Raw genomic sequence first — 57671 nt, 5'->3', positions numbered from 1 at the left:
TTGATGCGCAGGGAATTAGCTTCCCTTATCCGCAAATGGATGTGAATTTCAAACGCGTGAAAGAGGCTGCGTAACAGTGATTTTCTGGGGCCAGTTCAGGCTGGCCCATTCTTCATTAGTTATACTTATAAACCATTAAAATTATCCATTTCCTCTAATAATTTTTCCCCATTACACTCCTCTTTAATTGCTGAACATTAAAGAGTGAATCATCGTGTTATCTTATTTTTTTCAAGGTCTTACATTGGGCGCTGCGTTAATCCTGCCGCTGGGACCACAAAATGCGTTTGTGATGAACCAGGGCATTCGCCGCCAGTATCATCTGATGATTGCCTCCCTCTGTGCAATTAGCGATGTACTGCTGATTTGCGGTGGGATATTTGGCGGTAGCGCGCTGCTGATGCAGTCGCCATGGCTGCTGGCTATCGTCACATGGGGCGGTGTGGCATTCCTCCTGTGGTATGGCTGGGGTGCATTGCGTACCGCAATGAGCAGCAGCGTTGAGCTGGCGTCAGCTGAGGTTATGAAGCAAGGGCGCTGGAAAATTATTGCCACCGTGCTGGCGGTGACCTGGCTTAATCCGCATGTTTATCTGGACACTTTTGTGGTGCTGGGGAGTCTCGGTGGGCAACTGGCTGATGAACCAAAACGCTGGTTTGCATTAGGTACCGTGAGTGCGTCCATCCTGTGGTTTTACGGCCTGGCACTGCTGGCGGCATGGCTGGCGCCGCGTCTGCGTACCGCGAAAGCTCAGCGCATTATTAATGGCGTGGTTGGCCTGGTGATGTGGGTTATTGCCTTACAACTGGCGGCAGATGGCGTACGCCATATCACTACCCTGATAGGCTAATTAGCCTTTATCTGATAGACAACTGACTATTCCAGGCTAAGCTTGCTGCCAGACGTCCGTGTATTTTGCGGGCGTAATGACAGTGGAATGTAGCATGGAGGAATTACAGTGAAGTTTAAAACCCTGGCATTAGCCGCTTTAGTGGGATTAGGTTCGGTTCCGGCGTTGGCCGATGAGTTGCCAAATGGCCCACATGTCGTGACATCCGGCACCGCAAGCGTGGATGCTGTTCCTGACATTGCTAAGCTCGCAATCGAAGTCAATGTGTCAGCCAAAGATGCTGCATCAGCTAAAAAACAGGCTGACGATCGTGTTGCACAATACCTGACATTCTTGCAGCAAAGTGGCATCGAGAAGAAAGACATCAATGCTGCCAATCTTCGTACTCAGCCAGAATATGAATACCTGAAGGATGGTAAAACGCATCTTAAAGGCTACATTGCCGTGCGTCAGGTGGATGTCACGCTGCGTAAACTCGACAAAATGAACGAGTTGCTTGATGGCGCATTAAAAGCAGGTCTTAACGAAATTCGTTCTGTTTCTCTGGGTGTTGCGAACCCGGAAGCATACAAAGACAAAGCGCGTAAAGCCGCTATCGACGATGCCGTTCGCCAGGCAAAACTGCTGGCCGAAGGCTTTAGCAGCAAGTTGGGCCCAGTCTATAGCGTGCGTTACCACGTCTCTAACTACCAGCCAGCACCGATGGTGCGGATGATGAAAGCTGACGCCGCTCCACCAGTATCGGCCCAGGATACCTACGATCAGCAAACTATTCAGTTTGATGATCAGGTTGATGTGGTATTTGAGCTGGAACGCGCTAAGAGCGAGCAGCCAGCACAATAAATGGTAGATGGCGCTTGCGCTTATCCACCCTACAAAACTGCAAAAATGTAGGTCGGATAAGCGTTAGCGTCACCCGACAAAACAAGAAGGCCGCTAAATATTAGCGGCCTTCTTCTATTCTGCGTCCTGTCGTAGAACTTTATGCCCGTACTCGAGAAGTGCATCGGTGACATTGCGCATCATGCGGCTTTCAGGCGCGAAGCGGTGCCAGTACAGCATTCGACGCTGCATCAGGCCCGGCGTCAGGTCAATCAGCTCGCCGCTGTTAATCTCTCTTTCAATTTGCAGATGCGGAATCATGCAGCATGTGGTGCCCTGGCGCGCCAGTTGTACGAAGGCTTCCGACGAGTTAACGATATGGCACGGTACGCTGCCAGGTGACAAATCAAAATTCTGCTGTAAGAACGCCTGGTGCATATCGTCGAGATGGTCAAACGCCACCGCTGGCGCTTTTAGCAGGGCAGAACGTGTGACGCCGTTCGGGAAATAGCGAGCGGCAAAATCTTTCGAACCGACAAACAGATAATCTAACGCACCCAGTCTGTCGACCAGGCAGCTTGGCAGCGGCTGTGGCTGAATAGACACCGCACCGACCACTTCACCACGACGCAGGCGTTCTTGCGTTCGGGTTTCATCTTCAACCTGAAGATTCAGGCGGATAGGGGAGTCTGCAAGAACAGGAGCGAGCGCTGGCAGCAGCCAGGTTGCCAGACTGTCGGCGTTGACCGCAAGTGACAGCAGGAGTGGTGTGGAACCGGTTTGTTCATCGCCCAACCACTCTTCTTCAAGCAATTCTACCTGGCGCAATAACGCCAATAGCTTTTGTCCTTGCTCGGTTGGACGAGGTGGGACGGTGCGCACTAACAATGGTTGGCCGAACATATTTTCCAGTTGCTTGATACGCTGTGAAACGGCGGATTGAGTAATGCAGAGCTTTTGTGCCGCGCGCTCAAATCCACGTTCACGAATGACTGCATCCAGCGCCTGTAGTGTTCTATAGTCCGGGCGTTTCATTGTTGTTAGCTAACTCCTGTTTTTGTTATCCCAGCACTATGACATAAATTTGCCGCTGATCCAGACCAAAACCGCAAAGTTCGCCTGAGTATTACGGCAATCGCAGGACATTTTTTTGAAGCTTGCTCTATAATGCGCGTCAGTTTTCACAGCACAGGCAAAAAACCATGACGCAGGATGAACTGAAAAAAGCAGTTGGCTGGGCAGCATTACAATACGTGCAACCAGGCACGATCGTTGGTGTGGGTACCGGCTCAACGGCCGCACACTTTATTGATGCTCTCGGGACTATCAAGCATCAAATTGATGGTGCTGTTTCTAGCTCCGACGCTTCTACCGCCAAATTGAAAAGCCTTGGTATCACGGTTTACGATCTTAACGAAGTTGACTCACTGGGCATCTACGTTGATGGCGCAGACGAGATCAATGGCCAGATGCAAATGATCAAAGGCGGTGGTGCCGCTCTTACCCGCGAAAAAATCATCGCGTCTGTGGCGGAAAAGTTTATCTGTATCGCTGATGCGTCTAAGCAGGTGGGTATCCTCGGTAACTTCCCGCTGCCGGTTGAGGTGATTCCAATGGCGCGTAGCTGTGTGGCTCGCCAACTGGTCAAACTTGGCGGTCGCCCTGAATACCGCCAGGGCGTGGTGACCGATAACGGCAACATCATTCTTGATGTTTATGGCCTGAGCATTGCCGAGCCAATTGCATTGGAAAATGCGATTAACGGCATACCTGGTGTCGTGACTGTCGGCCTGTTTGCTAACCGTGGCGCGGATGTTGCGTTGATTGGTACTGCCGATGGCGTGAAAACCATTGTGAAATGATCTGGTTGGGGCGTGGCAAGCGCCCCATACCCGAATAAAAAATGACAAAATAATCTAACGCCAAATTTGGTGACATATGTCACATTATTAACAACTGTCTACTTTTCATTCCTGGTTCTCTCTTCTACTTAGCATTTTCTGCTGCCTGTTATGGCTTATTCCTTTTTTGACCAGATGAGTGCGCAATCGTTTATATTGCCCCGCCCGTATTTTTTGATATTTTGGCAGAAGGGTGTCTTATCACACAGCACAACATCAGTTCTAAAAATAGGGTCGGGAAATGGCAAAAGTATCACTGGATAAAGACAAGATTAAATTCCTGCTGGTGGAAGGCGTACACCAGAAAGCCGTGGATAACCTTCGCGCAGCAGGCTATACCAACATTGAATACCACAAAGGCGCGCTGGACAGCGAAGCCCTTAAAGAGTCGATCCGTGATGCGCATTTCATTGGTCTGCGTTCCCGCACTAACTTAACTGAAGATGTTCTGGCTGCAGCTGAAAAGCTGGTGGCTGTGGGCTGTTTCTGCATCGGTACTAACCAGGTTGACCTTAATGCTGCGGCTAAACGCGGCGTGCCAGTGTTTAATGCCCCGTTCTCCAACACGCGTTCTGTTGCTGAACTGGTTATTGGCCAACTATTGCTGCTGATTCGTGGTGTGCCAGAAGCTAATGCTAAAGCACATCGTGGTGTGTGGAATAAAGTGGCTGTGGGCTCTTATGAAGCGCGCGGCAAGAAACTCGGCATCATTGGTTACGGCCATATCGGGACTCAGTTGGGTATTTTGGCTGAAGCGCTTGGCATGAACGTTTTCTTCTACGATATCGAAAACAAACTGCCGCTAGGCAATGCCACTCAGGTGCAGCACTTGTCCGATTTGCTCAATATGAGCGACGTAGTCAGCCTGCATGTGCCTGAAAATGCTTCCACTAAAAATATGATCGGCGCCAATGAACTGGCACTAATGAAGCCGGGCGCGCTGCTCATCAATGACGCACGTGGCACTGTAGTAGATATTCCTGCCCTGTGTGATGCTTTAGCACGTAAGCATCTGTCTGGCGCGGCAATCGATGTGTTCCCAACTGAGCCTGCGACTAACAGTGACCCGTTTACGTCACCACTGTGTGAGTTTGATAACGTGATCCTGACTCCGCACATCGGTGGTTCTACCCAGGAAGCGCAGGAAAACATCGGTCTGGAAGTCGCTGGCAAGCTGGCAAAATACTCTGATAACGGTTCAACTCTGTCTGCGGTTAACTTCCCAGAGGTTTCCCTGCCGCTACACGGTGGAAGCACCAGCCGTTTGCTGCACATTCATGAAAACCGTCCGGGCATTTTGACCGCGCTGAACCAGATTTTTGCCGAGCAAGGCATCAACATTGCCGCTCAGTACCTGCAAACCACTCCGCAAATGGGTTATGTAGTTATTGATGTGGATGCTGAAGAAGATGTTGCTGAAGCTGCACTGAAATCTATGAAGGCGATTCCAGGCACTATTCGCGCTCGTCTGCTTTACTAGTTTCAAGTTTACGGGAGTCCACCAGGGCTCCCGTTTTATTCTCAAAATCCCTTTCCTGAGTTGTTTTTTTCACCCTGCCCACTGATAGTTACGCTTTTAGCCAGGCGGCGAAACAACATGACCAGTACATTCTTAAAATCCGGTGCCTTTATCCTGCTGTTGATTCTCATCTATACGGGCCTTAGCACCGCAGACAGGCTTACCTGGCTGATGGAAGTCACGCCGGTCATTATTGTCGTCCCTCTGCTTTTAGCGACTCACGCTCGTTACCCGCTGACTCCGCTTCTGTATACGCTGATTTTCTTCCACGCCATTATTTTGATGGTCGGCGGTTTGTATACCTACGCGAAAGTACCCATTGGTTTTGATGTGCAGGAATGGTTAGGCCTGAGCCGCAACCCGTATGACAAAGTCGGCCATTTTTTCCAGGGTCTGGTTCCCGCACTGGCGGCGCGAGAAATTCTGGTTCGGGGTGGCTATGTTCGTGGACGCAAAATGATCGCGTTTCTGGTGTGCTGTGTCGCGCTCGCCATCAGTGCGGTTTATGAACTCATTGAATGGGCGGCGGCGCTGTCATTAGGGCAGGGAGCAGATGAGTTTTTGGGGACTCAGGGCGATGTATGGGACACGCAATCAGATATGTTTTGTGCGCTTCTCGGCGCGCTGTTTACGGTTTTGATACTGCAATACTGGCACACAAAGCAGTTACTGAAACTGCGTGTAGCCTGAGTTTACCACTGCCAGATACGCGATGGCGTGACCACTGCAGGCAGCGGGATATCCCACTCTTGCGCGGGTAACGCCGGAACGTGCTGGCAATCATGTGCCAGCCCAACCGGCCATAAGCCATGCTGCTGCCAGTTCTGCAACGTACGGTCGTAAAAACCACCACCCATTCCCAGCCTTTGCCCTTGATCGTCGAATGCCACCAGCGGCGTAATCAGCACATCCAGTTTATCCAGCGGCAGTACGTCACGCACATCAAGTTTAGGCTCAAGGATTTTCAGACGATTCATCACCAGATGGCTATCCTCGGCATAACGCAGGAACAGCAAATTGCCATTACTAAAGGGATGCAGGACGGGCAGGTAAACGGTTTTCCCCGCGAGCCATAAGGCGCGGATTAATGGCGTGGTATCCAGCTCACCGTCAAACGACAAAAACACAGCGACCGTCGCAGCTTTCGCAATGGGCTCGTATGCGAGCATGCGCGCAGCGGCAAGTTCAGCAAAATGGTGTTGTTCAGTTGGTGTGAGTGCACGGCGTCGTTGCCGAATGTGTTGCCGGATTTCTGAGCGAAGCGATGGGATTAGCTGAGTTTTCGTCATGGTGATGACTAATTTGGTAGAAAGAGGGAATCTCCGAGATGCCGCCGCAGGCTGTAACCCTTGAACCCTTGGTTCAAGGTGAATGCAGCGTCAGAATCATCAGGCTTCTCGGACGGACCGAGCATGCTCACAGAATCTGGAGCACCACATTCTTGTGGTATGAAATATCGGCTCAGGGGACTGGCCCGCATGCAAACATCTCAGAGAAATTTGGTCTTCAAAGTTACTCTACCATAGGTAACTGTGAAGTGTTATTCAAAATTTGGACCCTGTCTTTCTGTTATGCGACCTTGCTCAAGCAACGCTTGTTCGATGGTCTGCTGTAACATCCGAATACGTTCTTCCATATTGGAAGCGTAGTCGCGGGTTTTCGATTTTTCCTGAGCCAACTCGTAGCAAATGTTCAGTGCTGCGATGAAAACTAACTGCTCAGTATTTGTGACTCTAGTGCGAACTTTTAAATCTTGCAACCGTTGATTAAGCTCTTCCGCCGCAAGATTCAGTGCATCCTGTTGTTCAGGCGGACAATTCACGCGCAATGAACGACCGAAAATTTGGATATCGACTGGTTGTGCAGACATGCCACCTTCCTGCTGTTAACTCGCCTGCCTTCGTTTACCGTACCTGGTAACGAAAGGGGCGTCACTATAGCTATCCCGAAATGAAGATACAAGCCCTTTTCTGGTGCCTTGGGGTCCCTGGTGGTAGCATAACATGAACTATCCCTGCCAACGATGGCGAATGCGCATGTCTATACAGAACACTATGCCTGACTATGACTTAGTCGGCCAACTATTGAACCAACAAGGTGTGGGGCTGACGGCCTCCGAAATGCACGGCCTGATTAGCGGCATGCTGTGTGGTGGCAACAAAGATACCAGCTGGCAGCCACAGCTACACGACCTGACAAACGAAGGGCTGGCCTTTGGTCAAAACCTTGCCGATACATTGCGCCAGATGCACGGTGCAACGAGCGATTCGCTGGAAGATGACGGTTTCCTGTTCCAGCTTTACCTTCCCGATGGCGACGACGTTACCGTATTCCAGCGTGCCGATGAACTGGCGGGTTGGGTAAACCACTTCCTGCTGGGCCTTGGCGTAACGCAGCCTAAGCTCGATAAAGTCACCGGCGAAACCGGCGAAGCTATCGACGATTTGCGTAACATCGCGCAGCTGGGCTACGACGAAGACGAAGATCAAGAAGAGCTGGAAATGTCGCTCGAAGAGATCATCGAGTACGTGCGAGTTGCCGCGTTGCTGTGCCACGACACCTTTACTCGCCCGGTTCCGACCGCGCCGGAAGTGCAGAAACCAACGCTACACTAAAAACGACGAAAGGTATCGCTCCAGGAGGTGTAATGAATCAGCACGAATTTCTCCGTCGCCGTCAGGCGTTGTTGGCCAAAATGGCTCCGGCCAGTGCGGCGCTTATCTTTGCCGCACCCGAGGCCACTCGCAGCGCAGACAGCGAATATCCGTATCGCCAAAGCAGCGATTTCTGGTACTTCACCGGTTTTAACGAACCTGAAGCTGTACTGGTACTGATTAAAAGCGACGAAACCCATAATCACAGCGTGCTGTTCAATCGCCTGCGCGATAAAACCGCAGAAATTTGGTTTGGTCGCCGTCTTGGCCAGGAAGCGGCACCCGAGAAATTGGGCGTCGACCGTGCGCTGGCATTTTCCGAAATTGATGAGCAGTTACACCAGTTGCTGAACGGTCTGGATGTGGTCTACCACGCGCAGGGCGAATACGCTCATGCCGACACCATTGTTTTTGCCGCACTCGACAAACTGCGCCGCGGCTCGCGCCAGAATTTGACCGCGCCAGCGACGCTGACAGACTGGCGTCCGTGGGTTCACGAGCAGCGCCTGTTTAAGTCGGAAGAAGAGATAGTCGCTTTGCGTCGCGCCGGGGAAATCACGGCACTCGGGCACACCCGTGCGATGGAAAAATGCCGTCCGGGCATGTTTGAATACCAGCTTGAAGGCGAAATCCTTCACGAATTTAACCGCCACGGCGCACGCTTCCCGTCGTACAACACGATTGTCGGCAGCGGTGAAAACGCCTGTATTCTTCATTACACCGAAAATGAAAGCCAAATGCGTGATGGCGATTTGGTCTTAATCGACGCCGGTTGCGAATACAAAGGCTATGCCGGTGACATCACCCGTACCTTCCCGGTGAACGGCAAATTCAGCGCTCCGCAGCGTGCGATTTACGACATCGTTCTCGAATCCCTTGAAACTGCTCTACAACTCTACCGCCCAGGCACCTCGATGCAGGAAGTTACCACGCAAGTGGTGCGCATTATGATTAGCGGGCTGGTGAAGCTCGGCATTCTCAAAGGTGAGGTTGATCAACTGATTGCTGACAACGCCCATCGCCCGTTCTTTATGCACGGCCTGAGCCACTGGCTGGGGCTGGATGTACATGACGTAGGCGCATACGGGCAGGATCGTTCTCGCCTTCTTGAGCCGGGAATGGTTATTACCGTTGAACCCGGTTTATACATTGCACCAGATGCAGATGTGCCTGCCGAGTACCGTGGCATTGGTATTCGTATTGAAGACGATATTCTTATCACCGTCGACGGTAACGAAAACCTGACGGCCAGCGTGGTGAAATCGGCAGACGATATCGAAGCATTAATGGCGGCGGCTCGTCAGTCATGAGCGTGATTATTGTCGGTGGCGGTATGGCGGGCGCGACGCTCGCACTGGCTATCTCGCAGTTAACTCACGGAAAACTGCCGGTTCACTTGATTGAAGCGGCAGCGCCAGAATCAGCGGCGCATCCCGGTTTTGATGCCCGCGCAATCGCCATCGCGCAAGGCACCTGCCAGCAGCTGACGCGCATCGGCGTGTGGCCTGCTCTCAAAGAGTGCGCGACGGCGATTACTACAGTTCATGTCAGCGAGCGTGGGCATGCAGGTTTTGTCACTCTCGAAGCACAGGATTATCAAATATCTGCGTTAGGGCAGGTGGTAGAGCTGCATGATGTCGGTCTGCGTTTATTTGCTTTACTGCGTAAAGCGCCGGGCGTGACCTTGCATTGCCCGCAACGTGTATCGTCCTTTACTCGCGAAACCGATAAAGTCAGCGTTAAGCTCGATAATGGCGAATGTATTGAAGGCCAATTGTTGGTGGCTGCAGATGGTTCGCGCTCGGCGCTTGCCGCGCAGTGTGGCGTGACCTGGCAGCAGCAGGATTATCGGCAAGTGGCGGTGATCGCCAATATCACCACTTCGCAACCGCATAACGGGCGGGCGTTTGAGCGCTTCACCGAGCATGGGCCGCTGGCAATGTTGCCAATGTCTGATGGGCGCTGTTCGCTGGTGTGGTGCCATCCTCTGGCGGCTCAGGCTGACATTGCGCAGTGGGATGACGAGCGGTTCTGCAATGAACTGCAACGCGCATTTGGCTGGCGGCTTGGCCGAATCACTCATGCTGGCGCGCGGGCGCACTATCCTCTGGCACTGACTACTGCTTCGCTGGCGGTTTCTCACCGCCTTGCGCTGGTGGGAAATGCCGCGCAAACTTTGCATCCGATTGCCGGGCAGGGATTTAACCTTGGTTTGCGTGACGTTATGTCGCTTGCTGAAAATCTGGCTGTTGCACATGAAGCATCTCAGGATATTGGCGGCTACGGCGTGCTTACTCAATATCAGCAGCGCCGTAATGAAGATAAAATTGCCACCATTGGCGTGACCGATGGCCTAGTTCGGCTGTTCGCCAATCATTGGGCTCCGCTGGTTGTTGGACGAAATCTTGGGCTGATGGCGATGGAACATTTTACCCCTGCACGTGATGCGCTGGCGCAGCGTACGCTAGGCTGGGTTGCGCGTTAAAACCTGCCACCAGCCTTATTTATTTGCCATTTTGCCCCGGGAATGTGCTCGAAATCCTCACGTACTTTAGTACGCTCCGGTTTCTCCGCGCACTCCCGATCCAAACTGGCTGCAACATATACGCCTGGTGAGCAGGTTTAAGAATGTTAAAGGAGAGTCAATTTGCAAAGCGTTGATGTGGCGATTGTTGGTGGTGGCATGGTTGGGCTGGCGGTTGCCTGTGGCTTGCAAGGCAGTGGTTTGGGTGTTGCGGTGCTGGAGAACCATCTCCCAAAGCCGCTAGCACCTGAATCTGCACCCGCTTTGCGTGTTTCAGCCATCAATGCTGCCAGCGAAAAATTGCTCACTCATCTTGGTGCATGGCCAAAAATTGTTGCCCAACGTGCCAGTTGCTATCACGGCATGGAAGTGTGGGATCAAGACAGCTTCGGGCATATCGCTTTTGACGATAAATCCTTTGGTTTCAGCCATCTTGGCCACATTATCGAAAACTCGGTAATTCATCATGCATTGTGGCAACGAGCTGAGCAGTGCAGTGATGTCACCCTAATGGCTCCTGCCGAATTACAACAGGTTGCGTGGGGTGAAAACGAGGCGTTCATAACGCTGACAGACGGCGCAATGCTCACCGCGCGTTTGGTCGTCGGGGCTGATGGTGCCAACTCCTGGCTGCGCAACCAGGCCGATATCCCGCTCACTTTTTGGGATTATCGCCATCATGCTTTGGTTGCCACCATCCGTACCGCCGAACCCCATGAAGCAGTGGCTCGTCAGGTGTTTCATGGCGAAGGGATTTTGGCCTTCCTGCCATTAAGTGACCCGCATTTATGTTCAATTGTCTGGTCATTGCCGCCGCTGGAAGCTGAACGTTTGCAACAGGCAAGCGATGAAGAATTTAACCAGGCGCTGTCCGTAGCATTCAATATGCGCCTTGGTTTGTGCAGTGTTGAAAGCGAACGCCAGATGTTCCCGCTGACAGGCCGTTACGCGCGCAATTTTGCGGCTCACCGTCTGGCGCTGGTCGGCGATGCGGCACACACCATTCATCCGTTAGCCGGGCAGGGTGTGAATCTTGGGTTTATGGATGCCGCTGAACTGATTGATGAAGTGCGTCGTTTGCATCGCCAGGGCAAAGACATCGGGCAGTATTTGTATCTGCGTCGCTACGAGCGTAGCCGTAAACATAGTGCCGCGATGATGCTTGCCAGTATGCAGGGTTTCCGCGATCTGTTTGCTGGAAGCAATCCGGCGAAGAAACTGCTGCGCGATATCGGTCTGAAACTGGCGGATACGCTTCCGGGTGTAAAACCGCAACTTGTTAAGCAGGCGATGGGCCTACACGATTTACCGAATTGGTTAAGATAACTACGTCACATTTCCCTTTCCTTTTATTGGAAAGGGAAACACCCTCCTCATTTGAAAAATTCTAATCTCACCTATTATTTCGGATTACTTTTTCTCATCCCACGTTTTTAGCGATGTAGTGAATTTGTTTCTGAAATGGTCGTAAATGTTAGCTAACGCTAAATTATGACTAAAACACTTCTTATTTATGCGCGGTGTCTCGCATTTTTCCAGTCGAATACTCTGCATGCTGCGCTTTCTATTTTGGTCATAAGCTAATGCTATAACGGTTTTAGCCTTATGGTTTACTCCCTCATTCAATGGTAACTTCAGACAAAAGGTAACGTTTGCGTCGCCCTCGGGATCGATGGCGGTGCTGGGTTTCGTCTGAAGAAAAGAAAAGCGAAATGCGCTTTTCAACCAGATGGTTAAAGAGGAAAAAATGACTCAAAAGACCCCTTTGTTTGAACAGCATAATCTCTGCGGTGCGCGCATGGTGGACTTCCACGGCTGGATGATGCCATTGCACTATGGCTCGCAGATTGATGAGCACCATGCGGTGCGCAACGATGCAGGGATGTTTGATGTCTCCCACATGACCATCGTTGACCTGAAAGGCAGCCGTACCCGCGAATTCCTGCGTTATCTCGTCGCAAACGACGTAGCCAAACTGACCCAGCCTGGTAAAGCCCTCTACACCGCCATGCTCAACGCTTCCGGCGGTGTTATCGATGACCTGATTATCTATTTCCAGACCGAAGACTTCTTCCGCCTGGTGGTGAACTCTGCCACCCGTGAAAAAGATCTGGCCTGGATTAATCAACACGCCGAACCGTTCGCGGTTGAAGTCACCGTGCGTGATGACCTGTCGCTGATTGCCGTTCAGGGTCCAAATGCTCAGGCAAAAGCCGCGCAGCTATTTACTGAAGAACAACGCAAAGCGGTTGCAGGTATGAAGCCATTCTTCGGTGTTCAGGCGGGCGATCTGTTTATTGCGACCACCGGTTATACCGGTGAAGCGGGCTATGAAATTGCTATGCCAAACGAAAAAGCTGCCGAGTTTTGGGCACAGCTTGTCGAGATTGGCGTGAAACCTTGCGGCCTTGGTGCACGTGACACGCTGCGTCTGGAGTCCGGTATGAACCTGTATAGCCAGGAAATGGATGAGAGTGTTTCTCCATTGGCCGCGAATATGGGTTGGACTATCGCCTGGCAGCCTGAAGACCGTGATTTTATAGGCCGTGAAGCCCTGGAGAGCCAGCGTGAGAAAGGCACTGACCAGCTCGTTGGTTTGATCATGACGGAAAAAGGCGTATTACGTAATGAGCTGCCTGTTCGTTTTACTGATGAATCAGGCAACATTCGTGAAGGCGTTATCACCAGCGGGACCTTCTCGCCGACGTTAGGTTACAGCATTGCTCTGGCACGCGTTCCTGCGGGCATCGGCGAAACCGCCATTGTTCAAATCCGCAACCGAGAAATGCCGGTCAAAGTAACCAAACCAATTTTTGTTCGCGGCGGTAAAGCTGTCGCGCAGTGAATTTGAAATCAGGAGAAAAACAATGAGCAATGTGCCGAACGAATTGAAATACAGCAAAGAACACGAGTGGCTGCGTAAAGAAGCTGATGGTACTTACACCATTGGTATCACCGAGCACGCGCAAGAGCTGCTGGGCGATATGGTGTTTGTCGACCTGCCAGAAGTGGGCGCAACAGTCAGCACTGGTGATGATTGCGCCGTTGCCGAATCTGTAAAAGCGGCTTCCGATATTTACGCGCCAATCAGCGGCGAGATCATCGCAGTCAACACCGAGCTGAGCGACTCGCCTGAGCTAATCAACAGCGAGCCATACGCGGCGGGCTGGATCTTCAAGATCAAAGCTAGCGACGAGTCCGAACTGGATGGTTTGCTGGATGCAACCGCGTACGAAGCTCTGTTAGAAGACGAATAAATCTTTTATCCCCTCATCTTTTTGGGTGAGGGAAAACACTTCAGGAATCACCGCTCATGACCCAGTCTTTACGTCAGCTTGAAAATCACGAAGCGTTTATCGACCGCCACATTGGACCAGACGCACAGCAGCAACACGAAATGCTGGAGACGGTGGGCGCTCGTTCGTTAGACGAGCTGATCGCTTCGATCGTTCCGGCAGATATCCAGCTTGCCGAGCCACCACAGGTGGGTGAGGCTGCAACTGAATTCGCGGCCCTGGCTGAATTAAAGACCATCGCCAGCCGTAACAAGCGCTTTAAAACGTATATCGGCATGGGTTATACCGCGGTGCAAACTCCGCCGGTGATCCTGCGTAACATGCTGGAAAATCCAGGCTGGTATACCGCGTACACGCCGTATCAACCTGAAGTATCCCAAGGCCGTCTTGAAGCTCTGCTTAATTTCCAGCAAGTGACGCTGGATCTTACTGGCCTTGATATCGCCTCTGCTTCTTTGCTGGACGAAGCGACCGCCGCTGCTGAAGCCATGGCCATGGCCAAGCGCGTCAGCAAACTGAAAAACGCCAACCGCTTCTTTGTTGCCGCTGACGTACACCCGCAAACGCTGGATGTGGTGCGCACCCGTGCTGAAACCTTTGGCTTTGACGTGATTGTTGACGACGCCGCGAAAGTGCTGGATCACCAGGACGTGTTCGGTGTGCTGTTGCAACAAGTGGGCACCACCGGCGAAGTACATGATTACAGCGCGCTAATTAGCGAGTTGAAACAACGTAAAGTCATCGTGAGTGTTGCCGCTGACTTTATGACGCTGGTTCTGCTGACCGCACCAGGCAAGCAAGGTGCCGACATCGTGTTTGGTTCCGCACAGCGTTTCGGCGTGCCAATGGGCTACGGCGGCCCGCATGCCGCATTCTTTGCTGCACGCGATGAATTCAAGCGTTCCATGCCAGGCCGTATTATCGGCGTTTCTCGCGATGCCGCGGGCCGCACCGCGCTGCGCATGGCGATGCAAACACGCGAGCAACATATCCGTCGCGAGAAAGCGAACTCTAACATTTGTACGTCTCAGGTTTTGCTGGCAAACATCGCCAGCCTGTATGCGGTGTTCCACGGCCCGGCTGGCCTGAAACGCATTGCAGGGCGCATTCATCGCCTGACCGATATTCTGGCTTCTGGCCTGCAACAAAAAGGGCTGGTGCTGCGTCATAAACATTGGTTCGACACTTTGTGTGTCGAAGTCACCGATAAAGCCGGTGTGCTGGCTCGTGCCGAAGCCAATGAAATCAACCTGCGCAGCGATATTCTTAACGCGGTTGGCATTACGCTTGATGAAGCGACCACCCGTGAAGATGTGCAGGCGTTGTTCACCGTTTTACTGGGTGACAACCACGGCCTGGATATTGACAAACTCGACCAAAACGTTGCGGGTGATAGCCTTTCTGTTCCGAAAGGAATGCTACGTGAAGACGCGATCCTGACCCATCCAGTGTTTAATCGCTACCACAGCGAAACCGAAATGATGCGTTACATGCACTCGCTTGAACGCAAAGATTTGGCGCTCAACCAGGCGATGATCCCGCTCGGTTCTTGCACCATGAAGTTGAATGCTGCGGCTGAAATGATCCCAATTACCTGGCCTGAATTCTCAGAATTACATCCATTCTGCCCGGCAAACCAGGCGGAAGGTTATCACCAGATGATCTCCCAACTATCTGACTGGCTGGTGAAACTGACCGGTTACGACGCGCTTTGTATGCAGCCAAACTCTGGGGCTCAAGGTGAATATGCGGGTCTGCTGGCGATTCGTCGCTACCACGAAAGCCGCAACGAAGGCAGCCGTAATCTATGCCTGATCCCAAGCTCTGCGCACGGTACAAACCCGGCGTCGGCGCAAATGGCGGGTATGGAAGTGGTGGTGGTTGCCTGTGATAAACAAGGCAACATCGATCTGCACGATCTGCGTCTTAAAGCAGAGCAAGCGGGCGATGCGCTGTCTTGTATCATGGTGACTTACCCGTCTACCCATGGTGTGTATGAAGAAACGATCCGTGAAGTCTGCCAGATCGTGCATCAGTTCGGCGGCCAGGTTTACCTGGATGGCGCAAACATGAACGCACAGGTGGGGATTACTTCACCGGGCTATATCGGCGCGGATGTTTCGCACCTCAACCTGCACAAAACCTTCTGTATTCCACACGGCGGTGGCGGCCCAGGTATGGGTCCAATTGGGGTGAAAGCGCACCTGGCTCCGTTCGTACCAGGCCACAGCGTGGTGCAAATTGAAGAGATGTTAACCCAGCAGGGCGCGGTTTCCGCAGCACCGTTTGGTAGTGCATCAATTCTGCCAATCAGCTGGATGTACATCCGCATGATGGGCGCGCAGGGGCTGAAAAAGGCAAGCCAGACGGCAATCCTGAATGCTAACTATATTGCGACTCGCCTGAAATCCGCCTTCCCGATTCTTTATACCGGGCGCAGTGGCCATGTGGCGCATGAATGTATTCTCGATATTCGCCCACTGAAAGAAGAGACAGGCATCAGCGAACTGGATATTGCTAAGCGACTGATTGATTTCGGCTTCCATGCGCCAACTATGTCGTTCCCGGTTGCGGGTACGTTGATGGTTGAGCCAACTGAGTCAGAAAGCAAGCTGGAACTGGATCGCTTTATTGACGCGATGCTGACTATCCGCACTGAAATCGACCGCGTGGCGCGTGGTGAATGGCCGCTGGAAGATAACCCGCTGGTTAATGCGCCGCACACGCAGGACGAAATTGTTGCTGACTGGACGCATCCATATACCCGCGAACTGGCGGTGTTCCCGGTAGGCCATAGCAATAAATACTGGCCAACTGTGAAACGTCTGGATGATGTATACGGCGACCGCAATCTGTTCTGCTCTTGTGTGCCGATGAGCGAATATCAGTAATATTTATCCCGCTATATACTCTTAAGGGCACTTCGGTGCCCTTTGTTTTATCTGTAGCTCAGGAGGCAAAATGGGCGTGGTTCTGGTAACGGGCGCAAGCCGTGGCATTGGTAGGGCGACCGCTATCCTGTTGGCACAGGCTGGCTACAAAGTCGTGGTTAATTATCAGCAAAGCAAACAAGCCGCTGATGAAGTGGTGAGTGTTATTCGTGCGCACAGCGGCAAGGCATTTGCCATCAAAGCGGATATTGCCGATGAACTGCAAGTGATGGCGATGTTTGCCGAAATCGACAATGCTTTTGGGCCGGTGACCGCGCTGGTCAACAACGCCGGGATCTTGTTCCAGCAATCCACAATTGAAGAACTGACGGCTGAACGTATTAATCGCGTGCTGGCGACCAACGTCACTGGCTATTTCCTCTGTTGCCGGGAGGCCGTAAAACGCATGGCGTTTCGCCACGGTGGAAAGGGGGGCGCGATTGTTAATGTGTCGTCTGCCGCGGCACGTTTAGGTGCGCCGGGTGAATACGTTGATTATGCGGCGTCGAAAGGTGCGGTAGACACGTTAACCACCGGGCTTTCTTTGGAAGTTGCTGCGCAGGGTATTCGTGTAAATGGCGTGCGGCCAGGTTTTATCTATACCGAAATGCATGCTTCTGGTGGTGAACCCGGGAGAGTCGATCGCGTAAAAGATCTCTTGCCGATGAGACGTGGCGGCCAGCCAGAAGAGGTCGCACAGGCCATCGCCTGGTTGCTTAGCGATAACGCCTCTTACGTGACGGGAAGTTTCCTGGATTTGGCGGGTGGCAAATAAGATCAATGGCAGTCACCTGAATGTTTCGGTGAACTGCCATTATTCGGGTTATTACTTTTTACCCATCTCGTCTTTAGCCATATTGTCTTTAGACATTTTGTCTTTGGACATATGATCCTTAGACATGCCGTCTTTTGACATAGGATCTTTCGACATGCAGTCTTTTTTCATACTGTCTTTAGAGCAGTCATGGGACATTTTCCCCATATTATCTTTAGTCATATTATCGGCAGCATTTGCAGCCGTTACGCCAAAGAATAATGCTGAGCACATCAGAGCAGTGTAGAGTTTTTTCATTTTTTATATCCTCATCGTTTAATTAACTACAGTGAATTATGAAGGGTATTAACTTCCGCCGAACCAGTTATAACCCTGATCCTCCCAATAACCTCCGGGATAACGATTGGTGACTTCCATCACTAAAATATGCTTTGGGTTTTTATAACCTAACTTGGTTGGCATTCTTAATTTCATGGGGAAACCATATTTACGTGGCAATATTTCGCCGTCGTAAGTCAATGCAATAATGGTTTGCGGATGTAACGCCGTTGCCATATCAATACTGGTGTAGTAATCGTCAGCGCATTTGAAGCTGACATAACGGGCATTTAAATCGGCACCAATGCCTTTGAGAAATAGCGAGAACGGCACGCCGCCCCATTTGCCAATGGCACTCCAGCCTTCAACACAGATATGCCGTGTCACCTGACTGACCTGCGCCATCTTGTGCAGTTGGGCGAGTGTCCACGGGCGTTTATCAGCCACTAAACCGGCAATTTCCAGGCGGTATGCCTCGCCATTAACCACAGGTGATTCCTCTTCACTGTAAAAAGCATTGAAGGGAAATGGGCGTGTCATCATGTTTTCCGGATAAATCGGAGCCAGGTCATTGGCATTAAATAACCAGCCTTGCACCCGGTCATTAAAGCGTGAAATACGGCTTAATGTGTTTTCTACCGATTGATTATCACTAATATCGCAACCGGTTAGCATCATCAAACCACCCAGCGTTAAACCTTGTTTTAAAAAACGACGTCGGCCTTCCGATGATAACGGCTTATTAATTTCTTTCGTGGCATCGTGAATAATGACTGCTTTATCGGATTCAGAGAAAAGCTTATTTTTATTGTTCATCTTTTTCCCTTATCGCCCACGCAGCATAGCGAGTAAAGTTTTTGGCACCAGCGCCACCATAATCAGGTGAATGACGATAAACCCCACCATTCCAGACATGGCATAAAAATGAATAAAACGCGCGTTGTCATATCCGCCAAGTAATTCGCGTAATAGTGGAAACTGCACTGATTTCCACACCACCAGACCTGAACAAACAAGAATGATCCCGTCGAATATCACGAACAGATACGCTAGTTTTTGTACGGTGTTGTAGTGGCTAAGATCTTCATGAGCTAGTTTTCCGCGCAGTGCTGCAACAAAATCTTTGATTAACTCACGTGGCGACAAAGGCCAGAATTTGCGTTTCAGGCGGCCGCTGAAAATATTAATCAGCAAATAAACCACGCCATTAATGCCAAAGAGCCACATTCCTGCGAAATGCCACTGCAACGCACCGCCTAACCAACCACCGAGGGTTAACTCAGCTGGAAAAGTAAAATTAAACAGCGGCGAGGCGTTATAAATCCGCCATCCGCTTGCCACCATGACAAGCATCGCCAGTGCATTTAACCAGTGGCAAATCCTCAACCACATCGGATGAACGATAATGGGTTTAACCTGAAACGTTGGAGTATCCATCGTTTTATTTCCGGTTATTGCGTTGAAATGAGTGTGGCCTAAATCTGTTCGCCAAAGTCTCACCAAAAGTTAAATTAAATGTGATAACTCCACGTCGGTTTGTTGTATAGACTTCTGGTAACAGGCGGAAATAAGGCGGAGTCATGAAGCCCAAAAAGTTATTAATCGTTGAGGATGACGAAAACATTGCAGAACTTCTGCAACTGCATTTGCGCGAAGAAGGATATGAAATTGTCCATGCGGCCGATGGTTCGCAGGGCCTGGAATTGCTTAAGCAGGGTGGATGGGATGCCTTGATTTTAGATCTTATGCTGCCTGGCGTTGATGGCCTGGAAATATGTCGCCACGCCCGCACCATGACACGCTATACGCCGATCGTGATGATCAGCGCGCGCTCAAGCGAAACACATCGGGTTTTGGGGTTGGAATTGGGCGCGGATGATTACCTGGCTAAACCGTTTTCTATGCTGGAGTTGGTGGCTCGTGTGAAAGCACTATTCCGCCGCCAGGAAGCAATGAGCCAAAACCTGATGCAAGATGCAGGAACGCTCACTTTTGAACGGCTGACTATCGACCCGCTGGCGCGTGATGTGCATTTACGAAATCAGCCTGTGGAACTGACGCCACGCGAATTTGACTTGCTGTGGTTTTTTGCCAAACACCCTGGCAAAGTTTTCTCCCGGCTGAATTTGCTCAACCAGGTTTGGGGCTATCAACACGAAGGTTATGAACATACGGTAAACACGCACATCAATCGGCTACGCATCAAGATTGAAGATAACCCCGCAGAGCCTGAATTCATTTTGACGGTGTGGGGAAAAGGGTACAAATTCATCGCACCGCGACACGAGTAAACCATGCGAAAACTCACTCTTTCACAGCGCCTGACTCTGGTTTTTGCGTTGTTGCTCATTACCTCTTGCTCCCTGCTGGGATGGCTGCAGATTCGCACCAGCACGCAGTACAGCCAGGCGGTGATCCAACAACTTTCAGGTTCACTGGCTGAACACATCAACCAGAGCTACCCGCTGCTTGGGCAAGATGGGCTGAATAATGATTCTGTGCGCACGCTGTTTGATCATCTGATGACGGTTAACCCAAGCGTTGAAGTTTATCTGTTGGATGATAAAGGCAACATCATTGGCGATGCCGCTCCGCCGGATCATATTAAACGCCATCAAGTCGATCTGGAGCCGATCCAGTCGGCACTTAACGATCGGCAGTATCCGATCTATGGTGATGATCCACGTAGTATCGATGGCAAAAAAGTGTTTAGCGTGGCTCCGATGCGGCAAAACGGGCAGGTGAAAGGGTATCTGTATGTCATTTTGCTTGGTGAAAATTACAATGCGCTTGCTAGCGACGCGCAGTCGAATACGTTGTTTAAAGTGGTTCTGCTCTCTATCAGCCTGGTTGCGTTGCTTGGACTGATTGTTGGTGGACTGGCATTTCGCTGGATTACCCGGCCACTGCGCTCGCTTTCACGTCAGGTTAATGCGCTGGAAACCGGTGGCATGGCGGAAATGCAGGCGATGGCCGCGCTCCCCTGCGAAAAAGTACATAGCAATGATGAAATTAGCCTGTTACGCCAGGGGGTTATCATGATGGCGCGGCGGATTTCGGAACAGTGGCACCGCCTTTCGCAGCAAGACCAGTTGCGCCGTGAGTTTATCGCCAATATTTCTCATGACCTGCGCACGCCGTTAACCTCACTTCACGGTTATCTGGAAAGCTTATCTGTTATGTCAGCAACACTTTCCGAAGCTGAGAAAAAACGGTATCTGGAAATCGCTTTAGCGCAGAGCCAGAAAGTACGGACTCTTGCACAATCATTATTTGAACTGGCGCGTCTGGAATACGGCGTTGTGAAGCCGCAGAAAGAGCATTTTTGTCTGAGCGAGTTGCTGCAGGATGTCTTCCAGAAATTCGAACTGATGACGCAAACTCGTCAGTTGCAACTGGTGGCCGATATTCAGCCTGGCTTGCCGTTAATTGATGCGGATTTGGGGATGATTGAGCGGGTATTAACGAATTTGCTGGATAACGCGATTCGCCATACGCCGGAGCAAGGAACCGTTGCCGTCCGATTGTGGAAAGAGGGCGAAAAAGTGATGGTGCAAATTAGCGATAGTGGACCGGGTATCCCACAGGAACTGAAAGAGGGATTGTTTGTACGCCCGTCGATTGTCAATCAGTCACATATCAGAGTTGGTGGATTAGGGCTGATGATTGTGCGCCAGATGCTGCAACTGCACGGCAGCGATATTGCGCTGGTGGAAAGACCAGAAACTGGTGCCTGCTTCCGCTTTGGATTGCCTACCTGAATTAAAAGCGCCCCGCAAATGGGGGCGCAAGATTGATCAAATTAATCAGAGGTTTTCGCCGTTGCTGGCAATCACTTCTTTGTACCAGTTAAAGCTCTTCTTGCGTGAGCGAGACATATCGCCAGTACCATCATCGTGCTTGTTCACGTAGATAAAGCCGTAGCGTTTGCTGTACTGACCGGTGGTGAACGAAACACAGTCGATGCAGCCCCACGGGGTGTATCCCATCAAATCTACGCCGTCATACGTGACCGCTTTCATCATTTCGGAAACATGAGCTTTCAGATAATCAATGCGGTAATCGTCGTTGATTGAGCCATCTTCTTCCACTTTGTCGTAAGCGCCAAAACCATTTTCAACGATGAACAGTGGTTTCTGGTAGCGTTCATACAGCTCACAGAGCGCGTAACGCAGGCCAACCGGGTCAATTTGCCAACCCCAATCAGACGCTTTAACGTGCGGGTTCGGTACGCTGCCCTGGAAGCCAGATAGTGCATCACCACTACCGCCTTCAGCCTTCACGGCGTTAGTCATGTAATAGCTGAAGCCGAGGTAATCGCATACACCTTCACGCAGGATTTGCTCATCGCCTGCTTCCATTTTGATATTGAATTCGCGGCGTTCCCACTCGTTCAACACGTAAGAAGGGTAGTAACCACGCAGTTGCACGTCGGTGAACACATAACGTTCGCGCATGGATTCCTGGGCGTACATTTGATCTTCTGGTTTGCAGGAGAAAGGATACAGCGGCACCATCGCCAGCATGCAGCCAATTTGCATCTCAGGGTTGATACGGTGACCAATTTTCACCGCCATGGCGCTGGCCACGAACTGGTGATGCAGCACCTGATACATCACTTCTTCCGGGTTATCGTGTTCGGTGTAAACCACGCCGGAGCAGCAATAACCAAACAGCGGCGCACGCCAGTTGCGTTGGTTATTGATTTCGTTGAAGGTCATCCAGTATTTCACTTTGCTCTTGTAGCGTTCAAACACCACTTCGGCAAAACGAACAAAGAAATCGACCACTTTACGGTTGGTCCAGCCACCGTATTCGGTAACCAGATGGTGTGGCATTTCAAAGTGGGATAGGGTGATAACCGGCTCAATGTTGTATTTCAGCAATTCATCGAACATGTCGTCATAGAATTTCAGCCCTTCTTCATTAGGCTGAAGTTCGTCGCCTTTCGGGAAAATACGCGTCCAGGCGATTGAGGTGCGGAAGCATTTGAAGCCCATCTCTGCAAACAGCGCGATGTCTTCTTTGTAACGCCCATGGAAATCAATGGCTTCATGGTTCGGGTAATATTTTCCAGGGATAACTTCCTGAGTGATTTCACGCGGCACGCCATGAGCGCCACCGGTTAGCACATCACAGATACTTGGGCCTTTACCTTCTTTGTTCCAGCCACCTTCAACCTGGTGTGCAGCAACTGCACCGCCCCATAAAAAATCTTTCGGTAAAGTCAGTTTTTTCATATTTTGTAATCTCACTGTCAGTGCCAGAAATAATGTGGGATACATCACAAAATGGCAGCGCATTAATAAGCTCTGGTCTGGAGTCTAGCAAATGAGATTTAATTGTCACGATATAACAAATCACGATTCATGTGATTTGTTACACGGAAAAAACAGGCTGTTTTTTTTATGCCATTTTCTTAGCCAATTTACGGCCGATGGTCTCTAAAATATAAATGACAGGGATTTGCGTGGTGATGTCATACACCCCGCCAACGCGTGTAAGTGGAATGTGCCAGGAGATATTAAAGTCAGCAAGCTTTGCCAGCGCTGAGTTCTCGTGGCTGGTAATCGAGAGCACTTTACAGTTATGCAGGCTGAACTGGCTGGCGAAGCGTAGGATCTCTTCTGTTTCACCGGAGACTGAAAGCACAATTGCCAGGGCATTTTTCGCCATATCATTAGTGACTGGGAAATAAGGGTCATCAATATGGTTACTAAATTTTCCGACATTAGAAAAGAAACGTGCACCATATTTAGCCAAAGCACCCGAAGTTCCTGCTCCGACAAATATAATTCGTTCTGATGAACAAATAATATCAACTGCCTGATCAATTAAATTATCAAACTCTTCATTATTAGTGCTTTTAAAAAAGCTGATTATTTCACTCGGGCCAAAATTAACCAGCTGCTCATCATTTTGCTCAAGATACAATTTAAAGCGCACACGAAATTCAGAATAGCCTTCGCAATTTAGCTTGCGGCAAAAACGCAGCACTGTTGTCGTGGAAACGCCCACCGCATCAGCCAACTCGCGGATTGTCATGTACATCACTTTGTCACGATTTTTGATGACAAAATTATAGACCAGCATTTCCAGGCCATTGAGATTGGCAATTGCTGCATGAGTAAACATCTGGGTCTTCCCGAATTAAATTAACCAGCCTTTTTCTTGCGCTGAATATAAATGACCGACGACATGTTGCCATAATTCGGGCCAGCTTTCGCCCACCAGCGCGTTGCGCTTCAACACTTGTTCGAGCGAAATTCCATTCTCGCGCCAGCTTTGCCCATCGTTATGCAAATTTTGCAGGATAGGGAGGATTCTATCGAGTGCTCCTGCAAAGCGAGAATCGGCGGTGACACCGGCTTCATATTCCAGCCATAGCTGTAAAAACAGAGTGCTCTGTGGTTCAGGTAACAATCCAAACAACCTTTCAGCTGCGATGGCTTCTTTCTCGGCAATGGCTGCGCGAGCGGCAAGGTCATAAACCAGGACATCACCGACATCTATCTCGACGATATCATGCAGTAATGCCATCTGGACGACTCGGGAAATATCAACATTCTCTGGGGCGAAGGGAGCAAGACTCATGGCTGCTACGGCAAAATGCCAGCTATGTTCAGCGGAGTTCTCGGGGCGACCATGACCGATAATCTTAGTGCGGCGCTCAACAAGTTTTAGCTTGTCGATCTCCATCAGAAAGTTAATCACTTCACTCATTGCGCCGAAAGCTAGCTGCGTCATCCTGGTGCTCCATTAGTAAATTATTGGTGTGAATATATTGTATCGATACCGTTATAAGTTTTGATGGATTTATTTTAGCGTACAGGTGTTAGCTGGAATCGTTCTCAGCTATGCTCTACCCATCATTCTTCGAGCTGCATATGCGTTGGCTTTCCTCGTTCACCCCCGTCACTTACTCAAGTAAGCTCCTGGGGACTCACTGCGTCGCCGCCTTTATGCAACTCGAATTATCTTGGGTAGAGTTGCAATGCATTATCCATTTTTTGTCTCACCGGGAGTTGCCATATGTCTGACAAACCATTGATAGCGAAAGGATATTCAATGGCGGAGGAAATCGCCAACAGTATTAGCCATGGTATAGGACTGGTTTTTGGGATTGTCGGGCTGGTTTTGTTACTGATACAGGCGGTTGATGCTAACGCAAGTGTGACAGCAATAACCAGTTATAGCCTGTACGGCGGCAGCATGATTTTGCTGTTTCTCGCATCAACGTTGTATCACGCGATTCCCCATCAACCCGCCAAGCGCTGGCTGAAAAAATTTGACCACTGCGCAATTTATTTGTTGATAGCCGGGACGTATACGCCCTTTTTACTCGTGGGCCTGGATTCGCCTCTGGCGCGCGGGCTGATGGTTGTTATTTGGGGGCTGGCGCTGGCTGGTATTCTCTTTAAGCTCACCATCGCACATCGCTTTAAGGTTTTATCGTTAGTGACTTATCTGCTGATGGGCTGGTTATCGTTGGTAGTTATTTATCAAATGGTAATTAAACTCGCGCCGGGCAGCGTAACGCTGTTGGCAGTTGGCGGGGTGATTTACTCGCTGGGAGTGATTTTCTACGTCTGCAAGCGTATTCCCTACAACCATGCAATCTGGCACGGTTTTGTGCTCGGCGGCAGTGTATGCCACTTCCTTGCGATTTATCTCTATATTCATTAATTATCCGTCGCCCCATGTGCAGGGCGACGGCGGGTTGTTTTACTCATCTTCTAACGAATATGGCAGTCGCTCAATAACCAGCTCGCTGCCGACATCATCACGAACGCGCAGCACGCTATTGGCTTCCAGATCGTTGTTCATCACAACCTGAACCAATACTCGCCCATCATCAAGCTGGCTGGCTGCCAGTACCGTACCGGTACGACGCCAGTTATCACCCATTTTCAACTCCAGGTCTTCACCAGCTTCCGGTAAGCGGCTGGCTTTGCCTGCGAGATACCATAGAGCACGCTTGTTAGCGCCACGGAATTTCGCACGAGCCACCATTTCCTGGCCGGTGTAACAACCTTTTTTGAAGCTGATTCCGCCCAGCGCCTGAAGGTTCGTGGCCTGTGGGATGAACTGTGCGCTGTTAACCGGTTCAATAACCGGAATACCAGCTTCAATCTCCAGAGCTAACCATTGCTGGCTGTCGTTACGCTGTGCTTCACCCTGTAATTTTTCAGCCAGTATTTGCGCGGTAGATTCATCAGTTACCAGCATGAAACGCTCGGCAGGTAAGTTGAACCATAGGAGCGTGGTAGCACCTTCTTGTACAACCGGATTCTCTGCATCAGGCAAGGTGGCAAAGAGATTAGCCAGCGCAGCGCGAGCCTGGAAACCTGCAACGCCCATCAGCACGCTTTCATCATCTGGAGCGATGGTGACTTTGGAAAATACTGCATATTTTTTTAGCTCAACAAGCTGCGCATCACGCAGGTTGCGGCGCTCAATCAAGGCAAAACCCTCGCCACGATGGAACAGGCGCAAGTTGCTCCACATTTTTCCTTTCGCGTCACAATGCGCGCAAAGTGTGTGCTGATTTGCAGCCAGTTGTGCAACGTCGGTCGTGACCTGGCCTTGTAGGTAGGTTTCTGCATCTTTGCCTGTCACGCTTGCCAGTGCCCAATCATCAAGAGTCATGAGTGTTAGCGGCAGGCGGGCTGCGGCCGTAGGCTGACGCGGAGGAAATGGAGTGAAAGCCATAGTTATGTCCCTGGGTTTTGAGCAAATGAATTGGCTCAATGGTAAAAGAGCCATTTGGCAATGCAAGCAGTTTGATAACGCGAGTTGTGCGATTACGCGTTTTCTCGCAAGGTTAATGCAACAGCAACGCATTACAGATTTTTCTCACGATAAAGCGCGCAAACGGTAACATTCATTTAATGCGTGCCATAAAAACACGTTACACTAACATTTGTACCTACTTTGTCAGAGAACCAGGAAAGAGCACATGGATATCAATAACAAAGCCCGAATTCATTGGGCGTGCCGCCGGGGAATGCGCGAGCTGGATATTTCGATTATGCCATTCTTCGAATATGAATATGACTCGTTAAGCACTGAGGATAAGCAGTTGTTTGTCCGTTTGCTGGAAAGCGATGATCCAGACCTGTTCAATTGGTTAATGAATCATGGCAAACCCGCAGATACAGAGCTGCAACGGATGGTGACACTGATTCAGACACGGAATAAAGAACGTGGTCCTGTGGCAATCTGATCTTCGCGTCTCCTGGCGTGCACAATGGCTATCACTTTTAGCACACGGTCTGGTGGCACTTTTTGTGCTGCTGATGCCGTGGCCGATGAGCTATACGCTAATCTGGATGCTGCTACTTTCGCTGGTTGTATTTGACAGTGTGCGCAGCCAGCGGCGCATCCATGCCTGCCAGGGCGAAATGAAACTTCTGACCGACTACCATCTGCGTTGGCAAAACCAGGAGTGGGAAATCGTTGGTTCCCCTTGGGTTTTACGCAGTGGCATGATGCTGCGCTTACGCCGAGTCGGGCGCAAACGCTGCCAGCATTTATGGCTGTCCGCTGATAGCATGGACACGGGGGAGTGGCGTGATTTACGTCGCCTGATGCTGCAACAACAGGCGAGTGGAAGTGGGGAAGCTTAAACAGCTTTCAGGCAAAATGTTCGGCCATTTCTGCAAGAATTAGCTCACACCAGGTTTCGATTCGCTCATCGCTTAAATCGTACTGATTGGTTTCATCAAGCGCCAGGCCAACGAACAGTTGCCCATCGGCAATAACCGGTTTCGGGCTAGTAAACTCGTAACCTTCAGTTGGCCAATAGCCAATAAACTGAGCGCCGCGTGGGGCCAGTTTGTCGTGCAGCATACCCAGAGCATCAAGGAACCATTCACCGTAGCCGAGCTGATCGCCCATGCCATAAAGCGCAACCAGTTTGCCTTCAAGATTCAGATTATCCAGTTGATCCCAGACGGCTTCCCAGTCTTCCTGTAATTCGCCGAAATCCCAGGTGGGGATACCGAGAATTAACACATCGTATTGTTCCATCATGGCTGGTGAATCATCTTTCAGATTGTGCAGCGTCACCAGTTCCGGGCCAATGATGTCACGAATTTTTTCGGCAGCCATTTCGGTGTAACAAGTGCTGGAGCCATAAAAAAGGCCAATGTTCATCGCGTTAACAACTCTTTTAAAAACGTGCAGGATTGCAAGTGTATCAGATCCCATTGTGCATCATGCATAATGGACACAATTCGCCAAATGTGAGGCTGTAGTGGAACAGGATCTGGCCCGAATCGAACAATTTCTTGATGCGCTCTGGCTTGAGCGGAATCTGGCACAAAACACGTTAGACTCCTACCGTCGGGATCTGAAGATGGTGGCGGAGTGGCTGGAACGTCACTCTCTGAGTCTGCTGAATGTGCAAACTGGCGATTTGCAGTCGCTGTTTGCTGAGCGCCTTGAAGGTGGATATAAAGCAACAAGTTCAGCGCGTATGCTGAGCGCGATTCGTCGGTTGTTTCAGTATCTCTACCGCGAAAAATTACGCGAAGATGACCCGAGTGTGATGCTTTCATCGCCAAAACTACCGCAGCGTTTGCCGAAAGACTTAAGCGAGGCGCAGGTAGAACGTCTACTGCAAGCTCCTTGTGTCGACCAGCCTATCGAACTGCGTGACAAAGCGATGCTCGAATTATTGTATGCTACCGGGCTGCGCGTATCGGAGTTAGTCGGCCTGACAATGAGTGATGTCAGCCTGCGTCAGGGCGTGGTGCGAGTCATCGGTAAAGGTAATAAAGAACGTCTGGTTCCAATGGGCGAAGAAGCTGTTTACTGGCTGGAAAACTACCTGGAACATGGGCGGCCATGGCTGCTCAATGGCGTATCAATAGATACCGTTTTCCCGAGCAATCGTGCCCAACAAATGACGCGCCAGACATTCTGGCATCGCATTAAACATTATGCGGTGCAGGCTGGAATCGATAGCGAAAAGCTGTCACCACATGTTCTGCGACACGCATTTGCCACGCATCTACTGAACCATGGTGCGGATTTGCGAGTCGTACAGATGTTGCTTGGACACAGCGATTTGTCCACCACCCAAATTTATACGCATGTAGCTACAGAGCGGTTACGCCAGCTACATCAACAGCACCACCCACGAGCGTGAGTGGTAGAAGATAAGGAATCATCATGAAAAAGCGTTTGTGGCTGCTCCCATTATTAGCGGTCTCTGTGTCTGGTTTTGTTCATGCTGACGACGCAGCAATCAAGCAGTCTCTTGCTAAGTTAGGCGTGCAAAATGCTGACATTCAGTCGGCACCTGTTGCGGGCATGAAAACGGTATTAACCGATAGCGGCGTTTTGTATGTGACCGAAGACGGTAAACACGTTATTCAGGGGCCGCTGTACGATGTGAGCGGCGCGCAGCCTGTTAACGTCACCAATCAGCTGCTGGTGGGTAAACTGAACGCGCTCGAAAAAGAGATGATCATCTATAAAGCGCCGCAGGAAAAACACGTTATCACCGTGTTTACCGACATCACTTGTGGCTATTGCCACAAGCTGCATGAAGAGATGAAAGACTATAACGCGCTAGGTATTACCGTGCGTTACCTGGCCTTCCCTCGCCAGGGTCTGCAAAGCCAGACTGAAAACGATATGAAAGCTATCTGGTGTTCAAAAGACCCTAAAAAAGCATTTGATGCAGCGATGAAAGGAGAAGCTGTTGCGGGTGGGACTTGCGATATGAATATCGCCAACCATTACAACCTGGGCGTGCAGTTCGGCATTCAGGGGACGCCTGCGATTGTGCTGAGTAACGGTACGGTTATTCCTGGCTACCAGGGGCCGAAAGAGATGAAGCAAATGCTGGATGCACACCAGCAACTGACCAATGTAGGTGGGTAGTTAACGGGTGAAACAGCAAACACAACTTCGCCGCCGTACGGTCGATGAATCCGTGGTCTTACCCCAGCAATTGCACCCACTTTTAAAACGCCTTTACGCCAGCCGTGGTGTGCGCGGCGAGCAAGACCTGGAACGCAGTGTGAAGGGAATGCTCTCGTGGCAACAACTTAATGGCATGGATAAAGCCGTTGAGATACTGCATAACGCTTTCCGTGAAGGTTTGCGCATTATCGTCGTCGGTGATTTTGATGCCGATGGCGCGACCAGTACCGCGTTAAGTGTGCTGGGGTTGCGCAGCCTTGGGTGCCAAAACGTTAGCTATCTCGTACCTAACCGTTTCGACGACGGTTATGGTTTGAGCCCGGAAGTGGTGGATCAAGCTCATGCGCGTGGCGCGCAGATGATCTTGACCGTCGATAACGGGATCTCTTCCCATAGCGGTGTTGAACGAGCTCACGCACTGGGCATTCCGGTAGTCGTGACGGATCATCACCTGCCGGGGCCTGAACTTCCGGCGGCTGATGCCATCGTTAACCCAAATTTGGTTGATTGTGAATTCCCGTCAAAATCACTTGCCGGTGTTGGCGTTGCCTTTTATCTGATGCTGGCATTGCGTGCTCATCTGCGTGATTGCGGCTGGTTTGAACAGCAGGGCCTGGCGATTCCAAACATTGCAGAATTGCTGGATTTAGTGGCATTGGGCACCGTGGCCGATGTTGTTCCGCTTGATACCAATAACCGCATTTTGACCTGGCAGGGTTTGAGCCGTATTCGTGCAGGCAAATGTCGTCCTGGTATTAAAGCACTGCTGGAAGTCGCTAACCGTGAGCCGCAAAAACTTGCTGCCAGCGATTTAGGTTTTGCGTTAGGTCCGCGCCTGAATGCGGCAGGGCGCCTGGACGATATGTCCGTAGGTGTGGCGCTACTGCTCAGTGAAAATATTGCTGAAGCACGGATGTTGGCCAATGAGCTGGATGCACTCAATCAGACACGTAAAGAGATTGAGCAAGGCATGCAGGTTGAAGCGCTAACGCTGTGCCAACAACTTGAGCACAGCCATGATGAGTTGCCATATGGCCTGGCGATGTACCACCCGGAATGGCATCAGGGCGTGGTCGGTATCCTGGCTTCACGTATCAAAGAGCGCTTTAACCGCCCGGTAATTGCATTTGCACCCGCTGGTGACGGCACGCTGAAAGGCTCTGGCCGCTCGGTGCAAGGCTTGCATATGCGCGATGCTCTTGAGCGTCTCGATACTCTGTATCCGGGCATGATGCTGAAATTTGGCGGCCACGCGATGGCGGCAGGTTTGTCGCTGGAGGAGACTAAATTTGAAGAGTTCCGCCAGCGCTTTGGCGATCTGATCGGCGAATGGCTTGATCCCGTATTGCTTCAGGGCGTGATTTGGTCAGACGGTGCTATTTCCGCGCAAGAGATGACGCTGGAAACCGCTGAGATGCTGCGCGATGCCGGGCCGTGGGGGCAGATGTTCCCTGAGCCATTATTTGACGGCAAATTCCGTTTGTTACAACAACGGCTGGTGGGCGAGCGCCATCTTAAAGTGATGGTTGAACCCATCGGCGGTGGCCCGCTGATTGACGGCATTGCATTCAATGTGGATACCGGATGCTGGCCGGATAACGGCGTGCGTGAAGTTGAATTGGCTTTCAAGCTGGACGTAAATGAGTTTCGCGGTAATCGCAGCGTTCAGTTGTTAATCGATCATATCTGGCCTCTATAGCCCTATTACTTGGCTATTAACGGGCAACAAAGCTATAAAAAGCGGCGCAATTCCGGTAAACTTTCCGGTCTACGACCGCATTTTCGTCTTCTGTCATCAACATAAGATAATACAGACCATGTTTGAAATTAACCCGGTAAAAAACCGCATCCAGGACCTCACTGAGCGCAGCGACGTTCTTAGGGGGTATCTTTGACTATGATGCCAAGAAAGAGCGCCTGGAAGAAGTAAACGCAGAGCTGGAACAGCCTGATGTGTGGAACGAACCTGAACGCGCACAAGCGTTAGGTAAAGAGCGTTCTTCACTGGAAGCCATTGTTGATACATTGGACCAAATGACGCAAGGCCTGGAAGATGTTAACGGCTTGCTGGAGTTGGCCATCGAAGCCGACGACGAAGATACCTTCAATGAAACCATTGTTGAGATAGACCAGCTCGAAGCCAAACTGGCACAGCTGGAGTTCCGTCGTATGTTCTCCGGCGAATATGACAGCGCTGACTGTTATATCGACATTCAGGCAGGTTCTGGCGGCACCGAAGCGCAAGACTGGGCCAGCATGTTGATGCGTATGTATCTGCGTTGGGCAGAAGCACGTGGCTTCAAAACCGAAATTATTGAAGAGTCTGAAGGTGAAGTTGCCGGTATTAAATCGGTGACTATTCGCATTCAGGGCGAGTATGCCTTTGGCTGGTTGCGTACCGAAACTGGCGTCCATCGCCTGGTTCGTAAGAGTCCGTTCGATTCCGGCGGCCGTCGCCATACCTCCTTTAGCTCCGCCTTCGTTTATCCAGAAGTGGATGACGATATTGATATCGAAATCAACCCGGCGGATCTGCGTATCGATGTGTATCGTGCATCTGGCGCAGGTGGTCAGCACGTTAACCGTACAGAATCCGCGGTGCGTATTACCCACCTTCCGACCAATACAGTGACTCAGTGCCAGAACGACCGTTCGCAACATAAGAACAAAGATCAGGCGATGAAGCAGATGAAGGCGAAGTTATACGAGCTGGAAATGCAGAAGAAGAATGCTGAGAAGCAGTCGCTGGAAGACAACAAATCGGATATCGGCTGGGGCAGCCAGATTCGTTCTTACGTACTGGACGACTCCCGTATCAAAGACTTGCGTACAGGTGTAGAAACCCGTAACACGCAGGCGGTACTGGATGGCGATCTGGACAAATTTATCGAAGCAAGTTTGAAAGCAGGGTTATGAGGAACCAACATGTCTGAACAACAAGCACAGGGTACCGAAGCGGTCGATCTTAATAATGAACTGAAAGCACGCCGCGAGAAGCTGGCAGGCCTGCGCGAGCAGGGCATTGCTTTCCCAAATGATTTCCGTCGCGATCATACCTCAGACCAATTGCACGCTGACTTCGATGCGAAAGAGAACGAAGAGCTGGAAGAGTTGGGCATTGAAGTTGCCGTTGCTGGTCGTATGATGACTCGCCGTATCATGGGTAAAGCGTCTTTCGTTACCCTGCAAGATGTTGGTGGTCGCATTCAGCTTTACGTTGCGCGTGATGATTTGCCAGAAGGCATCTACAACGAGCAGTTCAAAAAATGGGACCTCGGTGACATCCTGGGTGCTCGCGGTAAGCTGTTCAAAACCAAAACTGGTGAGCTTTCCATTCACTGTACTGAACTGCGCCTGCTGACCAAAGCACTGCGCCCGCTGCCGGACAAATTCCACGGCCTGCAGGATCAAGAAGCGCGCTACCGCCAGCGTTACCTGGATCTGATCTCCAACGACGAATCCCGCAACACCTTTAAAATCCGCTCACAGATTATGGCTGGCGTCCGTCAGTTCATGGTTGCACGTGGCTTTATGGAAGTTGAAACGCCAATGATGCAAGTGATCCCGGGTGGCGCATCTGCGCGTCCATTCATCACGCATCACAACGCGCTGGACATCGATATGTACCTGCGTATTGCACCGGAACTGTATCTGAAGCGCCTGGTAGTGGGTGGTTTCGAGCGCGTATTCGAGATCAACCGTAACTTCCGTAACGAAGGTATTTCTCCGCGTCACAACCCAGAGTTCACCATGATGGAACTCTACATGGCGTATGCGGATTACAAAGACCTGATCGAGCTGACCGAATCTCTGTTCCGTACTCTGGCACATGACGTGTTGGGTACTGCGCAGGTTAAGTATGGCGAAGAGATCTTTGACTTCGACCAGCCATTCGCCAAATTGACCATGCGTGAAGCCATCAAAAAATACCGCCCGGAAACTGATATTGCAGATCTGGACGATATGGGCAAAGCACTGGAAATCGCAGCAGCTATCGGCATCAAAGTCGAGAAGAGCTGGGGTCTGGGCCGTGTAGTCACCGAGATCTTCGAAGAAGTGGCTGAAAGCCACCTGATTCAGCCGACCTTCATTACTGAATACCCGGCAGAAGTTTCTCCACTGGCGCGTCGTAATGACGAGAACCCAGAAATCACGGACCGCTTCGAGTTCTTCATCGGTGGTCGTGAAATCGGTAACGGCTTCTCCGAGCTTAACGATGCAGAAGATCAGGCACAGCGCTTTGCTGACCAGGTTAATGCGAAAGACGCAGGCGACGACGAAGCGATGTTCTTCGACGAAGACTACGTGACTGCACTGGAGCACGGCTTGCCACCAACGGCGGGTCTGGGCATTGGTATCGACCGTATGGTTATGCTGTTCACTAACAGCCACACCATTCGTGACGTTATCTTGTTCCCGGCTCTGCGCCCGGTTAAGTAAGTTATGCTCGTTCCTCCCTTCGGGGAGGAACCCATTTTTTAGTTAATGTATTCAGAGGATTGGTTTGAGCAAGGAAAGCACAGTCAGAACATGGGCACCCAATGTCCTCATCCTCCTACTAAGCCTGTTACTCGTCGCTTGTTCATCAAATAAAGCGGGCAGCTCTAAAGCATCCTCCGGCAGTTACAACGGCTCGGTTTACACTGTCAAACGTGGCGATACCCTTTCCAAAATCTCACGCATGACTGGCACAAGTGTCGGCCAACTGGCACGCCTCAATGGTATTCCTGCTCCTTATACGCTGGAGATAGGGCAAAAAATCCGTGTTAAAAGTAGCTCTGGTTCTTCATCTTCTTCAAAGAAAACAGCCGTTGCGAAAACCTCGAAACCACGTTCATCTTCCACAAGTAGCGTAGCGAAAGTCGCTGCACCTCCGGTTGGCTCAAAATGCTGGCTCTGGCCGACGTCGGGTAAAGTGATTGCGCCTTTCTCCGATAGTGATGGTGGGAATAAAGGTATTGATATAGCTGGAAAACGCGGGCAACCGATTTACGCATCCGCCGCTGGAACAGTGGTTTACGTCGGCAACCAGCTTCGTGGCTACGGCAATTTAGTGATGATCAAACATAACGAAGAATACATCACCGCCTACGCGCACAACGAAACGACATTGGTGAACACCAGTCAGAAAGTCACTGCCGGGCAGAAAATTGCCACCATGGGTAGCAGCGGTTCGGATTCTGTGAATCTCCACTTCCAGATTCGCTACCGGGCAAACGCGATTGATCCTCAGCGTTATTTACCTCCGATGGGCAGCAAACCTTCCTGCTAATAATTAAAAGCCAGAGCGAATCTGGCTTTTAATAAATCCCCTCGCTATTGATCTCTATCACGCATTACCCCGCCTTCCTGACTAATAATGCTAAACACTTCGATTCATAATATGAATGGTTAATATTTTGCAAAATAACAACTGAGTTATAACGAATATGACGAGGTTGATGCAATTATGATATTTACCAACCATTCAATGTTAATGGTGAGTAGCAAATAATGACAACACGTATCAATGCAGACCAAATAATAAATACCTTTATCAGGTATACAACAATCAACACCACTTCCGTTGCAGATAATCAACAACTTCCTAGCTGTGAAAACCAGTACAAATTAGCGCAACTTGTTGCCGATGAGTTCGCAACTGAAAGTGCTGTTGAGACCACCATTAACGATAATGCTATTACCGTTCTTAGCCTTGCCGCAAATAACCCGGAAATGCCCTCCATTGTCTTCTTTGCACATCTCGACACAGCGCCAGATAACGCGAATGACACCCACGCTGTACGCGTGAAAAACTATGACGGTACAGATATCGTGCTGCCTGCGACTGGCGATGCGATTACCGTTGAAGCATTCCCAGAGTTACTGGACTACATAGGCCAGGAGATCATCACCACTGATGGCACCAGCCTGTTGGGCGCTGACGACAAAGCCGCGATTGCCGCTGGCGTCGAAGCCATTCGCTATATGCTTGCGACACCGGACTTTAAACATGGCGATATCAAACTGGTATTGCTCCCGGATGAAGAAATTGGTATTCGCGGAGCTAAAGCATTAAACGTGGCCGCATTAAATGCTGACTTTGGTATTTGCCTCGACTGCTGTGGTATCGGCGAATATGTGGTTGAAAACTGGTATGCAGGCAGCGCAAAAATGACCTTTAAAGGCGTGACTGCCCATCCAATGAGCGCCAAAGGAAAACTGGTTAATGCCGTATTAATCGCTAATGAAGTGATTAACGCATTACCCGAAGCTGAACGCCCTGAATTAACAGAGGGTCGTGAAGGCTATTTCTGGGTGAATAAAATCAGCGGTAATACCGTCAGTGCTACGCTTGAAATTGCACTGCGTGATTTTGAAGTCGACGGCTACCAGAATAGAAAAGCAACACTACGTTCAATTACCGAACAACTCCAAAATCGCTACGGCCACGACAATGTTATTCTGGAACTATCTGATACTTACGATAATGTCAAAGCGGGTCTCGACAAAAAGCCGGAAATTATTGCCAGTGTTCAACAGGCGATGCGCAATTTGGGAATCGAGCCGAAGCCGCTAATTATGCGTGGTGGGTATGACGGCAGTGTCATCACTCCAGCCGGTTTACCTACCGTGAATATCTTTACCGGTGCTCATAATTTCCACTCCACCAAAGAGTTTCTCCCTGCAGAATCCCTGCGCCTGGCAAGCGAAATGCTGCTGGAAATCATCACTCTGAGCGCTCAGGAGGTTTCTGCGTGAATAAGTGGATAATCGAGTTTGTTCTGTATGCGGTCTATATGGTTTTTGGTGCTGCCTGGGCGACAACCGGTGCAGTGATGCCGCAAATCATGGCTGATTTTAATATCGATGTTTCTCATGCGGCGTTGATGTCGAATGTGATTCTGTGGGCGAAAATTCTTGGTGCCTTCTGCACGTCAATTCTGACGGCACAATTGGGTGCGAAGAAATCCTATCTTTTGGGTTGTGTGCTTACCGGGTTATCGATATTTATCCCATGGACCAATAATTTTGACCTGCTGTTAGTTATTCGCTTTATGGGCGGCCTGGGCGGTGCAATTTGCCTGGTTTCACTGGTGCCGACCGTGGCACGTTTGTTTGATAACAAAACCGCATCTGCGCTCAACAGCCTGAACTGCACCTCCAATATCATCGGCACCATTATCGCATTGACGCTGGCAGGTAGCTTGTCTATCTACTTTGGTGGCTGGAGAAATCTGCTGGCGGTCTATGGTGTGGTTACACTGGTTCTGGGGGCTGTGTGGCTAATCTTCTTCACCGATGAAGAAGTTGCTGTAACTACTGCAAGCCACGACGGCAGCACGGATAAACTGCGCATTATGAAAGATGCGATTTTTAACCGCGTTGTGTGGGGGATGATTGCCCAGTATGTCGGCGCGATGATCATGATGATTTTCATGTTCACCTTCCTGCCGCTTTACTACGCCAAATACGCGCACCTGCCGCCAGAATCGCATGCTCACCTGAGCGGCACGGTAAACCAGGTCGGGATTATGCTCGGTGCGATTGCAGGACCATTCTGCAAAGCTCGCGGCTACCATTATAAAAACTGGTTGTTTAGCACCAGCATCGCGATGGCAATTACCACCTTTATTATGCTGTTCGCAACCAATGACATTCTGATTCTGGTTTGTTCATTCCTGACGGGCTTTGTGTTTGCGACCTGGTTTGCCTTTATTTTCTCTATCCCAAAAGAGACATTAAAAGGGGCCAATACTCAAACTGTGACTTATACAATGTCGACGTTCTGGGTATGTACATTCGTTATCGCCACCGCGAACAGTCAATTAATTGGTTGGTCGATTGATGCAACCGGTAGCTTCACGATGGGCTTTATCTGGGTGTTTGCGCTGATGGTGGTTTCACCTATCGTGGCTCTAATAGTATTCCCGAAAAAAGTGGTAGCTCACGCTTAAAAATGAAAGGGAAACCGCGAGGTTTCCCTTTTATCTATCAGGTGCGTTGATTGTGTTTACGCGTAAGCCAGAAGAGGGGAATTTGAGCAACCAGCACCAACAGCACTCCTGCCCACGGCGTTAGCGCCATCTTGTTTTGTGCCACTAATCCACTCCCCAGGATCTCACCCAAAGTAATACCCAGGTTAAATGCCGAGATATTCAACGCTGAAGCAAAATCCACTGCGCGAGGAGTCCAGCGCGATGCTGTTTCCAGCATTCCTGCCTGAAAACCTGGCGACATCCCGAATGCCAGCGCACCCCAAATAAATAGCAGCGGTACAACAGCCAGTTTGCTGGAGAGGGTGAGCGCCAGGAGCACAAATACCGCGAGCAGACCCAGCAGCATACGACGTAGCGCAGTGGGCCAGCCGAGACTTGCAGCCCAACGTCCTCCGGCCATGTTCCCAACTAAAGTGGCTATGCCAAATACCACCAATAACATGCTGGCACTATGGGTCGAAAACCCACTGATGCCAGTCAAAATAGGGGTGATAAAGGTGAAGGCAGCAAAACTTGCGCCAAAGCCTAGTACGGTAATACTCATCATCGCCAGAATCATGGGCTGTTTTAACGCAGACAATTGTATAAACGCCGAGCCTGCCTTCTGCACGGGTAGTACCGGAACCCAGCGTGCCGTTGCCAGCAGAGCAATTGCGGCTAACACTGCGACCCCAAAAAAGGGTAAACGCCAGCCCAGCCCATTACCAATCACACTTCCTAATGGCACACCGATAACCATCGCAAGCGTCAGGCCTGCAAACATAACGGAAATTGCCCGGCTTGCAGCACCAGGTGCTGCTAATCGGGCTGCGACAGTGGCACCGATAGCGAAGAAACTGCCGTGTGCAATTGCTGTGATGATGCGACCAAGCAATAGCATGTGATAGTCGGTAGAAAATGCTGATAGCAGGTTACCAAAAAGAAAGGTCGTCACTAATGCCAGCAGCAATGGCTTACGCGGTAATCGCGCAAGCCCAAGAACGACAATCGGTGTTCCAATGGCGAGCGCGAGCGCGTAGGTTCCGACCAGGCTTCCGGCCTGAGCCAGAGACACATGTAAATCCTGAGCTATGGCGGGCAACACGCCGACGACAATAAACTCCGCCACACCTATAGCAAATGCAGTAACTGCCAGGGCCCAGACACCCGCATGAATACGATGTGGCGTGCTCATTTATGTTCTCCCGGCTGCGGCCAGCGCAATGATTTGATCGGCTTCTACCGTTGCACCGGCAATACCTACTGCTCCAGTCGCGTGGTTATGTTCATCGTAGAGCACAACGCCGCCGCCAAAACTAATCAGCCCACCGTTAGTGGACTCCAGAGAATAAATTGCGCCACCTGGCTGAGCATCTGCACCAAGAGTCAGGCTATCTGTACGAAAAAGTGCTGCGGTGCGTGCTTTCTTGATTGAGACATCAATAGCCCCCGGGACTGCGTTGTCCATGCGCAAAAAACCGCGCAGTAGACCTGCGTCATCAACAACACTGATATTAATAGCAAAATTCATCTCTTGAGCGAGCTTTCGGGCGCGTTCAATCACTTGCACAACGGTTGATTCACTTAAAGCAGACATTGGAAAACTCCTTGATGTGATAAAGAGTCGCCAATGATTGCTGTGAGCTAACAATTTGTGAAGATGGGTCGGGTGATTGGAGGCTAAAGTTTGATAATGCCGAACTAAGCCTGGTTGAATGCGATCGCCAGCGCTGTTAAGGCTGGCTTGCTTAAACGTTTGGCAGGAGCTGCTACACCTAATGCTGCAATAACGCATCCTTGCCGACGAAGCGGTATAGCCAGACAATTTAGCCCCACTTCAGCTTCCTCAAGGTCGAGCGCATAGCCTTGCTCGCGGATGATATGTAATTCCTGCTCAAGTTTTGCCGGCAGGAGATTTGCTCGTCGCAAACTGCGCACTAATTCAGGTTCGTTAGCTAAAAATATCTTGCCAATAGCGGAGGTCGTTAACCCTTCACGGCGGCCGCGCGGACTGGCTACCCGTAGATTATTGCAACCTTCGATAGCATCAATATAAAGGTACTCACGCGTGCCACAAGGGGCTGCCAGATAGCTGGTTTCCCCGCTTAATCTCGCCATTCTCAATAAAGCCGGCGTAAATACTTCCCGCAATTGTTCATCAGCGTCCGCCAGAGGTTGCGAGATGTCCCGCAAACGCAAACCTAGTGCGTAATGCGTCCCTTTGCGGGTTATGTAGCCCAGAGCCGAGAGAGTGTTGAGCAGTCCATGTAATGTGCTTTTGTTCAAATTAAGCCGTGCTGACAAATCGGCTAAACGAGCGACACCACCTGCAGCGGCAATATCTTCAAGTATTGCCATTGCGCGTTCAACAGACTGTATGCGGCGGTTCTCATCAATCATTTTAGGGCTCGGTGAGTTTAAAAAGTTCACCATTGTAGAACTTATTGGGTCGAGGGGAAAACGTGAGGGAATCACAAGGGAAATGATTTGCCAACAAGGGTTAGATATTCGCATGCCTCTAATAAAAACAATCGCTTAATAATTAACCACATAAAATGAAAAGGCGCTTGCCAGTGAAAGCTGAACGTCTATAATGCCTACGCACTTCTTAAGCGGGTGTAGTTCAATGGTAGAACGGCAGCTTCCCAAGCTGCATACGAGGGTTCGATTCCCTTCACCCGCTCCAGCATACCTTTCCTAATCTATTTAGAATCCAACGAACCCATTCGATACGCTACTTTTACGTCCTGAATTTGCTTTATCATTATTCATGGCGACAGCAGAAAACCTCATGTATTGCGCTTCCTGCTGCCTGATTTTATGTCTTAAACAGTTGCCGGTAAGGTTTCGATAGGAGCAGGCTTACCAATGAAGTAGCCCTGAACATAGTCAATTCCCATGCGGAATAGAGCATTCTGAATCGCTTCTGTTTCGACAAATTCAGCCACTAACGTCATGTTTTTCATTCTTGCTAACTCACAAATAGATTCCACGATTTTGTAATCCATTTCACTGGAAATAATATTGTGGATAAAACTACCATCGATTTTGAGTATATTTGCCTGCATGTTTTTTAGTCGCGCATAGCTCGCATAACCCGTTCCAAAATCATCGATAGCAATTTTACAGCCTAAACGCTGTAGTGCATCCAGTGTCTTATCTGCTTGTAAGTTGTTGGTAAGTTCATCGGTCTCGGTCACTTCCAGAACGATCTGCTCAGGCGCAATACCGTACTTAATTAGCATGTTTTCAATGAGATGCGCCATATCTGTGCGGCAGATTGATGCTGGGGTCAGATTAATGGCGAAGCATTGGTTTGGCCGTGCATGACGAGTTTCATCCATATATTTCATGGTGTTATTTAACACCCATAGATCAATGCTCGATGACATGCCAAATTCATTTGCTAGCGGTAAAAAAGTATCCGGGAAAATAAGTTCATCATTACTACCAAGCATTCTCAACAGGACTTCATGGTAGCGGTGACCATTTTTACTTTCTATTGGCTGAGCCATCAAAACAAACCGATCTAACTCAAGCGCATATTGAAGTTGATTCATCATGTCGACTTTAGTTTTAACCTGACTTTGTACCTGGCGGCTGCTTTGCTTTCTCATATCCACGGGCAAGTTTGTTGTCAGGGAGATCTCTGCCAGTGCTCGTAATTCACCAATTAATAAATATAGATGACCCACTGGGTAGTTAATGATGCAGTAGCTACAACCAATTTGTGGGTAGAGCTTTACCCCATCACGGGTATAACGGAATGTTTTGGCTTTGTTGTGTAGCTCAGAGATTCTTTTTTCAGCATTTAAAGGGGACATTCGTACGATTAAATCGTGACCAGAGCTGATATAAATAAGCTCATCACTTTCCAGTACAGGTTTTAAAAACTGAGCCAGTTGTTGTTTGTACTGCACTTGCATGAGTAAGCCATAATGGCGACCCAATAACTCAAGATCCGGAATATATAGTTGGCATAAAACAGACACAGTGTTTTTGTTTAAATCTGCATCAAGTGCCAGCAAGTTTGGTAGATGCAAAACTGGATCGATGCTCATTAATCGTTTGGACTTAATATTTAACGCACGTTGTCGTGAAATATTTATAGCCATCAAAGTAATAGTTATCGAAAATGCTGCAAAGCAGGATGTTGCAACGGCCAGGTGTAACTTGTAATCGGCTGTTTGAGGGATATAACTTTGAGAGTTATTACTTAGTACAACCAATAACACCCACCAAATGAGAGAAATGGCGGCATGGCCCAGACGTAGTGTTCCCCAAATCATGACCGGTAACAGTAATGTCAGGGTATATACGGAGTTTATCAGTGTTAGTTTATGATTGATTGGCGAAATCATGAGCGCTGTAAGCAATATCAGTGCGCCAAATAGACAAATGAGTTCCAGCGCTCGCAGGTCTTCTGCAACTTGATTACGGATTTTTTCAATATATTTCTTGATGTATGATGGCGTTCTGATCGAACGAATTACCAAATAACACATTGGCAAGCCAATCATATTCCCAACCAGCATTCCCTGATAATTTATCAATGTTCGCGTGGTGAATGGGGTTATGTACATCATTGTTTGATGCACGCCAAACATCCCCAAATAGAGCACAGCCTGGAAATAGTTTAAGAATAAAGTGGCATTAACAAATACCAGCCAAAAAATACGCTGCCAGGTTAGATTGTAACGCCCAAAACTTGCGCGGCCACGTTTACCCGTAAAATAATAGTAACCAGCACAACTTATTGCAGTTGAAGTAAAATAATGTAGTACTGACATAATTGCCGGTTCAAAGCCGCGATCAGGTGCTACCCGGTAAAATATGCATAGAATGATTCCTGGCAATGCCTTAAAACCATAAATCATGGTAAGGGTTGTCATCAGTGCCATGTTGAGATAAAAGAAAGGTATCTCGAAACCGTCAACGTAGCCGTAAGAACTCATATACTGAGTTATAGGGTACAGAATGAAGGGGAGGACAAGTGGCAAAGCCCACCATTTGTCTTTGTACTTATTGTATAACGCAGTAAATTTCATCATCAATGTCTGCTTTTTTACTAATTCCACTATCTGGAATGATTTACAAGCATCCATTGCTTAAAAAAAGTGTTACTAACACTCGGCTATCTTGCTCTATTAATACACTTTGGTATTAACCTGGCATCACGTGGGCAATGTCATTGCTATCTCATCATAAAAGATGACATTGTTTTTCCCTTTATCTTTTATGTAATACATCGCCACATCGGCTTTTTTCAAAAGTGTGGCAACATCTTGCCCATGCTCCGGGTAAATAGAAATCCCGATACTGGCAGACAAGAAATCAACTGTTGTTGCTGAGAGTTCATAGCTATCTGAGATTCTTGAAAGCAATTTTTTGGCAAGTTTGATCGCCGCATCCTCTGTTTTTTCGCAAACGACGATGATGAATTCATCACCACCAATTCTTGCCACAAATCCTCCCTTGCCAATAACGTTCCTGAGCATTTTAGATATCTTTACCAGCAGTTCATCACCAATGGCATGTCCCCAGACGTCGTTAACACGTTTAAAGCCGTCAAGGTCAATAAACATAATGAACAGTGGTTGCATCTGTTTATCAAATAGAGTGTTCAAATGGTTTTGTAAATAAAGGCGATTAGGCAATTGAGTTAATGAATCATGTTGCGTCATTTGTTTTAATTGCAAATTCTTCGAAATTAACTCACTTTTGAGAAGTTCATTACTCAAATGTTCTTTGAAATTAATAAACCAGATGAAGATAGCTAACATAAATACCAGGGTAATAAGTATTACCATCGTCATAGCTATCGTGTTTTCGATGTAATCATCATGTTTTATGCTAATAAATGAGGAGGCCATTGGTGCCATATTCATTTTACTTGTACCTAAAAAGTGCATGATTGCTACACCGGTACAAAGAGTAAGAGTGGCACCCAGTCGGCAGAAGTTAGCGTAGCTGTCGTTTTTACTCGTCATAACCAACATCAAATGAGTTAAACGCAGCATGCCTAATGAAGTAATAAAAATAACGATTAGCGAAAGTGTGATATGAGCATTGCTAACATACCAATCACCTGTATTGATGATTGCAGCCATTCCCAGGTAGTGCATGGATGCTGCGGTGGCAGAAAATATCAATGCAGGAATGAGATAGTGATTTTTGCGTAATTTTTTGAATAAAAAGCAACCAAACCCCAGGGAACAACCAATAATAGCGACGAGTAAAGAGGCCAGCGTTATCTTAATGTTATAATTTATAATATGACTATGATGATGGGCCTGCATCACCATGTAGTGTAAAACCCAAATACCACAGCCCATAGTTGGGCCACTAAATAAAGGCCAACAGTAATGTTTTTTTCGAGCGCCAGCTTTACATAGCCAAAAAGAGACATAAAAAGCCAGGCACGCAATAATTACTGCGAGTAGGACTAATGAGATATCATAATTAAATAACATATTTAACTTAAAGTTTACTTTTAGGAAGCTGCATGTTTATTATCATCTTAATGTGCGAGTGGATAATAACGTGGTACTTATTATGTTCAAGATATTTTTATTAATTTACACAAATAAAAGACAATCCGTGCACTGGTTGTCTTTTAATGGGCTGAAACATGCCTGAAATGATTTAACTTAGTTCAAGTCGCTGTAGATGTTTGTACGAAGTTACTCTTCATCGGGAAGCTGATACTTCTGGCAGTATAAATAAGGAATGTCTTCACGGGTGAGGAGAGCGGCATCCTTGTTTAGCCTAAAAATATCGATATCGCTTACTCCTGAGTTTTTCAGATAAAAATCAGGGAAAAATTGTTGCAGAATCGCAGCGGGTACGGTTTCACGGTTGGAAATGATGATCTGCTGGGATACCCAGACGGGGCTGAGGCCATACTCAGCAAGCGTAAAGAGGATGGTCCTCTGAACCGTATACTCTTCCTGCGGCGTGACGTTTATGATGCCGTTAATGTTTGCAATACCTTTTCCGTCACCCGATTTGAAATCGACAATGCCTCTAAATGACGCATTACCCCTAACTATCTGTAGCGTCGACCGGCATACGATGCTGTGCGGATTCTCGTATGAGGGCATATATAGATAGAACGCGAGACCGGAGAGTATCGCCAGACACACCAGGAAAATGATACGTGTTTGTTTTCTGATAGTGGCTATCGCGCTAAGCATCTTCATTTACTATCGTACCGGGGATAATAGACGGACTGACAGGAGTTATCATGTGACAATTCCATATTGGTAGTGCACGTAATGATAGAAATATTTTTCGTCTCAGGATAAGCCGTTATATAGAGGTATTTATCATCACTGCACATTTCAGGATGCTGCTTGATAAAATCCTCATGACGAATATGGTTACTTGCATCATCATTTAAAAAATAGTGGCATTGGCCATCATATTTTTTTGAAGCAACATAACCCGAAAAGTAATTCTCGCTGGATACTTTAGGGTAGATAAGCACCCCAACTATTATGATGGTAAACATAATAATAAGTGCTTCCGCCAGATTTACCTTTGGCAGTTTTTTATTTTCTATTCCATTCGTATCTGTTACAGCGTGCGGCTCTGTAAGTTCGATCTCAACCTCAGGTACAACATGATCCCGTTTTTTTTCAACGGTTATTTCTTGTTGAATGATAAGACCTTTACGAGGAATTGTGGTGATTATTTGTTTCTCTACATTCATTTGTAAAAATGACTTTCGCAGAGAGAGAATGCTTTGATAAAAGGCGTTAAAGCTAACCTGTCTGTGGCTTTCACCCCAAGCGAAAGCGAGTAACTCATTCTGAGTAACAATCTTAGTGTGATTCCTGAGCAATAACAGTAGGCATAATGAGGCTGTCGGCTTGAGTTTTATCTCTTCATGGCTGTCTGTATGTACCAGACACTGTTTCTCTGGTAGAAATACTATTTTGTTTTCAATGAGATAACATAGATTATCTGCTTCGGACATGTTGCCACTACTCTCGTTGACTCAGGCTGGTTTTCCACCTGCCATTATAAGCACAATGTGGCATGGAATAATCCAGCCTTTTAGCTACTTTACCCTTTAGGTACTTCTCGGATCATCAATATACTTATGATTAACCAAGTGTTAACTATTTTTATACGTTAAAAATCATTTAAAATCAATTTGTTATGGTTATGTGCTACTTCTTTTTTAACTGAAAAGAAAAAATTACCACCGCAAAGATTAAAAAAATTACGTTTCTGCCCTCAGATTAATATACTCACTGACAGAGCAGCATGAGGGGGCAGGCATGGTATCTCAGAGTTAGATGCTCAATAGTGTAAATTTGAAAATGATATTTAATACCTGAGTATTTAAGTCGCCTTTACTCTTCGTTGATGATGTCTCACCATAACAACGGGGATATAGCCAATGAATAAACTATTTCAATTAATAGTATGTATTTATGGGGTTTCAACCCTGGTGTTTATGCTATTCAGAGTTGTATGGCTTTGGATGCAGGTTATAAAGTATAAGAAAAATGATTTTGCCTGGTTCAAAGATAAGATTGATACAGTGATTGTGATATCAATTATTTGGCCATTGTATTTGATATATGTTATTTTTCAAGTTATTTTTAATCCCTGCTGTTTATGGAATAACAGTTGTGATTGTTTGAAAAACAATATGCCCTGATATGATTTTTTGAGTGATTATTTCATGGTTGTATAATGAAGTAATAATAATGTATGCGGTTGTTCATGAGCGTGGAATATTGTTTGGCATGGAGTTCATAAGGTTATTCATTTCAAATCGCCATCCTACAATCCTCAAAATCTGGCTTACCAATCGCAGGTTTGCCGTAATGTCCTATATTGATATACGTTACGAGTAACGGGGTATCGATTGCGTTAGGGCGATCTCCTTTGCTTTGTGCCAGGAGATAATCTCAATCCCATAACTAGAGTAAGAGAAGCTGATGTCCATTCTTAATTTTGATGAATCTGTAATGCTCATTGGAGACGAGATTAAAAAATCTGAAAACGCCTATTTCTCTCTGAGGAAAAAACGTCAGCGCATTGAAATGAAAAAAGATGGAAACATTTTTTATCTTGAGAAAGGCTCTGTCTCTGTTTACCGAGTTGAAAATGACCTTGTTACAGTAAGCTTTACCGCCCCCGCTATCCTTGGCCTGGCACAGATGCGTAATGATGTGATGTCTCATTACCTGCGTTGTGACACGGACTGTGAGATGTGGGTAATGAATGCGGCTAATGCTAATGAGATGCTTAGCAAGAAAAACCTATGGATACATGCATTTGATATTCTGACCAACCATCTGCAGCGTTATTTCCAGCGTGAAAATCTGCGTTCGCATAAAACTATTCGCGAAATTGTGACGGAACACGTGAAACACATTTGGTCACTTGAGCCTGAAATACGTGAAAAAACATCAGTTTATACATTTATCCTCAGTAGGAACCACATTTCACGTAGCGCTATCCATAAAGTGCTTCAGGAACTGGTTAACGAGGGTAAATTGACTCTGAACCGTGGGAAGTTGTCTTCGTTTAATGCCCAATAAGACAAAGCCGGGTGTTATGTATTTAACGCCAGCCAGCTACTGAATTTCACGATAAAAAAAGCCGCAACATCATCTGTTGCGGCTTTTTTATCGTTTCTATCTTTCGCGTAATGCTTCCGCTTTGGCGCGAATGATCGGTTTCAGCAGATAACTCAGAATCGATTTCTTACCAGTTATAATATCGACTGATGCGACCATACCTGGAATGATGACCATTGGATGCTCTTTGGTTCCCAGGTAGTTCTTATCTGTGCGCAGGCGTGCAATGTAGTAACTGTGGCCTTCTTTATCCGTCACGGTATCTGGGCTTAGCTGGACCAGTTCACCATTCAGGCCGCCATACGTGGTGTAGTCGTAAGCGGTGAACTTCACTACGGCATGTTGCCCTGGGTGCAGGAAGGCAATGTCACGCGGCTGAATTTTCACTTCAATAAGCAGTTTGTCATCCAGTGGCACGATTTCTACTAAATCACTGCCTGGCTGAATAACACCGCCGATGGTGTTAACCAAAATTTGCTGGACAACACCGCGAACTGGCGAAACCACCATGGTGCGATTCACTCGGTCTTCGAGTGCTTTGCCGGTGGCTTCAGCTTTGCTTAAGTTAGTGCGTGCTTCATTTAGCTGTGAGAGTGCATCGCTCTGGAAGCGGTTACGACTTTCGCCAATCTTGTTTTCAATCTCTTTTGTCTCAGATGCAGACTTAGGGATGGAAAGCGTGACGGAATCCAGCAGCCCTTTAGTTTCCACTTCAGTACGACGTAAACGCAGGATTTCAACTTTAGAAATTGCACCTGATGCCAGCAGCGGCTCAGACATTTTGATCTCTTGCTGCAGTAAACTAAGGCTGTTTTTGTACTGTTCCTGTTTGGACTGGAAATCACGCAGTTCCTGTCTCTTCTGAACTAGCTGCTCTTGAAGACCTTCAATTTCATTCTGGAACTGGCGACGGCGACTGTTAAATAAATCCAGTTCGCCACGTGCAACATCAGGAGCCTTCTTAGCAATCTCATCAGATATGACAAAATCTTTGTCTTCAGCTTCCGCAGCCAGACGATCGATTTTAGCCTGTAAGCCAAGCTTATCAGCTTCAGTCTCACCAACGTTTGAAGCAAAACGAGTGTCATCCAGATGAATCAACGGCGCGCCAGCTTCAACGATTTGCCCTTCATGCACATACAGCTCGGTGACAATACCACCTTCCAGGTTCTGTATTTTTTGCAAGCGTGATGACGGGATGGCTTTTCCTTCACCCCGTGTAACCTCATCAAGTTTGGCAAATCCAGCCCAAGTGAACGCCAGCACGACTAATACCAGGATAGTCCAAAGAGTGAGGCGAATAACGCGCGGCGAGTCATCAATCAGAGCATGACTCACCTCGTTAATGTTATCGGCCTGGTTTTCATCGCGACCTTTGAAGTAGTTGCGAATTTGCGGGCGTAAACGTGTAAATAACTCAGCGAGACGCATTGATTTGACCCTTCTTCAGCGCATCCATAACAATGGCTTTAGGGCCATCAGCAATAATGCGTCCTTTATCAACAATAATCAGTCGATCAACCAGCGTTAGCATCGACGCTTTGTGCGTCACGAGTAACAGCGTTTTATCAGCGACAAATGGCACCAGACCTTGTTTAATCTTGTCTTCACTGGTGTTGTCCATCGCACTGGTCGGTTCATCAAGCAGCAGAACTGGTGGCTCCAGCAGGAGTGCGCGAGCCAGCGCAACAGCCTGGCGTTGCCCACCGGACAGCTGCATACCACGCTCACCAACTTGCAAGTTGTAGCCGTCAGGGTGAATACGAGCGAATTCGTTAACGCCAGCAAGTTCCGCGGCGCGCAGCATTGTTTCATCGTCAACATAACGGGCACCACAAATCAGGTTATCGCGCAGTGATCCATTAAACAGCTGAATGTCCTGAGGAACATAACCAATGCTGTGGCGCAAATCGTTGACGTCCAACTGACGAGCATCGACATCGTCGATCAAAATATTACCGCTGGTTGGCTGATATAGATTGATTATCAACTTGCTAATCGAGCTCTTGCCTGAGCCGCTGCGGCCGATAATACCTACTCGCTCACCAGGCTTAATAGTCAGGTTAATCTTTTGCAGTGAAGGGTTTTTCTGCTCGGGATAACTGAAGTCGACATCTTTGAACTCAATGCTGCCACGGAATGTTTCGCGCTTCAGAGGGTGCTCATGATCGCGTCTCTCCTGCGGCATCGACATCATTTGTTCGGTGTTTTTGATGGTCAAACGCGCCTGGTGATAACGGGCAATCAACCCGGTGAGTTGGCCCATTGGCATCAGCGCACGGCCATTAAGCATATAGCAGGCAATCAGGCCACCCATGCTCAGCTTGCCGCCAATAATCATATACACGCCGACGATAATCATGATGACGCCAGACATTTGCTGGAACCATCCGGTCAAGTTGCTGGCGAAGCTGGATAAGGTTTTAACGCGTAATTCCAGGCGGCTTAAACTGCCCAGAGTTTGTTCCCATTGATACTGGCGTTCGCTTTGTGCGTTGTTGACTTTGATAGCGTCCAGGCCACTGAGTGTTTCAATCAGCAATGCCTGACGCTCACTTGCCAAACTCATGGTTTTGGCAACGGCGGCATTTACCGGTTTCTGCAACGCCCAGCTAATCACCAGCGCGATAGGGAAGGTCAGTAAAGGAATCCATGCGAGAGAACCACCGATAATGCCAATCACCAGTAATAACACCAGTGTAAACGGCAAATCGATGAGTGTGGTCAACGTGAGAGATGAGAGGAAATCACGCAGCGACTGAAATTCATGAATGTTTTGTGCAAAGCTACCCACACGGGCTGGGCGCGCTTTCATCTCCATGCCGGTAATACGCTCAAAGAGCGTGGCTGAGATAATCAGGTCACTCTTTTTACCTGCAATGTCGAGGCAGACACCGCGCAGCATTTTTAAGATCAAATCGAAAACAAACGCCATGCAAATACCGACGGCCAAAACCCACAAAGTCACCGTGGCATGATTGGGTACAACCCTGTCATACACGTTCATGGTGAACAGCGGAGTTCCCAGCGCAATCAGGTTAATCAGCAGGCTTGCTAATATCGCATCCATGTACAGATAGCGAGAAAGCATCAGCGTGTCTTTGAACCAGGATTTTGTCCGTGGCAGGAAAGATTCAGACTGTAAGTCAAACTCATGGCGAGGATGTGCGAAAATCACCTGGCCTGCGTAGCTTTTCTCAAGTTCTGCTGCATCAATATTGATTTCACCGCCTTCGCTCTCGCTTGGCATAATGCGAGCAGTACCATCTGCGTTCCAGCCAAGCAGTACGGCGGCACCACCGTCACGCAGCAAAAGTATCGCAGGCAGAGACATGGCGGCGATTTTATTGAGCGAGCGTTTGATGACACGTGCTTTTAATCCAGCACGAGCAGCGGCACGAGGCAAAATAGCCAACGTCAGGCGATCGTTCTCCAGGGGCAGCCCGCTACTCAATGTTGAGCGGCTTGCTGATTTACCATGCACAGAACAAAGAACCAGCAGGCAATCAAGCAATGGATCGTCATTGCGGCTGCGCGGGTCATGATAATGCGACTCCTCTACAGGAGGAGCCTCTGACATTGTATTCATGTGTTCAACTTGTGAAGTCATTGATAGGAATGTTCCTGACGCAACTATTTAGCAAAAAATAAAAAGCGAACTAATCCTGAAATAGTTCAGCGGGGAACTATTTCAGTTAATTAAATGCTAATTAAGTTCAGGTAATGAGTTATTTTCTGGAGAGTCTATTGGTTGACCTGCAGGCACTGGATTAATTTTAAGTGCTTTTAATAATTCACCTGTACGCGCGCAAATACGATAACCCGTCGAAATTTCCAGATAACGTAATTCAACAAGGCGGCGTTTAGCTGAGAATACTTCATTTTCACTATCCAATAAATCCAGCAAAGTTCGCTCACCCAGGCTGAACTGATCCTGATAAGCGGTACGAACTTTCACGCTGCGGTCGGCATAATCTGTGGCTGCGGGAATTTGGTCTCTGGCACTTTTTAATGCTGACCATGCCAGGCCAATTTCCTGGTTCATCTGGCGCAGCGTGTTATTACGTACGTCCTGAGCTTGTTTTTCCAGATACGCGCGGGATTGCATTGCTGCTTTATCGCTGCCGCCCTGGTACAAGTTGTAGTGCAGTTTCACCATCGCTTCCCACTCTTCTGAATGGGCACGAGTCGTGTCGGTGTCATTACTGATGCTACGAGATAGCGCCACATCAACACGAGGGTAAAACGTTGATTTTGAAGCTTCATATTGCTGGCGAGCAGCCTGAATATCAGCATTGGCAGATTTCAGCAGCGGGCTGTTGTCTTCCATTATGCGCTTGGCATCTTCAAGCGATTTTGGAAGGATGGCATTAATACTTTCAGGCAGACTCAGGTTTTCAGGCGCTTCACCGGTCACACTCATGAATGTAGTATTGGCATCTTCGAGGTTGGTCTGCTCAGTCAACAAGTTGTTGCGAGCTTGCGCCAGACGCGCTTCAGCCTGCATTAAATCGCCTGAGCGGCCAACGCCTTGATCGGTACGTAAACGAATCTGGTCGTAGATGCGCTCATGGTTGGCGAGGTCATCTTCTGCCAGATGCACATATTCCTGACGTTGCAATACGTCAAGATAGGCCTGAACCACCTGGAATGCGGTATTTTCGCTGATATTCAGCACGCTAAAAGCCCGGGAATCAACGGTTGCCTTTTGACGGTCAACTTCACTTGACGTCGCAAAACCGTCGAATACATTTTGGTTGAGGCTAATTGTGGCGTCGTTTGGAGACAGATTCATCCCATTCTTACTACCACCCGCGCGCGTGGTAGCATCGTTGATATTTTTCTGGCCTGCTTCAGCATCTAAATTCAGGGAAGGAAGATATCCACCGCGGGCTGCCCGCAAATCCTGCTCTGCAGAGTAACGACTATTTACTGATGCATTCACTTCCGGGTGGCTGGATAAAGCTTGATTTACGGTATTTTGTAAAGTTGCTGCGTTAACTGATGGTATTGATAAACAACCAAGTATAAAAAGGGAAAACTTCTGCATTTTATGAAGCCTTTATTGCGCGCGTTAATGATATCCCTATATCACGCCTTATATCCATTTCTGTTTTAACACGAAACATCATATTAATTAACAAGTGCAGAGGTTTTTATCTGATTACATTAAACGCAACTTTCATTCGCAATGAAATTTAATGTTCTGTAATGTGATGTTTCACTTTCCGTCATTTTTGATTATATTTAACGCTCAGTCAAGTCTCCGATAATAGAGTTCTAATAACTGTGTTTTTTTCTACATTCATTAATCACCTTCGAATGAAATGTCCATTAATGGGCATTTTGATTTAGAGGTGATTTATGAATGGGAAAATAATGTTATTAGTTATTTAATTAATAGTAGCAATTATAAAAATAACGAAAGTATTCAAGAGAGGTAATAGTGAGCAATTTACTTGGTGTGATTAAAGCAGTAATTGGTCTGGTTTATGTAGTTGAAGCAGACGGCTCACAACGTCTCTTGAAAGAAGGCGACAGAATCTATAGTGGCGAAGAGATTGTTACCGGGGACAGCGGCGCGGTCAGTATGGAGCTGCCAAATGGTAAAACCCTGGATCTCGGGCGTAATAGCCACTGGAGCGAGCATGGCTTGAATGCTGTAAGCACTTCAGATCATGACACTCAGGATGTCGCATCGTTACAGAAAGCTATTGCTGACGGCGCTGACCCGACACAAGCATTAGAAGCAACCGCTGCGGGTAATGAAGCACCGGTGCAAATCGAAGGTGGCGGTGGTGGTCATACCCTGGTGCAGCTGGATTTGACTGGGAAAATCGTTGATCCTACTGCCGGTTTTAATACGGCAGGTATTGGGGCTCCAACACCTGAACTTAACCTGCCGGAAAATGGTTTCACAACGGCTGGCTCCTCTGGTTCACCTGCGGTGCTCCCACCGTTGGTTCACATTGATGATTTTGCCGGTAACGATGGTTTTATTAACAAAAATGAAATCAACCATACCAATATCAACGGCACCAGTAATCAAAACCACATCACGCTGACCTTCACCGATAGCCAAAAAAATACAATTACTATTGATGTTCCGGTGAACAATGGCCACTGGACAGCAAACCCTGATTTAAGTGGTTTGGTTGAAGGTGAGATCAACGTTACCGCCACAGCTACGGATGTATCAGGCCGCACCGCGCAAAGCACGACGGATGCTGTGATCGATGTGACTGATTTGCATGACCAGATAACCATCGATAGCGTCACGCCTGATAACGTTATTAACATCAATGAATCACATCAGCCGCAAACCTCAGTCCACGGCAGCGTCTCTGGTGATGCAAAAATCGGCGATGCCATCACATTAACCGTCGATGGTAAGGAATATCACGATGTCGTTATCGATCTCGGTAATGGCAATCTTGGCTATCGGATTAATGTCTCAACTCAGGGGCTGCTGGCCAATCCGAATATTCATGCCACTGTGACCTCAACCGATGAGGCTGGGAACACGACTCAGGCATCAAGCGATCACCATGTGGATATCGATCTCGATGTTCATAACTCAGTCACGATTGAAACTGTTGCTAACGATGATGTCGTTAATGCCAGCGAATCTCGTATGCCAACCTTGATTGCTGGTGAAGTCGGTGGTGATGCTAAAGCAGGTGATCCTATTACCGTTACAGTACAAGGCCAGCAATTCCATGGCGTTGTGATTAATGATAACGGCCAATTGCGCTATGAAGTACCGGTTCCGACTCGTCTTCTTCACGAAGGGGCCAATGATGTTCAGGTACAGGTAATTAGCCATGACGCTGCGGGTAACGAAGCGATTGCTGTTGAACATCACAATGTCACGCTCGATACCCATGCACAAAATGCTCTGACGATTGAAACGGTTGCTGGTGATGACACCGTGAACCGTAGCGAATCCCGTATGCCAACGTTTATCAGCGGTGAAGTCACCGGTGATGTGCAGGTTGGCGACCATGTAGTAGTGAGCGTTAACGGCCAGAGCTTTAATGGCGAAGTGGTCGCTGATGAAAATGGCAAACTGCGTTATACCGTGCCAGTGCCAACTTCAGCGCTGAATGAAGGCAGCAACGATGTGCAGGTGATGGTTACGGGTGTCGACAATGTTGGCAACACGGCGATTGCGGTCGAGCACAAAACTATCGTACTGGATACGCAGGCACATAACGCCCTGACTATTGAAACCGTGGCGGGAGACGACATCGTCAATCGCACGGAATCCCGTATGCCGACGCTTATCAGCGGTGAGGTCTCCGGGGATGCACATGCAGGTGACCATGTGGTGGTCAGCGTCAACGGCCAGAACTTCTACGGCACGGTGACCGATGAAAACGGCCACCTGCGTTACGAAGTACCGGTGCCGACGGTTGCCCTTAACGAAGGCAGTAACGATGTGCAGGTGATGATCACCGGCACTGACAATGCCGGTAACGCCACCACGGCAATTGAGCACAAAACGGTGGTACTGGACACGCAGGCGCATAACGCCCTGACCATCGAAACGGTGGCCGGTGACGGCACGGTGAACGCCACCGAATCCCGTATGCCGACGATGATCTCGGGTGTGGTGAGCGGTGATGCGCAGGCAGGCGACCATGTGGTGGTCAGTGTCAACGGTCACGAATTCCGTGGCGACGTGGTGACCGATGAAAACGGCCAACTGCGCTATGAAATTCCGGTGACGACAAATGCACTGACCGAAGGCAGTAACGATGTGCAGGTGATGGTCACCGGCACCGACAGCGCGGGTAACGCCACCACGGCAATTGAGCACAAAACGGTGGTGCTGGACACGCAGGCGCATAACGCCCTGACCATCGAAACGGTGGCCGGTGACGACACGGTGAACGCCACCGAATTCCGTATGCCAACACTTATCAGTGGTGAGGTGTCCGGTGATGCGCAGGAAGGCGATCATGTGGTGGTCAGCGTCAACGGTCACGAATTCCGTGGCGACGTGGTGACCGATGAAAACGGCCAGTTGCGTTACGAAATTCCGGTGCCGACAAATGCCCTGACCGAAGGCAGCAATGACGTGCAGGTGATGGTGACCGGCACCGACAGCGCAGGTAACGCCACCACGGCAATTGAGCACAAAACGGTGGTGCTGGACACGCAGGCGCATAACGCCCTGACCATTGAAACGGTGGCCGGTGACGACACGGTGAACGCCACCGAGTCCCGTATGCCGACGCTTATCAGCGGTGAGGTGTCCGGGGATGCACACGCAGGCGACCATGTGGTGGTCAGCGTCAACGGTCACGAATTCCGTGGCGACGTGGTGACCGATGAAAACGGCCACCTGCGTTACGAAGTACCGGTGCCGACGGTGGCCCTGAACGAAGGCAGCAACGATGTGCAGGTGATGGTCACCGGCACCGACAACGCCGGTAATGCCACCACGGCAATCGAACACAAAACGGTGGTGCTGGATACGCAGGCGGATGCGTCTATCACAATTGATCTTGTCACTAAAGACAACGTATTGAACCACGATGAACTGAATGCGCCTAAGCAGAGCATCAGCGGAACCGTTGGCGGTGATGCCCGAGTTGGCGATGAAGTCACGCTTGATATTAACGGGCACAAATTTAGCGGACACGTCAGCGACCTTGGCAACGGTAACCTCGGTTATCACATTGATGTCGATTCGTCGGCGTTCAGCAATAACCAGGGTGAGATCGATACTGATGTCACCTTCCATGCCACCGTGAACTCCCATGACGCTGCTGGCAATGAAGTTATTGTTACCACGGATCACACGGTGCATATCGATAACCATGCGAACAACGCCCTGACCATCAGCACGGTGTCGAAAGACGGCGTGGTGAATCACACCGAATCCCAGGGGCCGACCTATATCAACGGTGAGGTGAGCGGGCCGGACGCGAAAGCAGGCGATCCGGTACTGGTGACCGTTAACGGCAAAGCCTTTACCGGTGAGGTGGTGGCGGATGTAGCCGGGAAGCTGCATTACCACGTAGCGGTAGACAGCAGCGTACTGAACGAAGGTGATAACAACGTCGAAGTGGCGATTGCCAGTAAAGATGCGGCAGGTAACGACGCTGTGGCGACAGAGCATCGCAATGTGGTGCTGGACACGCATGCGCACGCGAACATCAGTATTGATCGTGTCACCAAAGATAATGTGCTCAATCACAGCGAGCTGGACAGCCCGAAACATGCCATCACCGGTCAGGTAGGTGAGGATGCGCGGATCGGCGATAAGGTGACGCTGGAGATCAATGGCCACCGGTTCACCGGAGAGGTTGTTGACCAGGGCAACGGCACACTGGGATACAGCATTGATGTTGACTCCCGTGCGTTCAGCAATAACCAGGGTGAGATAGACAGCGACGTCAATGTTCACGCTACCGTGACCTCCCATGATGCCGCCGGAAACGTGGTGACGGCGTACACCGATCACACGGTGCATATCGACAACCATGCGAACAACGCCCTGACCATCAGCACGGTGTCGAAAGACGGCGTGGTGAATCACACCGAATCCCAGGGGCCGACCTATATCAACGGTGAGGTGAGCGGGCCGGACGCGAAAGCAGGCGATCCGGTACTGGTGACCGTTAACGGCAAAGCCTTTACCGGTGAGGTGGTGGCGGATGTAGCCGGGAAGCTGCATTACCACATAGCGGTAGACAGCAGCGTGCTGAACGAAGGTGATAACAACGTCGAAGTGGCGATTGCCAGTAAAGATGCGGCAGGTAACGACGCTGTGGCGACAGAGCATCGCAATGTGGTGCTGGACACGCATGCGCACGCGAACATCAGTATTGATCGTGTCACCAAAGATAATGTGCTCAATCACAGCGAGCTGGACAGCCCGAAACATGCCATCACCGGTCAGGTAGGTGAGGATGCGCGGATCGGCGATAAGGTGACGCTGGAGATCAATGGCCACCGGTTCACCGGAGAGGTTGTTGACCAGGGCAACGGCACACTGGGATACAGCATTGATGTTGACTCCCGTGCGTTCAGCAATAACCAGGGTGAGATAGACAGCGACGTCAATGTTCACGCTACCGTGACCTCCCATGATGCCGCCGGAAACGTGGTGACGGCGTACACCGATCACACGGTGCATATCGATAACCATGCGAACAACGCCCTGACCATCAGCACGGTGTCGAAAGACGGCGTGGTGAATCACACCGAATCCCAGGGGCCGACCTATATCAACGGTGAGGTGAGCGGGCCGGACGCGAAAGCAGGCGATCCGGTACTGGTGGCCGTTAACGGCAAAGCCTTTACCGGTGAGGTGGTGGCGGATGCAGCCGGGAAGCTGCATTACCACGTAGCGGTAGACAGCAGCGTGCTGAACGAAGGTGATAACAACGTCGAAGTGGCGATTGCCAGTAAAGATGCGGCAGGTAACGACGCTGTGGCGACAGAGCACCAGAACGTGACACTGGATACCCACGCAGATGCCACCATCACGGTGGATGATGTCACCGCTGATAACACCCTGAATCATGATGAGCTGGGCAGTCGTGAGCAGATTATCAGCGGAACGGTAGGC

General features: G+C 49.2%; 50 protein-coding genes, 1 tRNA gene and 1 other RNA gene (1 of these 52 running past the window's edge). 30 read left to right on the top strand and 22 right to left on the bottom strand.

The genetic code is table 11. The annotated features are described in order from the left end of the window. The 3 genes from mscS to LVQ79_RS08100 form a co-directional block, all read left to right on the top strand. Window positions 1-74 carry the 3' portion of a small-conductance mechanosensitive channel MscS gene (gene mscS, locus LVQ79_RS08110; RefSeq protein ID WP_151993175.1) on the top strand. 781 nt of this gene lie to the left of the window's left edge, so 74 of the gene's 855 nt are visible here — the last part of the coding sequence; the start codon falls outside the window, past its left edge; it ends in the stop codon at window positions 72-74. Window positions 75-214: 140 nt separating this feature from the next. Next, window positions 215-850 (top strand): arginine exporter ArgO, encoded by a 636-nt coding sequence (argO, locus tag LVQ79_RS08105; RefSeq protein WP_232864555.1) that lies wholly within the window; start codon window positions 215-217, stop codon window positions 848-850. 108 nt (window positions 851-958) lie between these two features. Beyond that, window positions 959-1693, top strand: a complete 735-nt coding sequence (locus LVQ79_RS08100; protein WP_232864554.1) for an oxidative stress defense protein — start codon at window positions 959-961, stop codon at window positions 1691-1693. A 114-nt stretch (window positions 1694-1807) separates the two neighbouring features. Here LVQ79_RS08100 and argP read toward each other — a convergent pair whose 3' ends face one another. Continuing rightward, window positions 1808-2707: a DNA-binding transcriptional regulator ArgP gene (gene argP, locus LVQ79_RS08095; protein ID WP_064513636.1), complete on the bottom strand. Its 900-nt coding sequence runs from the start codon at window positions 2705-2707 to the stop codon at window positions 1808-1810. 167 nt (window positions 2708-2874) lie between these two features. Between argP and rpiA the strand changes: the two genes are divergently transcribed. The 3 genes from rpiA to LVQ79_RS08080 all read left to right on the top strand — a co-directional run bounded on the left by rpiA (window position 2875) and on the right by LVQ79_RS08080 (window position 5782). Further along, window positions 2875-3534, top strand: a complete 660-nt coding sequence (rpiA, locus tag LVQ79_RS08090) for a ribose-5-phosphate isomerase RpiA (protein ID WP_232864553.1) — start codon at window positions 2875-2877, stop codon at window positions 3532-3534. 280 nt (window positions 3535-3814) lie between these two features. Then, complete coding sequence (serA, locus tag LVQ79_RS08085) at window positions 3815-5053, top strand: phosphoglycerate dehydrogenase (RefSeq protein ID WP_232864552.1); 1239 nt, start codon at window positions 3815-3817, stop codon at window positions 5051-5053. Between the two features lie 117 nt (window positions 5054-5170). After that, window positions 5171-5782, top strand: a complete 612-nt coding sequence (locus tag LVQ79_RS08080) for a DUF2238 domain-containing protein (protein WP_232864551.1) — start codon at window positions 5171-5173, stop codon at window positions 5780-5782. Between the two features lie 2 nt (window positions 5783-5784). On the opposite strand, the gene LVQ79_RS08075 is transcribed toward LVQ79_RS08080, so the two are convergent. The 3 genes from LVQ79_RS08075 to zapA form a co-directional block, all read right to left on the bottom strand. Next, window positions 5785-6381 carry a 5-formyltetrahydrofolate cyclo-ligase gene (locus LVQ79_RS08075; RefSeq protein ID WP_232864550.1) on the bottom strand — a complete coding sequence of 199 codons (597 nt, stop codon included), beginning with the start codon at window positions 6379-6381 and terminating at the stop codon, window positions 5785-5787. A gap of 26 nt (window positions 6382-6407) precedes the next feature. After that, a non-coding RNA gene (ssrS, locus tag LVQ79_RS08070) (6S RNA) lies at window positions 6408-6591 on the bottom strand. 41 nt (window positions 6592-6632) lie between these two features. Further along, window positions 6633-6962, bottom strand: a complete 330-nt coding sequence (gene zapA, locus LVQ79_RS08065) for a cell division protein ZapA (RefSeq protein WP_034457736.1) — start codon at window positions 6960-6962, stop codon at window positions 6633-6635. A 166-nt stretch (window positions 6963-7128) separates the two neighbouring features. Here zapA and LVQ79_RS08060 point away from each other — a divergent pair, with 166 nt between their 5' ends. The 8 genes from LVQ79_RS08060 to LVQ79_RS08025 all read left to right on the top strand — a co-directional run bounded on the left by LVQ79_RS08060 (window position 7129) and on the right by LVQ79_RS08025 (window position 17271). Then, window positions 7129-7707 (top strand): YecA/YgfB family protein, encoded by a 579-nt coding sequence (locus tag LVQ79_RS08060; protein WP_151993181.1) that lies wholly within the window; start codon window positions 7129-7131, stop codon window positions 7705-7707. Window positions 7708-7739: 32 nt separating this feature from the next. Beyond that, the gene (pepP, locus tag LVQ79_RS08055) at window positions 7740-9056 is read left to right on the top strand and encodes a Xaa-Pro aminopeptidase (protein ID WP_232864549.1); all 1317 of its coding nucleotides are present in this window, start codon (window positions 7740-7742) and stop codon (window positions 9054-9056) included. After that, complete coding sequence (gene ubiH / locus LVQ79_RS08050) at window positions 9053-10231, top strand: 2-octaprenyl-6-methoxyphenyl hydroxylase (RefSeq protein ID WP_232864548.1); 1179 nt, start codon at window positions 9053-9055, stop codon at window positions 10229-10231. Before pepP ends, ubiH begins: the two co-directional genes overlap by 4 nt. A 162-nt stretch (window positions 10232-10393) precedes the next feature. Continuing rightward, the gene (ubiI, locus tag LVQ79_RS08045; RefSeq protein WP_232864547.1) at window positions 10394-11596 is read left to right on the top strand and encodes an FAD-dependent 2-octaprenylphenol hydroxylase; all 1203 of its coding nucleotides are present in this window, start codon (window positions 10394-10396) and stop codon (window positions 11594-11596) included. A gap of 421 nt (window positions 11597-12017) precedes the next feature. Further along, window positions 12018-13115: a glycine cleavage system aminomethyltransferase GcvT gene (gcvT, locus tag LVQ79_RS08040; protein ID WP_034459963.1), complete on the top strand. Its 1098-nt coding sequence runs from the start codon at window positions 12018-12020 to the stop codon at window positions 13113-13115. Window positions 13116-13137: 22 nt separating this feature from the next. Next, window positions 13138-13527: a glycine cleavage system protein GcvH gene (gene gcvH, locus LVQ79_RS08035; protein ID WP_151993186.1), complete on the top strand. Its 390-nt coding sequence runs from the start codon at window positions 13138-13140 to the stop codon at window positions 13525-13527. 56 nt (window positions 13528-13583) lie between these two features. Next, window positions 13584-16457 carry an aminomethyl-transferring glycine dehydrogenase gene (gcvP, locus tag LVQ79_RS08030; protein WP_232864546.1) on the top strand — a complete coding sequence of 958 codons (2874 nt, stop codon included), beginning with the start codon at window positions 13584-13586 and terminating at the stop codon, window positions 16455-16457. A 70-nt stretch (window positions 16458-16527) separates the two neighbouring features. Further along, window positions 16528-17271: an SDR family oxidoreductase gene (locus LVQ79_RS08025; protein WP_232864545.1), complete on the top strand. Its 744-nt coding sequence runs from the start codon at window positions 16528-16530 to the stop codon at window positions 17269-17271. Window positions 17272-17322: 51 nt separating this feature from the next. Here LVQ79_RS08025 and LVQ79_RS08020 read toward each other — a convergent pair whose 3' ends face one another. From LVQ79_RS08020 to LVQ79_RS08010, 3 genes are read right to left on the bottom strand one after another with little or no spacing between them, the layout of a single operon-like run. Continuing rightward, the gene (locus LVQ79_RS08020) at window positions 17323-17568 is read right to left on the bottom strand and encodes a pentapeptide MXKDX repeat protein (protein WP_232864544.1); all 246 of its coding nucleotides are present in this window, start codon (window positions 17566-17568) and stop codon (window positions 17323-17325) included. A gap of 48 nt (window positions 17569-17616) precedes the next feature. After that, window positions 17617-18405 (bottom strand): molybdopterin-dependent oxidoreductase, encoded by a 789-nt coding sequence (locus LVQ79_RS08015; protein WP_232864543.1) that lies wholly within the window; start codon window positions 18403-18405, stop codon window positions 17617-17619. A 9-nt stretch (window positions 18406-18414) separates the two neighbouring features. Further along, window positions 18415-19026: a cytochrome b/b6 domain-containing protein gene (locus LVQ79_RS08010; RefSeq protein WP_232864542.1), complete on the bottom strand. Its 612-nt coding sequence runs from the start codon at window positions 19024-19026 to the stop codon at window positions 18415-18417. A 143-nt stretch (window positions 19027-19169) separates the two neighbouring features. Between LVQ79_RS08010 and LVQ79_RS08005 the strand changes: the two genes are divergently transcribed. Then, window positions 19170-19880: a response regulator transcription factor gene (locus LVQ79_RS08005; protein WP_232864541.1), complete on the top strand. Its 711-nt coding sequence runs from the start codon at window positions 19170-19172 to the stop codon at window positions 19878-19880. 3 nt (window positions 19881-19883) lie between these two features. Continuing rightward, window positions 19884-21350, top strand: coding sequence for a sensor histidine kinase (locus LVQ79_RS08000; protein WP_232864540.1), 1467 nt, complete (start codon window positions 19884-19886; stop codon window positions 21348-21350). Window positions 21351-21395: 45 nt separating this feature from the next. Here the strand turns inward: LVQ79_RS08000 and LVQ79_RS07995 are convergent, their stop codons facing one another. The 3 genes from LVQ79_RS07995 to LVQ79_RS07985 all read right to left on the bottom strand — a co-directional run bounded on the left by LVQ79_RS07995 (window position 21396) and on the right by LVQ79_RS07985 (window position 24336). Then, entirely contained in the window at window positions 21396-22829 is a 1434-nt protein-coding gene (locus LVQ79_RS07995; protein ID WP_151993194.1) for a 6-phospho-beta-glucosidase, read from the bottom strand. Window positions 22830-22995: 166 nt separating this feature from the next. Beyond that, window positions 22996-23724 carry a MurR/RpiR family transcriptional regulator gene (locus tag LVQ79_RS07990; RefSeq protein WP_034457717.1) on the bottom strand — a complete coding sequence of 243 codons (729 nt, stop codon included), beginning with the start codon at window positions 23722-23724 and terminating at the stop codon, window positions 22996-22998. A 15-nt stretch (window positions 23725-23739) separates the two neighbouring features. Next, window positions 23740-24336, bottom strand: a complete 597-nt coding sequence (locus LVQ79_RS07985; RefSeq protein ID WP_232864539.1) for an HD domain-containing protein — start codon at window positions 24334-24336, stop codon at window positions 23740-23742. Window positions 24337-24621: 285 nt separating this feature from the next. Here LVQ79_RS07985 and trhA point away from each other — a divergent pair, with 285 nt between their 5' ends. Then, complete coding sequence (gene trhA, locus LVQ79_RS07980; protein WP_151993196.1) at window positions 24622-25275, top strand: PAQR family membrane homeostasis protein TrhA; 654 nt, start codon at window positions 24622-24624, stop codon at window positions 25273-25275. Window positions 25276-25314: 39 nt separating this feature from the next. On the opposite strand, the gene ygfZ is transcribed toward trhA, so the two are convergent. Continuing rightward, window positions 25315-26301, bottom strand: coding sequence for a tRNA-modifying protein YgfZ (ygfZ, locus tag LVQ79_RS07975; RefSeq protein WP_151993197.1), 987 nt, complete (start codon window positions 26299-26301; stop codon window positions 25315-25317). Between the two features lie 247 nt (window positions 26302-26548). On the opposite strand from ygfZ, the gene sdhE reads away from it, so the two are divergent. Together sdhE and LVQ79_RS07965 are read left to right on the top strand one after the other, a co-directional pair. Further along, window positions 26549-26815, top strand: a complete 267-nt coding sequence (sdhE, locus tag LVQ79_RS07970) for an FAD assembly factor SdhE (protein ID WP_064513590.1) — start codon at window positions 26549-26551, stop codon at window positions 26813-26815. Continuing rightward, the gene (locus LVQ79_RS07965) at window positions 26796-27218 is read left to right on the top strand and encodes a protein YgfX (protein WP_232864538.1); all 423 of its coding nucleotides are present in this window, start codon (window positions 26796-26798) and stop codon (window positions 27216-27218) included. Before sdhE ends, LVQ79_RS07965 begins: the two co-directional genes overlap by 20 nt. A 7-nt stretch (window positions 27219-27225) precedes the next feature. Here the strand turns inward: LVQ79_RS07965 and fldB are convergent, their stop codons facing one another. Next, entirely contained in the window at window positions 27226-27747 is a 522-nt protein-coding gene (gene fldB, locus LVQ79_RS07960) for a flavodoxin FldB (RefSeq protein WP_154150580.1), read from the bottom strand. Window positions 27748-27847: 100 nt separating this feature from the next. Between fldB and xerD the strand changes: the two genes are divergently transcribed. The 8 genes from xerD (at window position 27848) to LVQ79_RS07920 (ending at window position 37463) form a co-directional block, all read left to right on the top strand. Further along, window positions 27848-28744, top strand: a complete 897-nt coding sequence (xerD, locus tag LVQ79_RS07955) for a site-specific tyrosine recombinase XerD (protein WP_134184556.1) — start codon at window positions 27848-27850, stop codon at window positions 28742-28744. Between the two features lie 23 nt (window positions 28745-28767). Further along, complete coding sequence (dsbC, locus tag LVQ79_RS07950) at window positions 28768-29484, top strand: bifunctional protein-disulfide isomerase/oxidoreductase DsbC (RefSeq protein ID WP_232864537.1); 717 nt, start codon at window positions 28768-28770, stop codon at window positions 29482-29484. A 7-nt stretch (window positions 29485-29491) separates the two neighbouring features. Further along, on the top strand, window positions 29492-31225 hold the full coding sequence (recJ, locus tag LVQ79_RS07945) for a single-stranded-DNA-specific exonuclease RecJ (RefSeq protein WP_232864536.1): 1734 nt from the start codon (window positions 29492-29494) through the stop codon (window positions 31223-31225). A 118-nt stretch (window positions 31226-31343) separates the two neighbouring features. Further along, window positions 31344-32442, top strand: a protein-coding gene (prfB, locus tag LVQ79_RS07940) for a peptide chain release factor 2 (RefSeq protein WP_122974007.1) whose coding sequence is annotated in 2 segments (ribosomal slippage) — window positions 31344-31418 and window positions 31420-32442 — 1098 coding nt in all. Because the reading frame shifts where the segments join, the coding sequence is not laid out codon by codon here. Between the two features lie 9 nt (window positions 32443-32451). Next, complete coding sequence (lysS, locus tag LVQ79_RS07935; RefSeq protein WP_232864535.1) at window positions 32452-33966, top strand: lysine--tRNA ligase; 1515 nt, start codon at window positions 32452-32454, stop codon at window positions 33964-33966. Between the two features lie 64 nt (window positions 33967-34030). Continuing rightward, entirely contained in the window at window positions 34031-34798 is a 768-nt protein-coding gene (gene actS / locus LVQ79_RS07930) for an amidase activator ActS (RefSeq protein ID WP_151993204.1), read from the top strand. A 221-nt stretch (window positions 34799-35019) separates the two neighbouring features. Further along, the gene (gene pepT / locus LVQ79_RS07925; protein WP_232864534.1) at window positions 35020-36267 is read left to right on the top strand and encodes a peptidase T; all 1248 of its coding nucleotides are present in this window, start codon (window positions 35020-35022) and stop codon (window positions 36265-36267) included. Then, the gene (locus LVQ79_RS07920; protein WP_232864533.1) at window positions 36264-37463 is read left to right on the top strand and encodes an MFS transporter; all 1200 of its coding nucleotides are present in this window, start codon (window positions 36264-36266) and stop codon (window positions 37461-37463) included. Before pepT ends, LVQ79_RS07920 begins: the two co-directional genes overlap by 4 nt. Before the next feature lie 37 nt (window positions 37464-37500). On the opposite strand, the gene LVQ79_RS07915 is transcribed toward LVQ79_RS07920, so the two are convergent. From LVQ79_RS07915 to LVQ79_RS07905, 3 genes are all read right to left on the bottom strand, one after another. Next, a complete protein-coding gene (locus LVQ79_RS07915; protein ID WP_232864532.1) occupies window positions 37501-38679 on the bottom strand; it encodes an MFS transporter in 1179 nt (392 codons plus the stop codon). Continuing rightward, window positions 38680-39081 carry a GlcG/HbpS family heme-binding protein gene (locus LVQ79_RS07910; RefSeq protein WP_232864531.1) on the bottom strand — a complete coding sequence of 134 codons (402 nt, stop codon included), beginning with the start codon at window positions 39079-39081 and terminating at the stop codon, window positions 38680-38682. A 104-nt stretch (window positions 39082-39185) separates the two neighbouring features. Next, window positions 39186-39884, bottom strand: coding sequence for an IclR family transcriptional regulator (locus tag LVQ79_RS07905; protein WP_232864530.1), 699 nt, complete (start codon window positions 39882-39884; stop codon window positions 39186-39188). Window positions 39885-40096: 212 nt separating this feature from the next. Here LVQ79_RS07905 and LVQ79_RS07900 point away from each other — a divergent pair. Further along, window positions 40097-40170 (top strand) — tRNA-Gly (locus LVQ79_RS07900). Window positions 40171-40309: 139 nt separating this feature from the next. On the opposite strand, the gene LVQ79_RS07895 is transcribed toward LVQ79_RS07900, so the two are convergent. The 4 genes from LVQ79_RS07895 to LVQ79_RS07880 form a co-directional block, all read right to left on the bottom strand. Beyond that, window positions 40310-42535: a sensor domain-containing phosphodiesterase gene (locus tag LVQ79_RS07895; protein ID WP_232864529.1), complete on the bottom strand. Its 2226-nt coding sequence runs from the start codon at window positions 42533-42535 to the stop codon at window positions 40310-40312. Window positions 42536-42658: 123 nt separating this feature from the next. Continuing rightward, window positions 42659-43957, bottom strand: a complete 1299-nt coding sequence (locus tag LVQ79_RS07890; protein WP_232864528.1) for a sensor domain-containing diguanylate cyclase — start codon at window positions 43955-43957, stop codon at window positions 42659-42661. Window positions 43958-44167: 210 nt separating this feature from the next. Further along, window positions 44168-44686, bottom strand: coding sequence for a hypothetical protein (locus LVQ79_RS07885; RefSeq protein WP_193216217.1), 519 nt, complete (start codon window positions 44684-44686; stop codon window positions 44168-44170). Continuing rightward, window positions 44683-45465 (bottom strand): winged helix-turn-helix domain-containing protein, encoded by a 783-nt coding sequence (locus LVQ79_RS07880; RefSeq protein ID WP_232864527.1) that lies wholly within the window; start codon window positions 45463-45465, stop codon window positions 44683-44685. The genes LVQ79_RS07885 and LVQ79_RS07880 overlap by 4 nt, the downstream gene beginning before the upstream one ends. A 976-nt stretch (window positions 45466-46441) precedes the next feature. Between LVQ79_RS07880 and LVQ79_RS07875 the strand changes: the two genes are divergently transcribed. Continuing rightward, window positions 46442-47047: a helix-turn-helix domain-containing protein gene (locus tag LVQ79_RS07875; protein WP_151993213.1), complete on the top strand. Its 606-nt coding sequence runs from the start codon at window positions 46442-46444 to the stop codon at window positions 47045-47047. Window positions 47048-47143: 96 nt separating this feature from the next. On the opposite strand, the gene LVQ79_RS07870 is transcribed toward LVQ79_RS07875, so the two are convergent. The 3 genes from LVQ79_RS07870 to LVQ79_RS07860 all read right to left on the bottom strand — a co-directional run bounded on the left by LVQ79_RS07870 (window position 47144) and on the right by LVQ79_RS07860 (window position 52136). Next, window positions 47144-48517: an HlyD family type I secretion periplasmic adaptor subunit gene (locus tag LVQ79_RS07870; protein ID WP_232864526.1), complete on the bottom strand. Its 1374-nt coding sequence runs from the start codon at window positions 48515-48517 to the stop codon at window positions 47144-47146. After that, window positions 48504-50675: a type I secretion system permease/ATPase gene (locus LVQ79_RS07865; RefSeq protein WP_232864711.1), complete on the bottom strand. Its 2172-nt coding sequence runs from the start codon at window positions 50673-50675 to the stop codon at window positions 48504-48506. The genes LVQ79_RS07870 and LVQ79_RS07865 overlap by 14 nt, the downstream gene beginning before the upstream one ends. 117 nt (window positions 50676-50792) lie before the next feature. After that, entirely contained in the window at window positions 50793-52136 is a 1344-nt protein-coding gene (locus LVQ79_RS07860; RefSeq protein ID WP_232864525.1) for a TolC family outer membrane protein, read from the bottom strand. Window positions 52137-52532: 396 nt separating this feature from the next. On the opposite strand from LVQ79_RS07860, the gene LVQ79_RS07855 reads away from it, so the two are divergent. Beyond that, window positions 52533-57671 (top strand): retention module-containing protein (locus LVQ79_RS07855; RefSeq protein WP_232864524.1); only part of this gene is annotated, 5139 nt, incomplete at its 3' end.

This window comes from Buttiauxella cochleicola, assembly GCF_021282405.1.
Taxonomy (GTDB): domain Bacteria; phylum Pseudomonadota; class Gammaproteobacteria; order Enterobacterales; family Enterobacteriaceae; genus Buttiauxella; species Buttiauxella massiliensis.
The sequence above is the reverse complement of the archived record's forward strand: the minus strand, read 5'-3'. Positions and strand labels throughout refer to the sequence as shown.

Excerpts from the sequence above, each read along its gene's own strand:
- argP (WP_064513636.1), bottom strand. The coding sequence starts at position 2,707 with ATGAAACGCCCGGACTATAGAACACTACAGGCGCTGGATGCAGTCATT.
- ubiH (WP_232864548.1), top strand. The coding sequence starts at position 9,053 with ATGAGCGTGATTATTGTCGGTGGCGGTATGGCGGGCGCGACGCTCGCA.
- LVQ79_RS07905 (WP_232864530.1), bottom strand. The coding sequence starts at position 39,884 with ATGATTGATGAGAACCGCCGCATACAGTCTGTTGAACGCGCAATGGCA.
- LVQ79_RS07890 (WP_232864528.1), bottom strand. The coding sequence starts at position 43,957 with ATGTTATTTAATTATGATATCTCATTAGTCCTACTCGCAGTAATTATT.
- LVQ79_RS07875 (WP_151993213.1), top strand. The coding sequence starts at position 46,442 with ATGTCCATTCTTAATTTTGATGAATCTGTAATGCTCATTGGAGACGAG.
- LVQ79_RS07860 (WP_232864525.1), bottom strand. The coding sequence starts at position 52,136 with ATGCAGAAGTTTTCCCTTTTTATACTTGGTTGTTTATCAATACCATCA.
- LVQ79_RS08075 (WP_232864550.1), bottom strand. The coding sequence starts at position 6,381 with ATGACGAAAACTCAGCTAATCCCATCGCTTCGCTCAGAAATCCGGCAA.
- LVQ79_RS08025 (WP_232864545.1), top strand. The coding sequence starts at position 16,528 with ATGGGCGTGGTTCTGGTAACGGGCGCAAGCCGTGGCATTGGTAGGGCG.
- LVQ79_RS07995 (WP_151993194.1), bottom strand. The coding sequence starts at position 22,829 with ATGAAAAAACTGACTTTACCGAAAGATTTTTTATGGGGCGGTGCAGTT.
- LVQ79_RS08010 (WP_232864542.1), bottom strand. The coding sequence starts at position 19,026 with ATGGATACTCCAACGTTTCAGGTTAAACCCATTATCGTTCATCCGATG.
- gcvH (WP_151993186.1), top strand. The coding sequence starts at position 13,138 with ATGAGCAATGTGCCGAACGAATTGAAATACAGCAAAGAACACGAGTGG.
- gcvT (WP_034459963.1), top strand. The coding sequence starts at position 12,018 with ATGACTCAAAAGACCCCTTTGTTTGAACAGCATAATCTCTGCGGTGCG.
- rpiA (WP_232864553.1), top strand. The coding sequence starts at position 2,875 with ATGACGCAGGATGAACTGAAAAAAGCAGTTGGCTGGGCAGCATTACAA.
- serA (WP_232864552.1), top strand. The coding sequence starts at position 3,815 with ATGGCAAAAGTATCACTGGATAAAGACAAGATTAAATTCCTGCTGGTG.
- pepP (WP_232864549.1), top strand. The coding sequence starts at position 7,740 with ATGAATCAGCACGAATTTCTCCGTCGCCGTCAGGCGTTGTTGGCCAAA.
- LVQ79_RS08005 (WP_232864541.1), top strand. The coding sequence starts at position 19,170 with ATGAAGCCCAAAAAGTTATTAATCGTTGAGGATGACGAAAACATTGCA.
- LVQ79_RS08020 (WP_232864544.1), bottom strand. The coding sequence starts at position 17,568 with ATGAAAAAACTCTACACTGCTCTGATGTGCTCAGCATTATTCTTTGGC.
- LVQ79_RS08015 (WP_232864543.1), bottom strand. The coding sequence starts at position 18,405 with ATGAACAATAAAAATAAGCTTTTCTCTGAATCCGATAAAGCAGTCATT.
- LVQ79_RS07985 (WP_232864539.1), bottom strand. The coding sequence starts at position 24,336 with ATGACGCAGCTAGCTTTCGGCGCAATGAGTGAAGTGATTAACTTTCTG.
- LVQ79_RS07880 (WP_232864527.1), bottom strand. The coding sequence starts at position 45,465 with ATGTCCGAAGCAGATAATCTATGTTATCTCATTGAAAACAAAATAGTA.
- LVQ79_RS07915 (WP_232864532.1), bottom strand. The coding sequence starts at position 38,679 with ATGAGCACGCCACATCGTATTCATGCGGGTGTCTGGGCCCTGGCAGTT.
- sdhE (WP_064513590.1), top strand. The coding sequence starts at position 26,549 with ATGGATATCAATAACAAAGCCCGAATTCATTGGGCGTGCCGCCGGGGA.
- LVQ79_RS08000 (WP_232864540.1), top strand. The coding sequence starts at position 19,884 with ATGCGAAAACTCACTCTTTCACAGCGCCTGACTCTGGTTTTTGCGTTG.
- LVQ79_RS08060 (WP_151993181.1), top strand. The coding sequence starts at position 7,129 with ATGTCTATACAGAACACTATGCCTGACTATGACTTAGTCGGCCAACTA.
- dsbC (WP_232864537.1), top strand. The coding sequence starts at position 28,768 with ATGAAAAAGCGTTTGTGGCTGCTCCCATTATTAGCGGTCTCTGTGTCT.
- fldB (WP_154150580.1), bottom strand. The coding sequence starts at position 27,747 with ATGAACATTGGCCTTTTTTATGGCTCCAGCACTTGTTACACCGAAATG.
- LVQ79_RS07885 (WP_193216217.1), bottom strand. The coding sequence starts at position 44,686 with ATGAAGATGCTTAGCGCGATAGCCACTATCAGAAAACAAACACGTATC.
- LVQ79_RS07910 (WP_232864531.1), bottom strand. The coding sequence starts at position 39,081 with ATGTCTGCTTTAAGTGAATCAACCGTTGTGCAAGTGATTGAACGCGCC.
- LVQ79_RS07870 (WP_232864526.1), bottom strand. The coding sequence starts at position 48,517 with ATGCGTCTCGCTGAGTTATTTACACGTTTACGCCCGCAAATTCGCAAC.
- gcvP (WP_232864546.1), top strand. The coding sequence starts at position 13,584 with ATGACCCAGTCTTTACGTCAGCTTGAAAATCACGAAGCGTTTATCGAC.
- LVQ79_RS07990 (WP_034457717.1), bottom strand. The coding sequence starts at position 23,724 with ATGTTTACTCATGCAGCAATTGCCAATCTCAATGGCCTGGAAATGCTG.
- trhA (WP_151993196.1), top strand. The coding sequence starts at position 24,622 with ATGTCTGACAAACCATTGATAGCGAAAGGATATTCAATGGCGGAGGAA.
- lysS (WP_232864535.1), top strand. The coding sequence starts at position 32,452 with ATGTCTGAACAACAAGCACAGGGTACCGAAGCGGTCGATCTTAATAAT.
- ygfZ (WP_151993197.1), bottom strand. The coding sequence starts at position 26,301 with ATGGCTTTCACTCCATTTCCTCCGCGTCAGCCTACGGCCGCAGCCCGC.
- zapA (WP_034457736.1), bottom strand. The coding sequence starts at position 6,962 with ATGTCTGCACAACCAGTCGATATCCAAATTTTCGGTCGTTCATTGCGC.
- LVQ79_RS08080 (WP_232864551.1), top strand. The coding sequence starts at position 5,171 with ATGACCAGTACATTCTTAAAATCCGGTGCCTTTATCCTGCTGTTGATT.
- LVQ79_RS07865 (WP_232864711.1), bottom strand. The coding sequence starts at position 50,675 with ATGAATACAATGTCAGAGGCTCCTCCTGTAGAGGAGTCGCATTATCAT.
- pepT (WP_232864534.1), top strand. The coding sequence starts at position 35,020 with ATGACAACACGTATCAATGCAGACCAAATAATAAATACCTTTATCAGG.
- LVQ79_RS07895 (WP_232864529.1), bottom strand. The coding sequence starts at position 42,535 with ATGATGAAATTTACTGCGTTATACAATAAGTACAAAGACAAATGGTGG.